Source organism: Echinicola vietnamensis DSM 17526, from assembly GCF_000325705.1.
GTDB lineage: Bacteria > Bacteroidota > Bacteroidia > Cytophagales > Cyclobacteriaceae > Echinicola > Echinicola vietnamensis.
The window spans coordinates 4,011,423-4,069,093 of the sequence record NC_019904.1 but is presented as its reverse complement, the minus strand read 5'-3'; the positions used below and the strand labels follow the sequence as shown (position 1 = coordinate 4,069,093).

The 57,671-nt window shown below is 43.3% G+C and carries 41 protein-coding genes and 1 tRNA gene (2 of these 42 cut by a window edge); 11 read left to right on the top strand and 31 right to left on the bottom strand.

Annotated features, from left to right (window positions below; genetic code table 11):
- The 6 genes from trxB to ECHVI_RS16705 all read right to left on the bottom strand — a co-directional run.
- On the bottom strand, window positions 1-742 hold the 5' portion of the coding sequence (gene trxB, locus ECHVI_RS16730) for a thioredoxin-disulfide reductase (RefSeq protein ID WP_015267201.1). Its footprint begins 203 nt before the window's first position; 742 of the gene's 945 nt are visible here — the first part of the coding sequence; its start codon is at window positions 740-742; its stop codon lies off the left edge, out of view.
- Between the two features lie 194 nt (window positions 743-936).
- A complete protein-coding gene (locus ECHVI_RS16725; RefSeq protein ID WP_015267200.1) occupies window positions 937-1,800 on the bottom strand; it encodes a sigma-70 family RNA polymerase sigma factor in 864 nt (287 codons plus the stop codon).
- A gap of 83 nt (window positions 1,801-1,883) precedes the next feature.
- Window positions 1,884-4,025 (bottom strand): polyribonucleotide nucleotidyltransferase, encoded by a 2,142-nt coding sequence (gene pnp / locus ECHVI_RS16720; RefSeq protein ID WP_015267199.1) that lies wholly within the window; start codon window positions 4,023-4,025, stop codon window positions 1,884-1,886.
- Window positions 4,026-4,133: 108 nt separating this feature from the next.
- Window positions 4,134-4,409 carry a 30S ribosomal protein S15 gene (gene rpsO, locus ECHVI_RS16715; protein ID WP_015267198.1) on the bottom strand — a complete coding sequence of 92 codons (276 nt, stop codon included), beginning with the start codon at window positions 4,407-4,409 and terminating at the stop codon, window positions 4,134-4,136.
- 81 nt (window positions 4,410-4,490) lie between these two features.
- Complete coding sequence (locus ECHVI_RS16710) at window positions 4,491-6,302, bottom strand: LptF/LptG family permease (protein ID WP_015267197.1); 1,812 nt, start codon at window positions 6,300-6,302, stop codon at window positions 4,491-4,493.
- Between the two features lie 84 nt (window positions 6,303-6,386).
- Window positions 6,387-6,782 (bottom strand): START-like domain-containing protein, encoded by a 396-nt coding sequence (locus tag ECHVI_RS16705; protein ID WP_015267196.1) that lies wholly within the window; start codon window positions 6,780-6,782, stop codon window positions 6,387-6,389.
- 144 nt (window positions 6,783-6,926) lie between these two features.
- On the opposite strand from ECHVI_RS16705, the gene ECHVI_RS16700 reads away from it, so the two are divergent.
- Window positions 6,927-7,000: transfer RNA gene (locus tag ECHVI_RS16700), tRNA-Met, on the top strand.
- Between the two features lie 182 nt (window positions 7,001-7,182).
- Entirely contained in the window at window positions 7,183-7,449 is a 267-nt protein-coding gene (locus ECHVI_RS16695) for a GIY-YIG nuclease family protein (RefSeq protein WP_015267195.1), read from the top strand.
- Here ECHVI_RS16695 and ECHVI_RS16690 read toward each other — a convergent pair.
- Window positions 7,435-7,629: a hypothetical protein gene (locus ECHVI_RS16690; RefSeq protein WP_015267194.1), complete on the bottom strand. Its 195-nt coding sequence runs from the start codon at window positions 7,627-7,629 to the stop codon at window positions 7,435-7,437. The two genes, ECHVI_RS16695 and ECHVI_RS16690, sit on opposite strands and share 15 nt — an antisense overlap.
- Before the next feature lie 62 nt (window positions 7,630-7,691).
- Here ECHVI_RS16690 and ECHVI_RS23380 point away from each other — a divergent pair, with 62 nt between their 5' ends.
- Entirely contained in the window at window positions 7,692-7,847 is a 156-nt protein-coding gene (locus tag ECHVI_RS23380) for a GIY-YIG nuclease family protein (protein WP_083891983.1), read from the top strand.
- Between the two features lie 419 nt (window positions 7,848-8,266).
- Here the strand turns inward: ECHVI_RS23380 and rplT are convergent, their stop codons facing one another.
- From rplT to ECHVI_RS16645, 8 genes are all read right to left on the bottom strand, one after another.
- A complete protein-coding gene (gene rplT / locus ECHVI_RS16680) occupies window positions 8,267-8,611 on the bottom strand; it encodes a 50S ribosomal protein L20 (RefSeq protein WP_015267193.1) in 345 nt (114 codons plus the stop codon).
- 109 nt (window positions 8,612-8,720) lie between these two features.
- Window positions 8,721-8,915 carry a 50S ribosomal protein L35 gene (gene rpmI / locus ECHVI_RS16675; RefSeq protein WP_015267192.1) on the bottom strand — a complete coding sequence of 65 codons (195 nt, stop codon included), beginning with the start codon at window positions 8,913-8,915 and terminating at the stop codon, window positions 8,721-8,723.
- A gap of 24 nt (window positions 8,916-8,939) precedes the next feature.
- A complete protein-coding gene (infC, locus tag ECHVI_RS16670; protein WP_015267191.1) occupies window positions 8,940-9,491 on the bottom strand; it encodes a translation initiation factor IF-3 in 552 nt (183 codons plus the stop codon).
- Window positions 9,492-9,580: 89 nt separating this feature from the next.
- Entirely contained in the window at window positions 9,581-11,530 is a 1,950-nt protein-coding gene (gene thrS, locus ECHVI_RS16665; protein WP_015267190.1) for a threonine--tRNA ligase, read from the bottom strand.
- Between the two features lie 240 nt (window positions 11,531-11,770).
- Entirely contained in the window at window positions 11,771-13,411 is a 1,641-nt protein-coding gene (locus ECHVI_RS16660) for a SusD/RagB family nutrient-binding outer membrane lipoprotein (RefSeq protein ID WP_015267189.1), read from the bottom strand.
- A 32-nt stretch (window positions 13,412-13,443) separates the two neighbouring features.
- On the bottom strand, window positions 13,444-17,067 hold the full coding sequence (locus tag ECHVI_RS16655; RefSeq protein ID WP_015267188.1) for a SusC/RagA family TonB-linked outer membrane protein: 3,624 nt from the start codon (window positions 17,065-17,067) through the stop codon (window positions 13,444-13,446).
- Between the two features lie 89 nt (window positions 17,068-17,156).
- A complete protein-coding gene (locus tag ECHVI_RS16650) occupies window positions 17,157-18,101 on the bottom strand; it encodes a FecR domain-containing protein (RefSeq protein WP_015267187.1) in 945 nt (314 codons plus the stop codon).
- A gap of 189 nt (window positions 18,102-18,290) precedes the next feature.
- Window positions 18,291-20,537, bottom strand: a complete 2,247-nt coding sequence (locus ECHVI_RS16645; protein WP_015267186.1) for a hypothetical protein — start codon at window positions 20,535-20,537, stop codon at window positions 18,291-18,293.
- Between the two features lie 149 nt (window positions 20,538-20,686).
- On the opposite strand from ECHVI_RS16645, the gene ECHVI_RS16640 reads away from it, so the two are divergent.
- The 4 genes from ECHVI_RS16640 (at window position 20,687) to ECHVI_RS23035 (ending at window position 26,511) form a co-directional block, all read left to right on the top strand.
- Complete coding sequence (locus ECHVI_RS16640; protein WP_015267185.1) at window positions 20,687-21,529, top strand: ROK family protein; 843 nt, start codon at window positions 20,687-20,689, stop codon at window positions 21,527-21,529.
- A gap of 1 nt (window position 21,530) precedes the next feature.
- The gene (locus tag ECHVI_RS16635) at window positions 21,531-22,793 is read left to right on the top strand and encodes an MFS transporter (protein ID WP_015267184.1); all 1,263 of its coding nucleotides are present in this window, start codon (window positions 21,531-21,533) and stop codon (window positions 22,791-22,793) included.
- Between the two features lie 4 nt (window positions 22,794-22,797).
- A complete protein-coding gene (locus tag ECHVI_RS16630) occupies window positions 22,798-23,961 on the top strand; it encodes an AraC family transcriptional regulator (RefSeq protein ID WP_015267183.1) in 1,164 nt (387 codons plus the stop codon).
- A 492-nt stretch (window positions 23,962-24,453) separates the two neighbouring features.
- Window positions 24,454-26,511 (top strand): acyltransferase family protein, encoded by a 2,058-nt coding sequence (locus ECHVI_RS23035; RefSeq protein WP_015267182.1) that lies wholly within the window; start codon window positions 24,454-24,456, stop codon window positions 26,509-26,511.
- Between the two features lie 25 nt (window positions 26,512-26,536).
- Here the strand turns inward: ECHVI_RS23035 and ECHVI_RS16620 are convergent, their stop codons facing one another.
- Window positions 26,537-27,628 (bottom strand): acyltransferase family protein, encoded by a 1,092-nt coding sequence (locus tag ECHVI_RS16620; RefSeq protein ID WP_015267181.1) that lies wholly within the window; start codon window positions 27,626-27,628, stop codon window positions 26,537-26,539.
- A 237-nt stretch (window positions 27,629-27,865) separates the two neighbouring features.
- Between ECHVI_RS16620 and ECHVI_RS16615 the strand changes: the two genes are divergently transcribed.
- Window positions 27,866-28,393: an RNA polymerase sigma factor gene (locus ECHVI_RS16615; protein WP_015267180.1), complete on the top strand. Its 528-nt coding sequence runs from the start codon at window positions 27,866-27,868 to the stop codon at window positions 28,391-28,393.
- An 84-nt stretch (window positions 28,394-28,477) separates the two neighbouring features.
- Here ECHVI_RS16615 and ECHVI_RS16610 read toward each other — a convergent pair whose 3' ends face one another.
- From ECHVI_RS16610 to ECHVI_RS16590, 5 genes are all read right to left on the bottom strand, one after another.
- Entirely contained in the window at window positions 28,478-28,786 is a 309-nt protein-coding gene (locus ECHVI_RS16610; RefSeq protein WP_052331442.1) for a hypothetical protein, read from the bottom strand.
- Window positions 28,783-29,295 carry a hypothetical protein gene (locus tag ECHVI_RS16605; RefSeq protein WP_015267178.1) on the bottom strand — a complete coding sequence of 171 codons (513 nt, stop codon included), beginning with the start codon at window positions 29,293-29,295 and terminating at the stop codon, window positions 28,783-28,785. Before ECHVI_RS16605 ends, ECHVI_RS16610 begins: the two co-directional genes overlap by 4 nt.
- A 268-nt stretch (window positions 29,296-29,563) precedes the next feature.
- Entirely contained in the window at window positions 29,564-29,926 is a 363-nt protein-coding gene (locus ECHVI_RS16600; protein WP_015267177.1) for a hypothetical protein, read from the bottom strand.
- A gap of 281 nt (window positions 29,927-30,207) precedes the next feature.
- Entirely contained in the window at window positions 30,208-31,518 is a 1,311-nt protein-coding gene (locus ECHVI_RS16595) for an O-acetylhomoserine aminocarboxypropyltransferase/cysteine synthase family protein (RefSeq protein ID WP_015267176.1), read from the bottom strand.
- Window positions 31,519-31,665: 147 nt separating this feature from the next.
- Entirely contained in the window at window positions 31,666-33,729 is a 2,064-nt protein-coding gene (locus ECHVI_RS16590) for a sulfatase-like hydrolase/transferase (RefSeq protein ID WP_015267175.1), read from the bottom strand.
- Window positions 33,730-34,206: 477 nt separating this feature from the next.
- Between ECHVI_RS16590 and ECHVI_RS16585 the strand changes: the two genes are divergently transcribed.
- On the top strand, window positions 34,207-35,337 hold the full coding sequence (locus ECHVI_RS16585) for an ATP-binding protein (RefSeq protein WP_015267174.1): 1,131 nt from the start codon (window positions 34,207-34,209) through the stop codon (window positions 35,335-35,337).
- A gap of 111 nt (window positions 35,338-35,448) precedes the next feature.
- Here ECHVI_RS16585 and ECHVI_RS16580 read toward each other — a convergent pair whose 3' ends face one another.
- From ECHVI_RS16580 to ECHVI_RS16570, 3 genes are all read right to left on the bottom strand, one after another.
- A complete protein-coding gene (locus ECHVI_RS16580; protein ID WP_015267173.1) occupies window positions 35,449-36,162 on the bottom strand; it encodes a DUF4198 domain-containing protein in 714 nt (237 codons plus the stop codon).
- A 24-nt stretch (window positions 36,163-36,186) separates the two neighbouring features.
- Window positions 36,187-36,510 (bottom strand): DUF6686 family protein, encoded by a 324-nt coding sequence (locus ECHVI_RS16575; protein WP_015267172.1) that lies wholly within the window; start codon window positions 36,508-36,510, stop codon window positions 36,187-36,189.
- A 182-nt stretch (window positions 36,511-36,692) separates the two neighbouring features.
- Window positions 36,693-39,053, bottom strand: coding sequence for a TonB-dependent receptor (locus tag ECHVI_RS16570; RefSeq protein ID WP_015267171.1), 2,361 nt, complete (start codon window positions 39,051-39,053; stop codon window positions 36,693-36,695).
- A 369-nt stretch (window positions 39,054-39,422) separates the two neighbouring features.
- Here ECHVI_RS16570 and ECHVI_RS16565 point away from each other — a divergent pair, with 369 nt between their 5' ends.
- Entirely contained in the window at window positions 39,423-41,489 is a 2,067-nt protein-coding gene (locus ECHVI_RS16565) for an acyltransferase family protein (RefSeq protein ID WP_015267169.1), read from the top strand.
- Window positions 41,490-41,584: 95 nt separating this feature from the next.
- Here the strand turns inward: ECHVI_RS16565 and ECHVI_RS23030 are convergent, their stop codons facing one another.
- Window positions 41,585-46,318: a LamG-like jellyroll fold domain-containing protein gene (locus ECHVI_RS23030; RefSeq protein ID WP_015267168.1), complete on the bottom strand. Its 4,734-nt coding sequence runs from the start codon at window positions 46,316-46,318 to the stop codon at window positions 41,585-41,587.
- 414 nt (window positions 46,319-46,732) lie between these two features.
- On the opposite strand from ECHVI_RS23030, the gene ECHVI_RS16555 reads away from it, so the two are divergent.
- On the top strand, window positions 46,733-47,095 hold the full coding sequence (locus ECHVI_RS16555) for a hypothetical protein (protein WP_015267166.1): 363 nt from the start codon (window positions 46,733-46,735) through the stop codon (window positions 47,093-47,095).
- Between the two features lie 152 nt (window positions 47,096-47,247).
- Here ECHVI_RS16555 and ECHVI_RS16550 read toward each other — a convergent pair whose 3' ends face one another.
- The 6 genes from ECHVI_RS16550 to ECHVI_RS16525 form a co-directional block, all read right to left on the bottom strand.
- Complete coding sequence (locus tag ECHVI_RS16550) at window positions 47,248-48,675, bottom strand: glycoside hydrolase family 28 protein (RefSeq protein WP_015267165.1); 1,428 nt, start codon at window positions 48,673-48,675, stop codon at window positions 47,248-47,250.
- A gap of 79 nt (window positions 48,676-48,754) precedes the next feature.
- Window positions 48,755-49,939 (bottom strand): glycoside hydrolase family 88/105 protein, encoded by a 1,185-nt coding sequence (locus ECHVI_RS16545; RefSeq protein WP_015267164.1) that lies wholly within the window; start codon window positions 49,937-49,939, stop codon window positions 48,755-48,757.
- Between the two features lie 312 nt (window positions 49,940-50,251).
- On the bottom strand, window positions 50,252-52,438 hold the full coding sequence (locus tag ECHVI_RS16540) for a glycoside hydrolase family 65 protein (protein WP_015267163.1): 2,187 nt from the start codon (window positions 52,436-52,438) through the stop codon (window positions 50,252-50,254).
- A gap of 126 nt (window positions 52,439-52,564) precedes the next feature.
- Window positions 52,565-53,842 (bottom strand): pectate lyase family protein, encoded by a 1,278-nt coding sequence (locus ECHVI_RS16535; RefSeq protein ID WP_015267162.1) that lies wholly within the window; start codon window positions 53,840-53,842, stop codon window positions 52,565-52,567.
- A gap of 378 nt (window positions 53,843-54,220) precedes the next feature.
- On the bottom strand, window positions 54,221-55,867 hold the full coding sequence (locus ECHVI_RS16530) for a RagB/SusD family nutrient uptake outer membrane protein (RefSeq protein WP_217189899.1): 1,647 nt from the start codon (window positions 55,865-55,867) through the stop codon (window positions 54,221-54,223).
- On the bottom strand, window positions 55,867-57,671 hold the 3' portion of the coding sequence (locus ECHVI_RS16525; RefSeq protein ID WP_041739941.1) for a SusC/RagA family TonB-linked outer membrane protein. Its footprint extends 1,285 nt past the window's final position; the window shows 1,805 of its 3,090 coding nt (coding positions 1,286-3,090); its start codon lies off the right edge, out of view; its stop codon occupies window positions 55,867-55,869. Before ECHVI_RS16525 ends, ECHVI_RS16530 begins: the two co-directional genes overlap by 1 nt.

Below are 57,671 nucleotides of genomic sequence, written 5' to 3'. Positions count from 1 at the left end.
CGGTATTCGGTTTATGGCCGATGGCCACGAAAAAACCTGTAACTTCTAATTCCTGCTCTTCACCCGTTTGGTTATTCTTAACGCGAACTCCGGTCACTTCTTCCTCGCCCAAAATCTCCTCTGTTTCGGTATTCCAAAGGATCTCAATTTTCGGATTGGAGGTTACCCGCTTCTGCATAATTTGCGAAGCTCTCATTTCATCCCTACGAACGAGCATGTATACTTTTTCACAAATATTGGCCAAATAGGAAGCCTCTTCACAGGCGGTATCTCCTGCACCGACAATGGCCACCTTTTGATTACGGAAGAAAAATCCATCACAAACAGCACAAGCGGACACCCCTTTGCCGTTCAGTTTGGTTTCACTTTCAAGTCCTAGCCATTTAGCCGATGCTCCGGTAGATATGATAACGGTATCCGCCAAAATCTCGTCTTTATCGTCCACGATTACTTTATGGGGACCGGTGGAAAAGTCCACTGCAGTCACCAAGCCATATCGCACATCAGTACCGAAGCGCTCGGCTTGTTTTTTGAAATCCTCCATCATCTGGGGCCCCATCACTCCATCCGGATATCCCGGGTAATTCTCTACGTCATTCGTAATGGTCAGCTGACCTCCAGGCTGGCCTCCGGTATAAAGTACTGGGCTCAATCCCGCTCGTGAGGCATAAATGGCTGCTGTATATCCTGCAGGACCTGATCCTACAATGAGCACTTTAATCTTTTCTGCTTCTTTATTCATTGACCAATGGTTTTTTTGGTTGGCAAATTTTAGAATTTTAATTTTTTTAACAAAGCTTCCCTATGTTAAAATTCCCTAAAAGGAAAATTAAATACCGGATTGAAAAAACAGGGTATTTGGGTGACAAAATCCTGACAATATAATGTACATAAAAAAAGGGGCTAAAGCCCCTTTTTTGCTAAGTTCGGTGTATTTTATCCCAAATAAGGTTTCAACGTCTTACTTCTGGAAGTATGGCGCAATCTTCTGATCGCTTTTTCCTTGATCTGACGCACACGCTCTCTGGTAAGGTTAAACTTCTCTCCAATCTCTTCCAAGGTCATCGCATGCTCTCCATTCAACCCAAAGTAAAGCGTAATGACATCCGCTTCCCGCTGGGTAAGGGTAGAAAGTGCGCGCTGAACTTCTTTTCGAAGGGAATCATTCATCAGGCCATCATCAGGCTTTTCCTCCCCATCATTTTCCAGCACATCCAAAAGGCTGTTCTCCTCCCCTTGAACAAATGGTGCATCCATCGAAACATGACGACCGGAGATCTTCATGGTGTCCACCACTTCTCCAGCAGTCACCTCCAACACCTCAGCCAATTCTTCAGGTGAAGGCTCCCGCTCAAAGCGTTGTTCGAGCTCACTGAACGTTTTACTGATTTTGTTAAGGGATCCTACACGGTTTAGCGGTAGTCTCACAATTCGTGATTGCTCCGCCAAAGCCTGCAAAATGGATTGACGAATCCACCATACGGCATAAGAGATGAATTTAAAGCCCCTGGTCTCGTCAAAACGCTGTGCCGCTTTGATAAGCCCCAAGTTTCCTTCATTGATTAGATCACCTAATGACAAACCTTGGTTTTGATATTGCTTGGCCACAGATACCACAAACCTCAAGTTTGCTTTTGTTAATTTCTCAAGAGCAAGCTGATCACCTTCACGGATTCGCTTGGCCAGTACCACCTCCTCATCTGCTGTAAGAAGGTCTACCTTACCAATCTCTTGTAGATATTTATCGAGAGATTGACTCTCTCGGTTTGTGATCTGTTTGCTAATTTTAAGCTGCCTCATTCAGGAATTTCTTTTTTTGTTAGGACTTACTTATAACAGATTTTAATCTTAAATAAGTTCAATTTAACAATTGACTCGATAATTTAATCTTTTTTCCCAGATTTTTCTGGTTTTGGCAATAATGCCTTTCTGGATAACTTGAATTTACCCGTTTTCTTATCGACATCGATGAGTTTCACCATAATTTCTTCGCCCGGCTCTAAAACACCATCCATGTTTTCAAGTCTTTCCCACTTGATTTCAGAGATGTGCAACAACCCGTCTTTACCTGGCATGAACTCTACAAACGCACCAAAAGGCATAATGTTTTTCACTTTACCAGTGTAGGTCTCTCCTATTTCAGGCTGCGCTACGATGGCCTTGATACGACCGATGGCACTGTCCATGGATTCTTGGTTGTTGGAGAAAATGTTGATCTTCCCAGCATTGTCCACTTCTTCGATAACAATAGTCGCACCAGTATCTTTTTGGATCTCTTGGATTACCTTGCCACCTGGACCAATCACCGCACCGATCAACTCCTTAGGAATGGTCATATTGTAAGACCTTGGCGTATGTGGCTTCAGATCAGGCTTAGGAGCCGCAAGGGTCTTGCTGATTTCTTCCAAAATGTGTAGCCTTCCATCTTTTGCTTGATACAATGCCTCTTTAAGGACATTATAATCCAGTCCTTCCACCTTAAGGTCCATTTGACAAGCCGTAATGCCTTTCTCAGTACCAGTTACCTTAAAGTCCATATCACCCAAGTGATCTTCATCACCAAGGATATCGGACAAAATTGCATACTTTCCTGTCTGTGCATCTGAAATCATGCCCATCGCAATCCCGGTTACAGGTGCCTTGATAGGAATCCCGGCATCCATCATCGCAAGTGAACCCGCACATACCGTCGCCATGGATGAGGAACCGTTTGACTCCAATATATCTGATACGACACGAATGGTATATGGGTTTTGATCTTCTCCTGGAAGTACTTTCTTCAAGGCCCTCATGGCCAAGTTTCCATGCCCCACTTCTCTCCTGCCAGGACCTCTGTTAGGCCTTACCTCTCCGGTAGAAAATGCAGGGAAATTATAATGAAGGAAGAATTTATTGTAACCAGAAATCACGGCACCGTCCACCATTTGCTCATCCAGCTTGGTGCCGAGCGTACAAGTGGTTACAGACTGGGTTTCCCCTCTGGTAAATACCGCAGATCCATGGGCTGAAGGCAGGTAATCTACCGCAGACCATATTGGCCTTACCTCATCCAATTTCCTTCCGTCCAAACGTTTCTTCTCCTCAAGGGTAAGGTTTCTGGCAGCTTCTTTATGAATTTTCTTGAAATATGGACCAATAAGGTCTTCCTCATATTCGTGCTCTTCTCCCAAACTTTCTACGAAAGCTTCTTTGATGGCATCGATGGCCTCACTTCTTTCTGTTTTATTGGGAACTTGCTTGCTGACCGCCTCATAGCACTTGTCATAAAGCTCAGCCCTCATTTTTTCAAACAGCGCTTTGTCTTCTTTTTCGTGACAATATTCACGCTTTTGCTCTTTGCCTACAAGCTTGGTAAGCTCATTTTGCACTTGGCAGTGCTTTTTAATTTCTTCATGCGCAAATTGCATGGCCTCTACCATCTCATCTTCCGAGATCTCGTCCGCTTCACCTTCTACCATAAGGATATAGTCCAAGGAACCCGCTACGATAAACTCTAAAGAGGCTTTCTCCAGTGCAGTAGGTGATGGATTGATGACCAATTCTCCATCAATCTTTGCCACCCTCACTTCTGAGATGGGGCCATTAAATGGAATATCCGAAACGGCCAGCGCTGCTGAAGCAGCAAGTCCAGCCAGACAGTCCGGAAGTACTTCTGTGTCGGATGACATCAGGGTGATCATGATCTGAGTGTCAGCATGATAGTCATCAGGGAATATCGGCCGGATGGCCCTGTCCACGATACGGCTGATCAGGATTTCATAGTCGGAAAGCCTTCCTTCTCGTTTTAAAAATCCCCCGGGAATTTTTCCTGATGCTGCGAATTTTTCTTGATAGTCCACTGACATGGGAAGGAAATCCACCCCTTCACCAGCTTCTTTTTTTGAAACGACGGTCGCCAATAGCATCGCATTGCCCATTTTCACAACGACAGCTCCGTCTGCTTGCTTGGCCAATGCACCGGTTTCAATAATGATTTCTCTACCATCCTCAAGGGTGATAGTTTTTGAAATTACATTTGGTAACATACGTTCTCTTTAAGAATAAATCTTTTGATAAGTTATAAAAGTAAGGTTTAAATAAAGGGGGAAATCAAAAAAAGTAAGGTTCCCAATTCAGGGAACCTCACGTCAATCTTATTTACGTAATCCTAAGTCAGCGATGATCGCCCTGTATCTTTCAATGTCATTCTTGTAAAGATAGTTCAATAGGGATCTGCGCTTACCTACCAATTTCAAAAGACCCAATCTTGTAGAGTGATCTTTTTTGTTGCTTTTTAAGTGATCGGTCAGGTGCTTGATTCTGTAAGTGAATAGCGCAATCTGAGACTCAGGAGATCCTGTGTCTTTCTCAGATTTTAACCGACCATGATTCTTAAACAGCTCTTCTTTCTTCTCTGTAGTTAAATACATGCTTAGCTAAAATTAGTTTTTTATGAATATTTAAAGCAGCTACAAAGATAGAAGGATTATTTCTAATAGTAAAACACCTAATCACTTTTTACGTGATTTTATGTTAAAACGACGCTTAATACGTTCCACAAAAGCATAATACACATCGGATTCGAATATCCGCGCATCTTTTCGCGCCTGGCGTAAAAAGAAAAAGCCAATGGGCAATAAAGCTAGATTGGAGAACCACGTTCCAAAGAGTGGATTGGCCATGCCCTCTTTGGCCCATTTTTCTCCAGTGATGGTCAACATATAAAAGATGATAAAGAAAATGATCGACACCAACACAGGCATCCCCAATCCTCCTTTTTTGATGATCGCTCCTAAAGGTGCCCCAATCATGAACATCACCACACAGGCAAATGCCTGGGTGTACTTTTGGTACCAGGAAATTTGGAACCGCCTTTTTTCACGGGCCAGATTTTCTACGTTCCCTTGGTTGCTGCTAAAGTTATTTTTAAGCGTCCTCGCACTCTGTAAACCGATCGTAGCAGCCCTGTTCATATAGTTCCCTGCTGCCAACACTGAATCGATTTTTGCTACCTGTACCTCCGTGAATTTCTTGTAAGCGCTTTTTATCGCTTCTTCCCTTGCTTTCCTTTCAGTGATCAGCGTTTCTGCTTTTCTTCTGGAAGCACTGTCCACCTTTGGTGTTTCAGCGGGTGCCTGCTCTTCGGCAAGTGTATCATTGAGACGTTCTTCGGAAGCATCACTTTGTACTTCGGAGTCCACCGGATGGACATCTCCTTTTGTATCATTGACAGTGATTTCACGTTCATTGGGATTCCTTTCTAGCTGCCCATCTTCCCCCTCCTCTTCGGGAGAATTGGAAAGCCGGGAAAGCCCTCCCTTCTCTTGCTCTTTCTCCCTTTTTTCCTTCCATTGCAAGGTCTTCAACGAATCCACTATCGCCTTTTTTCGCTGCAAGTCCGCTGGGATTTCGATTTCCCTTTGCTTTGTAAAAAAGGAATATGCCGATTTTAATTGCGCATAATTATAGTATTGATAGTTCACCAGCTGATTGGACATGCTGTCCACATCCATCTTGATCTCGCTGATGTTTTTGATGGACCTGTTTGAAGACCATAGTTTTTCAGGGGTCCTGTTCATCTCAAAAGCATCCAGGCTAAAGACGATTTCATTGACATCAAACTTCGTTCGGGTAAACGGTGCAGGTTTTCCCCTGATGCCCCTCCTTGGATTCTCTTCATTATAATTATACCCACTGTAAAGGGTAAGCTTCATGTAGCGGTCATTAAAAAACGGCTCCATCCTACCCGAATCAGCAAGAATAAGGGAATTATTTCCACTATTTGCGGTATGATCATAAATAATGACATCCCGAAGCCGTACGTCATCGATTTTTTCATTTACCTTGATACTATAGCCTGGCATGCCATTGTAAAAGACGCCTTCTTTAATGTCCAAGGCGGGTGACTTCATCCTGATGTCGTAAAGTAAGCTGAAGGTTTTTAAGTTTACTTTGGGCACCAAGTAATTGTTCGAATAGAATGCGGCGAAAGAAAGTACCAGAACAAACACACCAATGGGCATTAAGGCCCTCAAGAGCGATATACCGCTACTTTTTATGGCTGTCAACTCGAAATGCTCTCCCAGGTTGCCAAAAGTCATCAGTGCAGAAAGCAAGACAGCCAAGGGCAGTGCCATTGGAGATATTGAAATCACAAAATAACTGATCAACTCCATGTATACTCCGAATCCCAATCCTTTACCAAAGATCTCATCGAAATATTTGAGCATATTGACCGTCAGCAGAATAAAATCTACTACTATGAATGTTAATAAAAATGGGCCGATAAAGGACCCTAAAATCAATTTATCTAATTTCTTCATGAGGCGTATAAACCACCAGTATTCACGTAATATGAAACCACTAAGTTCATCATATTAAATGAAAAATGATAATGATCACGCTATTTATCCACCTATTATTTCCTTGAGGGTCATGATAAGCCCCTCCCAGATTTTTTCTTGCTCATCTTCATCATAACCATCACTATAATCGATCACTTTCAAAAACAGCGTCTGGGTAAGTTCATTTTCTTCCAACCTGAATTCGACAAAAGAGTAGTCCTCTTCCTCTGGCATGTTGGGATCGAAAAACTCAAACTTAACCGAGTGATTGGTCCTAATGGCCACGATCCTCGCATAATGGTCCACACCATCATATTCTATATGAAAATTCTTGTCCTGATCAATGCTGACATCATCCGCAAACCATTCCGAAAGTCCGCTGGCGGTACTTATATAAGGGAAAATAATTTTTTTGGAAGCATTTATCTGATAGTCAGCCACAAACTTATTCTTAACCATATCTTTAAAATTTAATTCTGTAAAAAATTAACTTTTTTCGTCCTATACACTTGCATTTAACGGTATAAGCCTACATATTTGCATTCCCATTCAGCAAGGGGATGGCCACTAACCAAGGCCTTTTATTCCTCTTTTGAATTAAATGGCGAGGTAGCTCAGTTGGTTAGAGCGCAGGATTCATAACCCTGAGGTCACGGGTTCAACTCCCGTCCTCGCTACAAAATGCGCAGGATTCATATCCGCCGCGGCGGACTCGGGTTCAACTCCCGTCCTCGCTACAAAATGTGCAGGATTCTTATCCGCCGCGAATGTATCAGATGATACTGCCGCACCAAACTCATGCAAGGCTTCCATTTTGGGAGCCTTTTTTCTTTTGTTCTTCTTTTTTATCTTTTCTGACATGACTCCGCTTTTTTCAGTTTACGTTTTATTCTCTCCCTCCTATGGGAAAACCTATACCGGAATGACTTCCGACTTGATCAATCGCTTCCATTCACATAATTCCTTTGCCAAAAAAGGGTTTACCGTCAAGTACAGGCCCTGGATAATGATCCATGTGGAATACTTCCACCATAAATCCAATGCATTGCGTCGTGAAAAGGAACTTAAATCCGGCAAAGGCAGGGAATGGATTAAACAACACATCCTACCATTATACACGAATTAGCGCTGCAGGATTCATATCCGCCGCGGCGGACTCGGGTTCAACTCCCGTCCTCGCTACAATATGCGCAGGATTCTTATCCGCCGCGAATGTATCAGATGATACTGCCGCACCAAACTCATGCAAGGCTTCCATTTTGGGAGCCTTTTTTCTTTTGTTCTTCTTTTTTATCTTTTCTGACATGACTCCGCTTTTTTCAGTTTACGTTTTTATTCTCTCCCTCCTATGGGAAAACCTATACCGGAATGACTTCCGACTTGATCAATCGCTTCCATTCACATAATTCCTTTGCCAAAAAAGGGTTTACCGTCAAGTACAGGCCCTGGATAATGATCCATGTGGAATACTTCCACCATAAATCCAATGCATTGCGTCGTGAAAAGGAACTTAAAGCGGGATAGGAAAGGAATTTGGTTATGATGGGCAATAACAAAACGTATAACCGATAATATCAACACCCCTTCTTTCAATTCCTGCCTTATTATTATATCTCCCCTTCAATCTATTTTAATTGCCTCAAGTAATCTCCATTACCCTCACAAATCTACAGGCTTTAACTACCAGTTATTGTCCTATCCTGAGGACAAATTGATACTCAACGTCTATCAATTCCTTAAAACCGGAACTGAACCTAAAGCATTATCTTTCAGGATGTTTCGCTCATTTCACTCCCTAATCGAGGAAATCGTGCGATTTTTTAGCGTTACGCTTGTTGTAATATAGTGAAATTTAGCATATCACCATGCTTGATCAAAAAAATATTAGGCAACAAAAAAGCCCCTCCTAGGAGGGGCTTTCAGGTATCGTAAGTTAGTGCACCTTACTTTACTTTTTCAACTACAGCTTTAAATGCCTCTGGATGATTCATGGCTAAGTCGGCCAACACTTTTCTGTTCAGCTCAACTTCCGCTTTTTTCAACATCCCCATAAATTGTGAATAAGAAATGCCATGTTCTCTGGCACCGGCATTGATACGCTGGATCCAAAGCTTTCTGAATTCTCTCTTCTTCGCTTTTCTATCCCTGTACGCGTACTGTAAACCTTTTTCGTATTTGTTTTTGGCTACGGTCCATACGTTGCTACCTCTTCCGAAGTAACCTCTGGTAGCTTTTAATACTTTCTTTCTTCTTGCTCTTGACGCTACTGCGTTTACTGATCTTGGCATAATTTGATGATTTTTTGACTCTTGGTGGCATTAGAATTCTATTCTTCCGCACTTTTTAAAGACCAAGCATCTGGTGAATAAATAACCTTAAATGATAATTTGTCGAAAATTAGATTCTCAACATGTCTTTTACTCTGTTCACATCTGACTCATGAACTTCGCCCATTTTGGTAAGATTTCTCTTTCTCTTGGTCGCTTTCTTCGTCAGGATGTGGCTTTTGTAAGCATGCTTCCTTCTGATTTTCCCTGATCCAGATAATTTGAATCGTTTTTTTGCACTTGATTTAGTTTTTACTTTAGGCATAACACTGTATTATATTTGTTGAAATTATTTCTTACTTGCTTTAGGAGCAACAAACATATTCATCCGCTTTCCTTCCATTTTGGGAAGTTGTTCTACCTGACCGTATTCCTCCAGTGACTGGGCAAACTTCAACAGCAGCATCTCTCCCCTTTCCTTGAAGACAATTGATCGGCCGACGAAATGAACGTAAGCCTTTACTTTTGCCCCATCCTTCAGAAAGTTAATGGCATGCTTCAGTTTAAAGTCAAAATCATGGTCATCCGTATTCGGACCGAACCTGATTTCTTTTAGAACAGTCTTGGCAGCATTGGCTTTGATTTCCTTCTGCTTCTTCTTCTGCTCATATTTAAATTTTGCATAATCAATCACCTTACATACAGGCGGATTAGCGTTTGGAGAAATTTCGACGAGATCAAGATCTTGCTGTTGGGCAATCTTGATGGCTTCATCTGTAGACATGACTACATTGCCCCCTTCTACAAAATCCCCTACTACCCGTACCTCTCGGGCTCGGATCTTTTGGTTTACTTTATATGGTTCTTCTCGTCTCGGTTTAAACGGTTTTCTTCCTCTCAAAATAGTTATGGTTGATTGAATGAATTTGACTGCAAATATCGGATATTTTTTTAATTATTAAAATACCGATTCTTTTTTAGCTTTTATTTTTATTTACTCAATGATTCCGAAATAATATTTTTGAAGTACTTTACGAAATCTTCTGGTGTAAAACTTCCCAAATCTCCTTCACCATGTTTCCGTACGGACACCTTGCCTTCTTCTTGCTCTTTTTCACCGACTATAAGCATAAAAGGCACTTTTTTCACTTCTGCATCCCTGATTTTCCTACCGATTTTTTCGTCTCTGTTGTCTATAGAACCTGCGATATCGTTCTCATCCAACAACGACTGAACGGTATTGGCATAATCGATAAATTTCTCGGAAATTGGTAAAATATTTATTTGATCCGGTGATAACCAAAGCGGGAAGTTACCTGCGCAATGCTCGATCAGCACCGCCACAAAACGTTCCAATGAACCAAATGGCGCCCGGTGAATCATCACAGGACGATGCTTTTGGTTATCCGATCCCACATATTCCAATTGGAAACGGTCTGGCAATTGATAATCCACTTGGATCGTTCCCAGCTGCCAGCTTCTACCAAGGGCATCCTTTACCATAAAGTCTAACTTCGGCCCGTAGAAAGCTGCTTCTCCCAGCTCGGTGACGGTCTGAAGTCCCTTTTCCTGAGCAGCTTCAACAATCGCTGCTTCAGCTTTGTTCCATGCTTCGTCTCCTCCGATGTATTTTTCCTTATTTTTTGGATCCCGAAGGGATATCTGGGCGGTGTAATCATCAAATCCCAATGCCTTGAATACATATAGCACCAAGTCAATGACTTTGATAAACTCTTCTTTCACCTGATCGGGACGACAGAAAATATGGGCATCGTCCTGAGTAAAGCCCCTTACTCTGGTCAATCCATGAAGTTCACCACTTTGCTCATATCGATAAACAGTCCCAAACTCCGCATAGCGAATCGGTAGATCTTTATACGACCTGGGCTTATGCTTATAGATTTCACAATGGTGAGGGCAGTTCATGGGCTTAAGCAAAAACTCCTCTCCATCATGGGGAGTGGCTATCGGCTGAAACGAATCCTTTCCGTATTTTTCATAATGGCCAGAGGTTTCGTATAATGCCTTGTGGCCAATATGAGGAGTTACCACTTGTTGGTAACCGGATTTATCCTGTGCTTTCTTCAAAAAGTTTACCAATCTTTCCCGCAGCAAGGTTCCCTTCGGCAACCAAAGCGGCAATCCCATGCCCACTTTTTCGCTGAAAGTAAACAGCTCCAATTCTCTTCCCAGCTTCCTATGGTCGCGCTTTTTGGCTTCTTCTACCATGGCCAAGTATTCCTTAAGCTCTTTGGCTTTCGGGAAAGACACCCCATAGATTCGGGTAAGCATTTTATTGTTTTCATCGCCACGCCAATATGCGCCGGCGATGTTCATCAGTTTTACGGCTTTGACAAAACCGGTGTTCGGGACATGCGGCCCTCTACAAAGGTCTACAAAATTGCCTTGCTCATAAAAGGTGATCTTGCCATCTTCCAATCCTTCGATCAGGTCAAGCTTGTATTCGTCTCCCTTGTCTTCAAAATAAGCAATGGCATCATCCTTTGAAATATCTTTTCTGATGTATTCATTTTTCTGTTTGGCGAGCTCGACCATCTTTTTTTCTATGGTCTCCAGCTCATTTCCGTCAATTTGCTTGTCGCCAAAATCCACATCATAATAAAATCCAGTCTCAATGGACGGGCCGATGCCAAACTTCACGCCTGGATAAAGCGCTTCCAATGCCTCAGCTAATAGGTGGGCAGAAGAATGCCAAAAAGTGGATTTTCCTTCCTTGTCATTCCAGGTTAATAATTGCACCTCAGCATCTTGGGAAATGGGGCGCGTGGCATCCCAAACTTCTCCGTTGACTTTGGCGGCCAGGACATTCCGTGCTAATCCCTCACTGATACTAAGCGCGATTTGTAAGCCGGTAGTGCCTTTTTCATACTGCCTTACTGACCCATCTGGCAGTGTAATGTTAATCAAGTTGTCAGACATTTAAAATTGTTATACTAAATATGGAACAAAACACCTTTACAAACAGGTGCATTAAGAATGCAAATATGCAAATTCAGTTACGTAATTGAAAAAAAATGCCCTTTCAATATTATAACGTGTGCCATTAAATTGACAGGTCTCGGATACCTTCAGTCAAAAAACATATCGGCCGCTTTCTTCCTTTTCCAGAAAAAAGCGGCCGATGTATGAATGTTAAAATGGACTGAACAGCCTATTCCCCTACCACGGTTGTCCTGTGCCTTGCAGCAACCAGAATTTTGACCATGGACTGTTGGCCTCATCCGCTTGGGAATAAGGTGTGGTCTCCAGCCGGTCCAAAGCTGCGGTGGCATTATCAGTGTTGATGCTCAACTCTTCCTGCATGTAGAAAAACCGCAGTGGTAGCACTGACCTTACGGCAAACTGACCAGCGGTCAAAGAAGGAAGCCCCGTCCTTCTGTAATCAAACCAAGATTCGGTAGCCGCTGTCCAGCTTGCAATCCACTTTTGCTCCATAATTTGGGAAAGTGAACCATCAAAGGCTGCTGCTCCGGAGATGTATTCATCATAACTGTCCTCCTGCCCCCAAGCGACCAAGGACGCGTTCACCGCTGCTTCATAAAATCCTGCCGCATCGCCCGAAATCCAGCCTTTTACGGCTGCTTCGGCTAAACCAAACTGAACCTCGGAAGCTGTCAACAGCCGACACTTTAAGAAATCCCCAGATGGCTCGGTATACATTTCACTGAGAAATGATACATGCGGGTTATAGGATTGCTGTCCCGGTGTTGGATTGAGGTTATATTCACTGGGAAGGTTCGAAACAGACGGGGGAATTCCGACATAATCTGGATCAGTGTCTACCGGCTTTCCTTCCGCCACATCAGACGCAATATACCGAACGCCATCAACGACCTCGTCTGACCCAGCAGGTAAATCGGGATCGATCACAATCGGTACCTCAACCTTTTCAGCCCACACTCCCAGCCTGGCGTCGTCCAATTCCTGTAGCCTGTCCACCAACGTAGCGCACATTTTGATCCTTCGATAGTTGCTGCCGTTACTGCCATCAAAAACGGTGTTGGAAGGCCAAGAAGTCCCCGAAGACACCCCGGGAAACGGCAAAGATGCCTCATCCGCTTCGGTCACGATCAAGGGAAATTGCCCGGGATCATTTACTATCGCCTGCATTCCAGCTGCCGCGAAATCCGGTAGTTTATCCGATACCCGGATATAGTAGCGCAGCATCAACGAATTGGCAAATTGCCGCCATTTCATGACATCTCCTTGAAAAAGGACATCTTGGGGAACAGCATTGTCATTAGGGAGCTCTTGCAAAATGCCGTTGGCCTCCTGCAGCATCGTAATGACACCCTGATAAATTTCCTGTTGGGTATTAAAACTGGGCAATAGGTATTGATCTCCACCCAAATCACCTTTCAGTGCATCTGTAAACGGAGCATCTCCCCATAAATCGGCCACTCGTCCGAAGTTATAAGCATTCATCACCTTGGCTACCGCAATGTAAAATGGCAGCGATAACTCTTCCCCTCGCTTTTCCATTAACCGGGCATTTTCCAGGATATTATAATACCCGGACCAGCTTTGGTTAGACCAATCATAATTGTTATGGTCTTCAAACCACGCATCTTTTTGGGTATGCTGCATTACCCCAGCAATATCTCCAAAACCCAAATTGAGCTCACGCGTGGCTGTTTCGGTGATCACAGTAGTGATCAGCAGGTTGGGATGGACAGCATCCGGATCAATCCCGTTCGGGTTTACATTCAATTCGGTAAGGTCTTGGCAAGATGACCATAAGCACATCAAAGCCAGGCCAAGGCACAAGGATGAATAAAATCTATTTCTATAGTTTTTCATGATATCTTCTCTTTTCAATTGCTTCACAATGATCAAAATTTGGCATTCAACCTAAAGCCAATCGGAATCACCCAAGGGTTTACATTGTATCGCTCAATTCCCTGCTTGAAGGTGCCATCGCTTTCTGGTTGAAAGGCATTCTCTGGATCAATGCCGATCTTTGCCTTGGTCCAGAGAATCAAATTACTGGTGTACAGGCCTATATTGATGGACTGCATGTTAAGCTTTTTAGCCGTTTCTGTAGGGATGCTATAGTTCAGGGTTGCATCTCGAAGCTTGATGTAAGAAGCATCGAACATGGCTGGCTTGAAGAAATCCCATGGGTAATTATCGGCATAAGGAATGATCTTGGTACCCTCTTCACCAAGGTTTTCCTGGTACCCTGTGATTTCTCCAGCATCATTATAAACAGGGATTACACCTGGATTGAACACCCCGTCGTTAAGCGTAACGGCATATTCAAATGGAAAACCTCCACTCTCGGCTGTCGGACCACCGACGATATTGATCCCGTCAGTAATGTGGGTATCTTTATTGGCGACCAACCAATCCCTAAGTGCTCTCCCGCTTAGCCCATTGGGGCTGATGATTTCGTCCAAAAAGCGTTGGGTTTTCAAATCCGATTCAGAGTATCGGAAGGTTTGGGAGACAAAGTCCCCTCCTTTTCGCCAGTCAAAAGTAAGGCTAAGACTCCAGTTCTTATAGCTTAAGCTGGCCTGCATCCCGGCAATGAAATCCGGGTTAAAATTGCCGACTTTGTTTTTGGCATTGGCTTGGTTAATGGCCTGCCAACTGCCGTCTTCATCCAGGACGGGATAACCGTAATACGGTGATTCCGGATCTTCTACCGTAACCAGTTTACGGTCATAAATACTGCCGATCTCATCGCCTACATAAGACCACGCCCCTCCCCTGGAATCGCTCCAAAGGTAAAACACCTCTACCTCATCGGTCAATTCCTCTATCGTACTCCTGTATTTGGAAACATTGAAGTTTAGGTCCAGCACAAACTCATTATCGATCGGGGTAAGCCCCAAAACCATTTCCCAACCTTTGCTGTTGACCAAACCGGCATTGACGTATTTACTGGTAAAGCCAGAGGAAGGAGGCAAGGTCACGGGTAAAATCTGGTTTTTATTATCTGTATTGAAGTACGTAATGTCAAACCTCAATCTATTGCGAAAGGCTGCCGCCTCAAGGCCAAACTCGTAGGAAGTAGCTATCTCTGGTTTCAGATCAGGAGTCTTAAGCCCATCAGGCACTGACAGGCGGGTCTGGCCTGCCCATTCTTCTGTATTGGAGAGGGTCGGAAGCAGGTTATATGGTCCCGTATCGTTACCTACCTGTGCCCAACCTGCCCGCAATTTGATCATGTCCACTTGATTGCCCATCGGCAACATGTCACTGATAATGGCACTCAAGGAAGCGGATGGATAAAAATAGGAGCGATTAGCTGCCGGCAACGTACTGGACCAGTCATTTCGGGCGGTCAAATCCAGGTAAAGCAGGTCTTTATAACCCAAGTTTGCCAAACCATACACACTGTAAACAGCTTTTTCGGAAATACTACTGCTATACACCAAATTGTCTGAAAGCGTATTGCTCAAAGTATAAACCCCAGGTACAATCAATCCAGACCCTTCGGATTTGGTGGCATTCTGCATGGTATTGCCGCGGTTGTAGCGAAGGTTCCCTCCTGCTGAGTAGGTCATGCTAAAATCGGTGAGCTCCTTTTGATAGGTGGCCATTACCTCAATATTGCGCTCATATCGATCCAAATTCACAATGCCGTATCCACCGTTTGGATCTTCTGTATAGCTCATCGGAATCTTGGATTCCCGCCTTTCGGAATACATGTCAAGCATGTATTTGCCTTGAAGGGAAAATTCATCCGTAATCTGATAATTCAAGCCGATATTGCCAAAAACCCGGTTTCTGTCAAAACTGTTGTTCACTTCATAGGCCAGGAAATACGGATTATTGTAATCCCCTATGGCCTGGGAGCGCTGCTGGATTCCCTCCTGCCCGGGCATCCAATAGTCTTTCAAATCATTGATGTCAATGTGCGGAGAAAGCTTATAGGCCCATTCCAGTGGATTGGCCCCACGGTTTCCAGCGGGCCTGTTGTCTGAACCGGTTCTGCTAATGTTTACACTGCTGCTAAGTCGAAGCTTATCCGTAATCGCCAAATCAGAATTTATGGACAAGTTGTTTCGATTGAAATCAGAATTAGGAACAATTCCCCAATTGTTCAAGTTGGTATAACCAATCCTGTAATTCATCTTTTCGGTATTATTGGAAACCGATACGCCGTTAGTGGTCGTTACGCCATTTCGTACAAAATTCGCCACATTATCAGGATTGGACACCAACGGCAACGGAATCAAGTTACCATTTTCATCACGAGGACTGTTCCATTGGATGGCCTCGTATCCTCGGTCAAGTTCAGGGCCTGCACCAGCCGAAGATCCTTCTTCAATGGTGAGCACTCCTCCCGGATAAGGATTGTTATCTGGCGTATAAGGTCGCACCCCTGTGGCAAAGCGACTGTGCATCGGCAGGTATTTGTAGGGCACTTCTACCAAAGTATTGGAAGAAACACTTACGGTAACTTTATCCACATTTTTACCGGACTTGGTCGTGATAAGGACGACACCGTTCCCTGCACGTGAACCATAAAGTGCTGCAGCACTGGGGCCTTTCAGCACGGAAACACTCTCAATATCCTCCGGGTTGATATCGGACATGGCATTGCCATAATCCACTTTGTTGTCGTTTCCGATCTGGCTGATATTATTGAGGGAGTTGATCACGGGAACGCCATCCACCACAAATAGCGGTTGGTTATCTCCGCTAAGGGAGGTGATGCCGCGGATGATCATGCTTACCGAAGAACCTGGCCCTCCGGTGGAATTGATGCTTACGCCAGGCACCCTGCCTGCTAGGGATTTCAGCATATTGTCCTGTCCGCCCCGTTCAAAATCCTTTCCTGAAACTTCCGAAACGGCATAACCGAGCGAACGCTCTTCGCGACGGATTCCCAAGGCCGTGACCACTGCTCCTTCTAAATTCTGGTAGGCACCTTGCAAGGTAATCCGTAAATTGGTTTGGTTGCCTACTGCCATTTCTTTTGAGTGGAATCCTACATAGCTGATCACCAGCACCGTTTCACTTCCCGGCACTTCTAAGCTAAATTTTCCATCCAGGTCGGTGATGGTACCAGTGGTAGCACCCTTGATCTTTACAGTGGCTCCAGCCAGTGGATTGCCCTCTTCATCAAAGACCACTCCGTCGATCTTTGCCCTTCTTGCTTCTTTGGATTTAGGACGGATAAGAATTGTTTGACCTGCCTTCCGAAATTCCAGTTGACTCTTTGTATTGAGCATGTTAAGGAGCTCATTCAGCTGTCCCCTTTCACTGAGCTGAACTTCCCCATTAAGTGCTGGCGCAATGGTTTCATCATATAAAAATTTATAATCGGTTTGTTCTTCTACGCTAAAAATAAATTGACGTACCGTAACGTTAGATTGAGGAAGACGGATTTGTTGGTCTTCAGCTGGATAAGCCGCAGCACCAAGCAAAATTGCCATGGCGAAGAGACTTATCCGTTGGAGCCAATAGGTCCAAAGATTTCCATTTGTAATTTTAATTTTCATACTTTGCTAAAATTTTGAGTGGTTAATTTTCTACTTGAATTGACAGCATGGGGCCGTTCGCCAAAACTGGGCCTCATGCTTGTTTTAGTTTACCGGTTTGTTTGGTGCTTCATAGGCAAGGGGTTGATCTTTATGAGTTCTGGGTTTTGGGTGTGTTCTTTATTGGCCAGAAAGGCAATGGCACGAATCATCTCATGCACATCTTTATCCGCAAAACGACCATTAAGCGTCAACTTGTAAAGGGATGAGTCCACCACTTCCAGCTCCACGCCATACCATCGTTCCATTTTTCTTATCACTTGGTCAAAAGGCGTTTTGTCAAAGGCCAAAATCCGCGCTTTCCATAAAATTTCAGCTGCTGCTTCCACACGATAGCTACCGCTATCTTTTTGGATGACAATGGATTGACCTTTGGTCAAGGTTTCCGATAAGTTTGGAATGCTATGGCTACTGACCGCTACTTTTCCCTCCGTCACGGTGACCCTGTAAAAATCTTCTTCTGGATAGGCCTCCACATTGAAAGCCGTTCCCAATACTTGAATGTCCATCTCACCACTGTGAATGGTAAAAGGCCTAGACACATCCCGGAAAATATCAAAAAAGCCCTCTCCTTGGAAGGTTACTACTCTCCCCTTCTCCGGCTTGAATGGTTCATACGCCAAGGTGCTGCCGGCATTCAAATAAACATGGCTACTGTCTTCCAATATATAATCCGATTGCTCTCCATAGGCTGTTTGATGACTGACAAGCTCTGAGGAAGGCTGTGCTCCAAAAAACAACACCCCAGCCCCAATGCCGAGCAAAAGCAACAAGGATGCTGCCACCGCCATCCAAGGTGCCAGCCGGTGTTGGGGAGTCGTTTGTGCAGGATGATAGGCATCCATTACTTGTTCGAAATGATCCTGCAGGACTTCTTCTACTGCTTGACTTTCACTGGAAAACTCTTCCAGCATCAGCTCAAATTCCGCTCTGCTGATTTCTCCTTTTAAGTACCGCTCTGTGAGCGCTTTGATATCCCTGTTTGTATTTGACATAAGCTGATCTTTATCAAATGCCCTATCCACCTATGATTCAGCAGATAAGCTACTTTGTTATAAAGACTCAATATCTGCTCTAACAGACTACTCTGACAAGGTTAACTTTTCATTAACAACTTGTTTTCTCACTGATACTTCTCGGTAAAAGTTATCAAGCATCCTAACCAAAAAACGTATTGCTCCCTGCTACTTCACTCCCTGCGGAGCACTGATCACGTCCAGATACCTTCCCATCCAATAGGGTAAAAGCCAAATATCCCCGGCGCTGTACGCTGATTTTCCTTGGCTGCCCCCGTCCAGCTCAAAACGATTGGCATTGTGTCTCCTAATCCGAAGTTCATCCGGTGGAAGAACCTTGGCTGTGGCTTGGTTGCGGAAATTTGCATCCAGTTTGACGATGTCTTTGCGGTGACTATTGACCATCGTCCAATCGATCAAATCCATGGGATACTGCTTCAGGTACCATATTGCCTCTTCTTGATCAAAATTATCCGGCGAAATCATGGCGGTAAATATGTTCCACAAACCATCTTTCTCCGGACGTTCTGCCTCCCAGTGATCCTTGATGGCCTTCCTATAATGGCTTTTCAAGGTATCATTGAACGCATAGCGATAGAGTCCCCAGTAGCCCAAAAAGTACATTTCATCATCCGAATGATTCCAACTTTGGGACAGCATCTCCGCCCAATCATCTGAACTTTCATCCGCCCTTCCGATATTTTCCATCGGAACCATTAGGTTCTGCAAATAACCGTGCCCATCCATTAGCTCAAATGCCTTTTCCTTGTAAATTTCCTTTTTTGTGAAATGGTAGGCGGTTTGGAGCATCGCAATGATATTGGAAGAATTCAGTTTCCGGTCCCCTACCATTGGCGGGAAACCATTGACGTATTCCGGGTTCCATTTGCCCCAAAGCGTAGGCTTCCCGTCATAATCCACCAAGTAGAAATCATGGGCTACAATATGCTGCATCAATCCATCCAGCAACCTAATGGCCTGATCCCTCACTTCGGGTACCTTGACCACCTCTGCCAATACCCCAAAAGCAAAGACATGCCCTATCGCTTCGTCACTACTGGTGGTAGCTTTCCAATCCCACTCAGGATGTTCCGCGGATTGCCAGCGCTCGGGATCGGAAAGGTGCTTCTTATACCCTGACCGGTTAAAAGACCGGGAAGGAAATCCTTCCACTGGATTGATGGTATATAACCTTTCCATGGCATCCAACGATTCCCGACAATTTTCCAAGGCTTCTGCGTCACCGCTGACCGCATAGCGAAAGGCCTGACCTGCCAGATACATGGCGGTCCAAAGGCCATCATTGTCAGAATCCTTCAGCATCCCCGAGTCTACATTTCCCGCCTCCAGATTCCCCAAAGAAGCATTAAACCCAAACCGGATATGCCGATTTCTAACTTGGTCTTCAAAATACATGGCCTTATCGTGCAAGGTATATTCGCTAAATACCAGCTTGGAAAGCCCTTGGGAGGTAAGCAAGAGGATACTCCCCTCTTTTCCCTCCCCAATATCGATCACCCTCGTGCCCACCAACCACCGCTCTCCAAAGTAATAGTCAAAGCCCCCGTCATGCTTCACCCGAAAGGCTCCCTTTTCAGTTCCCATCCATAGGGTTCCCTTGATATTTTTAACGGTGAGGATGGCCGGACAAGGAAGCTGGGAGTTTTTGGTGGAAGCCTTGTTGGTAGATAGGTCAAATGTAAAATACCCATCGGTCGTTCCTACAACCATCTTTTGACCTTTCGCTGTAAAATCAAAACTCGTCAGGCCCTCGCCACTGTACAGGTGAGTCAGCCCCCCTCCTTCACCATCCAACCTGTAGATGCTGCCTACTGTCAGTAAAACATGACTTTTTAAGGCCGAATTATACTTTATCGTTAGCGGTTTTTCAGGTATCTTGATCGACCATAGTATTTTATTTTCCTTGACCGCATGGATCTTTTCTTTTCCCACCACGATGAACGTAAAATGCTCCGATGGGCTTAGCATCCTCGCTTCAGTTAAACCATGGATATCAAATAATTTTCCTGCCCAGGCATTGGACAAAACCGCTGTGCTGTCCAGATAGACAAATTGATCCTGATAAAGCACCAAATCCTTCAACACCTTATCGTTAAGGCCTTGATAGGTCTGGTCTTTCATCAATTTTCCAGGATAGAGAAAAGCACCTGCATGGGGTCGAAAAACACCGCTATCTGTCAAAACCTGAATGATACCATTCCTATCCGATGCTACCTTTATGGCTTGTTCCTCCATTTCAAAAGGATATTTGATGCTGACTTCCTGCTCAAATGGAGTATCCTGATAAGCCACAGGAGTTAGTTCAGCCTCATCTGCCCCTTTGGACTGGCAGGCACTTATGAAAATAGTATAGGCAACACATAGCAGAAGTGAATATAGACTGGGTTTAGACATTGGAATAGGTATTGATGAATATAAAACTGATTTCTTATAGGGTACGCAACTTCAGTCAAATCAGGCTATTGCCAAGAACAAACCTTTTCACCAGTAGTCCATGTATGCAAGATTGAAGTATATTGGTCAGGACATTATCTTTTTTAACCATGAAGATTGGAATTGATTTAGGAGGTACCAAAGTGCAGATTGGCCTGGAAAAAAATGGTACCATCGTTCGACAACAAAAAGCTTTTCTGACCGAAAAGGACAACTTGGAGGCCTCTTTGGCCCAGTTAAAAGAATTTATCCGCCCTTTTATTTCCGAAGCGGTATCAGGCATTGGTATCGGGGTACCTTCAGTGGTGGATACTGCCCAAGGAATCGTCTATAACGTCACCAATATCCCCGCTTGGGAAAAAGTACATTTGAAGGATATTTTAGAGGAGGAGTTTAACATCCCCGTGATGGTCAATAATGATGTAAATTGTTTTGTCCTTGGTGAACACCGCTTTGGCTTGGGCAAAAATTTTCAACATATCGTCGGCCTCTGTATCGGTACCGGCTTAGGAGCAGGGTTGGTACTGGACAATCAACTTTACATGGGACATAACTGCGGTGCGGGAGAAATCGGGCTTGTCCCTTACTTGGACCAAAACATTGAATACTACGCAAGTGGCAATTTTTTCACGGCCATCCATGACACCACCGCCCTTCAGGCATTCCATGCCGCTACGGCAGGAGACCATGATGCCCTTCAGCAATGGGAGGAATTTGGCCTTCACTTTGGTAAGGCCATGTTAGCGGCCATGTATACTTATGACCCGGAGGCCATTATCATTGGAGGTTCTATTTCGAAAGCTTACCCGTTTTTTAGCCAAGCACTTCAAAAAACATTGGCGGAATTTATCTATCCCGAATCATTTAAACGGCTAAAAATACTAATTTCAGAAAATGAACACATTCCCATGCTGGGAGCCGCTGCTTTAACCCACTTGAATTTGCACCCATGATATGAATAGAAATCTCCCCATCGTCCTTTTGATATTGCTCATTTTCTTCGTCATATCTTTTTTGACCAATATCCTTGGTCCTATTATACCAGATATTATCGAAAGCTTTGATTTGAGCCTTGGGCTTGCCGGCTTTTTGCCATTTTCTTTTTTTGTGGCCTATGGCGTCATGTCCATTCCTTCGGGGCTGTTGGCAGAAAAATACCATGAGAAAAAAGTGCTGATAGTTGCTTTTATGATTGCTTTTGGAGGAGCATTATTGTTTGCGGTTTTTACGAGTTTTATCGTAGCCCTATTATCACTTTTCATCATCGGTATTGGCATGGCAATGCTTCAGGTGGTGATTAATCCATTGCTGAGAACAGCTGGTGGGGAATCCCATTTTGCGTTTAACTCTGTCTTGGGGCAATTGGCATTTGGTGCAGCTTCTTTTCTCAGTCCCATGCTTTACAGCCACTTGGTCACCCACATGCATACAGACGCATCAGCATCGAGCTTGATTAAGTTCCTCAACCCATTGGTTCCTGAGCAATTGGCTTGGGTTTCATTGTACTGGGTATTTGCAGCCATCGCTTTGGTGATGGTGCTGATATTGGTTTTTGTCCGCTTTCCGAAAGTCACCTTGGGAGATGATGAAAAAATAAACATTCGAGGCGCATTCAAGGATTTAATCGCCAATAGGCGTGTCCACCTGTACTTTCTCGGAATATTTTGCTACGTCGGTACCGAACAGGGAATAGCGAATTGGATATCGAAATTTCTCCAAACTTACCATGGCCTGGATCCAGCGATCGAAGGCGCCCAAACCATTTCCTATTTCTGGGGACTGCTGACCATTGGCTGTTTGCTGGGATTGTTGTTGCTGAAACTAATGGACAGCAAAAAAGTCCTTCGAATATTTACTGGAGGTGCTATTTTGGCCCTGCTACTTTCCCTTTTTGGGCCTACTGAAGTAGCCTTGATCACCTTTCCGCTGACAGGGTTCTTTGCATCCGTGATGTGGTCAGTTATCGTATCGCTTGCCTTAAACTCTGTTCCCCGCCACCACGGCACCTTTTCAGGCTTGCTGTGCACCGGAATCGTGGGTGGTGCGGTGGTTCCATTGATCATTGGGGCACTAGCTGATGTCGCAGGCTTACGATGGGCAATGCTCTTTTTATTGGTTACCTTAGGATATGTCCTGAGTATCGGTTTTTGGGCAAAGCCACTGGTAAAAAATGCTACCATTACTTCCCTCAATGATCTTTTCAAACGCCAATCCTAATGCTATGTACAAAGTCATACTCCTATTGGATTTTGCTGAAGAATACAGCAAGAGCCTGTTGAAAGGCATATCAAAATATGCGTCGGAAAATGGACGGTGGACTTTTTGCCGCATGCCCCTCTATTACCGTGAAACCAAAGGGATGGAGCGTATTTTGGATTGGGCAAAAGAATGGGGCGCCCATGGGATTATAGGCCAACTATACAATGAAATGGACCTCCAGAAGATCCTCGATACGGGCATCCCTGTTATCGCCCAAGATTTTAAGGAGCGTTTTGATGTCCTACCAAATATCACAGGGGACTATCATAAAATGGGCCAGCTAGGAGCTGATTATTTCCTGAAAAAAGGTTTCAAGCATTTTGCCTTTTATGGCTTTAACAATATCGTCTGGTCGCGCGAACGTGCGGAAGGGTTTGAGAGTCGAATCAACGACCATGGATATAAGGTTCATTATTTTGAACACCGAAAATCTCGGTCCACGGATATCTGGTATTATAAGAGCAATTCCCTGAGCAACTGGCTCCTTTCCCTCCCAAAGCCAATTGCATTGATGACCTGTGACGACAATCAAGGGCTGCATATCACCGAAGTATGTCGACAAAATAATATCCGGATCCCGGAAGAAGTGGCAGTGCTGGGAGTAGACAATGATGTCATGTTGTGCGAACTATCTGATCCACCACTTTCCAGTATCGCCATGGACATCGAAAAAGGTGGCTATGATACCGCTAAGCTGTTGGAACACATGATCATCAATGGCAATCAGTCCCATTATGACATTATCGTAGAAGCCACTCAAATCATCACCAGGCAATCCACCGACATATACGCCACACATGACACCTACATTGCTTCTACTCTAAAATATATCCATCAACATATCGAGAACAATCTCCATGTGGAAGATGTCGTACAGCAAGTACCGCTTTCCAGACGTTCCCTTGAGAAACGCTTCCTACAAATCACGGGCTATCCCATTTATAAATACATTTTTAATCTCCGCATTGAAAAATTCACCCAAAAGCTGTTAGAAACGGATATGACCGTCTTTGAAATCGCAGTGGATATGGGCCTTTCCGACAGTAAGAACATCGCCCGTCAGTTTAAGCAAGTAAAAGGGTGTAATCCGAGCGAATACCGCAAAAAATACCTCGCTGGGAAGTAGGTATTTGTTTTAATGAAAATAGTTCTTTTTAAAAATTTCAACCAACGTAAACTCTACTTTTCTAACAAGACCTTATAAAATTGCTAACTAAATAGTCTATAAATTTGATTAACAATTCCCTTTCATAATAGCCAATTCCATGTTATTAAAAAGGAGTCTACCAATGCCTTTCCTTAATTAAGTAGTATAAAATTAATCAAAATCGAATACTTACTAGATTACAAATACGCATTAAACATAATTCTAAATTTGAAATAATTAGTTCACACGTACTTTTATGTCAAAGTAAACAAGGCCAAAGGCGTATGGATAATCCCCTTTAATTTTAATATCTCAAAAAAAAGTTTCATGCTTATGCAATATATTTCAAAAATTGTATATTAGCATTTATAATGCATTTATTTAAATACATAAAGCATTTTTGTAATTTTAAAACATCAATAATTTTTCAATAAATCCATTTAAAATTATTAACAACTAACCAGGTACCGTATGAGTGCAATAAAGTATCGTCCAGAAATAGATGGTTTAAGAACTGTAGCCGTACTACCGGTCATCCTGTTTCATTTAGGCATAAGCTGGATTAAAGGAGGATTTTACGGTGTAGATGTATTTTTTGTAATTTCAGGATACCTTATCACCAGTATTATATTGAAAAAACTCGAAGCCGGAACGTTCTCATTCACTGACTTTTGGTTACGTAGAGTTAAAAGAATTTTGCCTGCTTTAATCACTGTAGTACTATTCTGTTTTTTGGTTTTCCCTTTCCTAATCTTTCCAGGTGATTTAAAATATATGGCTCAAGATGGCCTAGCAGCTCTTTTCTCAGTGGCAAACTTTAATGCCTATTTAAATCTGGGCGACTATTGGGGAGGAAGAGCCGAATCCTCAATATTTCTTCATGCTTGGTCTTTGTCTGTTGAAGAACAATTTTACTTAGTATACCCGTTGTTATTATTTTTGCTTTATAAGGGTAAGAAAAGTCTGCTTTTTTGGGTGGCCATCATCGTACTATTAAGTTTCTGTTGGTATTCGTTCGCAATCATTTTCGAATCTGATCAATTCCCGCTAAATATTTTTTCAAGCAATTCTCTAGCCTTTTATATGATTCCATCTAGGGCTTGGGAGTTAGGTGCGGGAGGAATCATTGCGGTATTGACAAAAAAGCGTTTTGGTAATCGTTTATCCATAGGAATTAAATCAGCATTATCGCTAATAGGACTTGTAATGATTTTTCTAGGATACTTTATCCCAACAAATGGAGACATTAGCTTTTTAGCGCTTTTACCCGTAATTGGATCCTGTTTGTTCATACTTTTTGCTAACGAAACGAGGGCCGCTGGTTTGCTATTAAGCAATAGCACCATGGTATATATCGGAAAAATTTCTTATTCGCTTTATTTATGGCACTGGCCATTTTGTGTATTACTTCATCGTTACTTATCACCAAAGTTGGGTATTTCCACCCTGAATGCCAATCTCCTGATTTTAGTACTTACAGCTTTCTTCTCCATTTTATCCTATAATCTTGTCGAAACAAAAACAAGGTTTTATCAGCATACTGTTAAACTAGTAGGGCTGTGTACAGTAATTATATTGACTGCAAGTTCTTACTTTATGTATGTCCATGTTGTCAACTACGAAAAAGTCCCTTTCAATTATGTAGAGGCTTATTTTGATTATTATCAAATGGGAAAGAAAAAAGACATGGATAGAAGCGAAAAGGGAATGGAAAAAAACTTAGAGGATCATACCATTCGATACTACCCAGTGCATGACACGAGAGAAGCATATAAAAGCGGAGGTTTAGTTATTGGTAACAATAAAATGCAAAAGCCTGAAATAATGATGATGGGCGATTCACATGCTACTGGCTGGGCCAAAGTGGTCAATGAAATCACTGATAGTCTCTCAACGAAAATTGCATATTATACGCAAACAGGCTTTTACCCCTTCTTTAAAATTGACGATTTAATTGATGATAATTTCTTTGGAATTGACTGGCAAGGATATCCTACAAACGTCATCAAAACCTTAGAAGATCCTTCCATTAAATTACTAATCATGACTGCTAGAATGGAAAATAGAGACCAAGAAGCGTTCGAAAAATTTGAAAGCTTTTGTGCCCATGCCAATTCCCTAGATAAAAAAGTTCTTATCATAAATCAGGTTCCATTATGGAGTAAATGGTCTTCCAAAAACGCTGCCGTCATCTTAAGTTACTTTAATATACATCCTAACGGATCCAAGCAATATTTTAATCGTATTGAAAAAAATGAAATGGTGGAAATTGCCAATAAAAAGCTAAATAAAATAGCGGATAAATACCCTCAAGTTCAAGTTTTTGACTCCTATTCGATTTTTATGAATGGAAATAAAGTCTGGATAACTGATGATAAAGATGTACTATATTTTGATGATGACCACCTTAGCTATCAAGGAACCTTGAGAGCTAAAAATGATTTATATGCTACCATAAAATCTATGTTGACAGCAAATAATCATTTCAATAAAAACCTATCCAAACAAACATCTCTAAAAACCAACTAAACACCTTATCCCATTAATTTCTTCATCACAACTTGATAAACACCTTTTTCCGATAAAGCAGCCAGGCTGGAATAAAATTGATCAGGACAAAGCAAAGGGCAAACACCATACTGGCAATTTCTGGCATCATGCCCAAGCTCTTTGCCGCTTGCATGAAATGTGCACTGATGCTTTGCCCGTCAAGGGGCAATTGATAGAAAAACAAGGAGAGTATATCGGCCAAAACATAAACAGTAATCGCATTGGAACCGAAAATGACCCAAGGGGTAGTCCCTTGGCTATTCCCCTTAACATCGATCCAGTAATAAAATGCTCCCAAAAAACTAAATGCCGTACCACCGGTAACCAATACAAAGGAGCTTGTCCAAAGGTTTTTATTAATTGGGAAAAACCATGCCCAAAACAACCCCCAAAGGGTTAGAACAAGGCCTATTACCATCAAATTATTAGCTTTTTCTACTTCCTTCAGTTGGCTCTTTAGCAATTGCCCGGCCAACATGCCCAAAATCCCAGTGGCTATGGCAGGAAGGGTGCTGAAAACCCCTTCTGGATCCCAAGTGTCCTGCCACATCTTGCCCGGAAGGAGGTATTGATCAACCCATGCCGCTAGATTTTTACCCGGTTCGAGCATAGGCCGATCAAAACCAGGTGTGGGAATAAGCGTCATCATCAGCCAATATCCGACTAAAAGCAGCAATCCAAGGTATGCCTGCTGCTTCCAGTCGAGATTTAAAAACATTAGCGTGCACGCCACAAATACCAATGCGATCCGCTGAAGTACACCGGCTACCCTGATAGCTGAAAAGTCAAATTCAGGGATCATGCCTAAAAGTACGCCTAAGGCAAAGATCTTTGCTCCTCGGAAAAATAATTTTTTATACACAATGGTCTTGTCCATCTCCATTTTTCCAGCATAGGCCATGACAATAGAAACACCGACGATGAACAAAAAGAACGGAAAGATGAAATCTGTCGGAGTAATGCCATTCCACTGTGCATGATGTAACGGCGGAAAAACATGTTCCCAGCTACCGGGAAAATTCACTAAAATCATTGCCGCGATGGTCATTCCCCGTAAGACATCCAAAGAGATTAATCTTTTGTTTTTGTTGGCCATTATTTAACGTTTTGATGAATAAACACCTTTAATACTTCATTTTTAAGCATTAGGCTATTGTCTACATAAAGCAATCATTATCCATCACATCAATCCTTAACAATAAATTAACCATCTAAAAATCAACCGGTAACACTTCTCACTCCGTCGCAAATTGAGGTTTTTAATACGCGTTTTACGAAAAACATTACCATATAAAGCGTGAAATTTAATCTGTTGAGATAAACAGATTTCGTCATGAACCAACCCGACAAACACATCCTATTAAGCTTTATACAAGGTGATCAAGAAGCCACGGATTATATCTATCGATATTATAGAACCCCTGTACTCCGTTTTGCCATATCTATTTTAAAAGATGAAGTAGAAGCGGAAAATATCTTCCAAGAAGTCTTTACCAAGATCATTTGCAGGCAAGATAAAATCAACCCTGACATGAATTTTAGCTCGTACATTTTTACGGCCGTGAAAAATGAAATCTTTGATTATTTCAAAGCAGTAAAAAAAGACCATAAACTCAAAGAACAATTTTGGGTAAATGTACAGGTGGCCAGCAAAGAAGAAAAAGAACAGCAAGAGCTTCAACTCGAACAACTAGAAGGCCTTATAAGTCAGCTCTCGCCTAAACGAAAGCAGGTCCTTCACATGAATATTTTCGAGAAAAAATCCTATCAGCAGATCGCAGAGGAACTGGCCATTTCTGTCAATACCGTAAAAAATCAACTGATCAAAGCTAAAGCAATGATCCGACAAGAAATGAACTAAAAAAGCACTGGTAATGCATTTTCATACCAGTGCTTTTATTGTGAGCCCTAACTCGTGGCCCTCGCGCCAAATTGCATAAAGGGCTTAATTTTGTATGAGTAACTCATTAATTTCTACCTGTAAAATAGCTTTCTTGGGAATATTTATGTTCCCCTTCAAACATACTCGTGTATCCGTCACCGCCCAAACTGTAGTTTCCACCAATAGATGGTTCATATCAGCATCGCAAAGGTGAAGCTTCACTTTTAAGTGGTCTAAATTGCCCAGTGTAAGGGCATTCATAAGTTGTTTATCTCGGTGCTTGACGTCCTCTTGGGTATTCAACACCTCAAAATGGGCTAATTTTATCCCCGGCAATTGTTCTTTCTCAACATAAATTAACGTCTTCATCATTCTTGGACTTTTAAGGATTTTTGGATAATGGTTTGTCGGATACGTTGTTCCCATGTGTTGGCCAATACGAGTTCGTTTATCAAACAAGAAAATTTTTCTCCGTCATAAATTTCTATTTTTTGCCGCTGCCCGGGAATTTCACTTTCCAAAATCAAATCGATTTGATCAATTATTTTATGCCCTCTGGAATCCCCTTGTGATTTTATCCTTCTTGATTTTTCATCCACATGCACCCCATTCACATGATGTAAATCAATGATGAACGGATCTCCTTTAGCGATATCCTCTATGTAAACTAGTTTACATTTCTCCTCATCCATTCCCAGGAAGTACTGGTTTCTCCAAATTTCCATGAAATGAAAAGATAAATTGTGCATTCGAGCATATGCTGACATTCGCGCTTTGGCCTGCGCTTGCCTTCTTGTATTTTTTTTATGGTGTATTACAAATGGTATGGCAAATGCAATGATCATGACCACTACAAATACCAATGATACGGTATCTAACATGTTTATAGGATAATAGGTAGCCACACTGCCCCAATAGACACCATCAAGCAAATGAAAAATGCTGCACCAGGCAATGGGTTGGATGCACCTGTCCCCATCATGATTGGAGCCTTCACCTAAAAGCTGATGGCTGCACCTGACTTTACTGCAATTTCAAATGATCAAGGATGACCTATTGGATATATTTAGATATGATTACGGATAAGAAATTTATTTCCACGCCTCTCCTTAAAAATAGAGCCGCGCTATAGGTCGTAAAAGGGAAACTTTACCAGAAAAAATGACTAGGAAATATCATTTCTTTTATGCCAAAGGGAATGGCCGTCAAAGAACACAGGTAAGCTCTTTCCAATACCTGTCTTTCTAGCTCCTTCAGGCCATATACCAGACTATCTGCAACATAATCTGTCTCTTGACCATGGTCTACATTGGATACTGTTATGTGATAATTGAGCTTTGGTAAATTAACAGCTTTAGGCGAATAACTATTCCAAGCGGTGATCGTTACGGTTTCTTTTTTAGGAAAACCGTGATCACTACTATTCAAAAAATAATTGTTCCATAAAACCAAACAAGTAATCAGCAGTACAGCGAATACTCCTAAAGCTCCGATTACTTTTTGTTTGCCCATGGTGATTTATCGAATAAAATCAATCAATTACTGATCGCTAAAATGTCCTTGTCCTTTTTAGGACAATAACTATATACTCAAACGGTAAGGCCGAATAAATCGTTTATTATTTGTGTCCTTTTTACAACGAAACACAAAAAAGCTGTCTCATATTCGTCAAGTCGGACCTTGGAATAACCTTCTCCTAATCACTTAAGGCTAGCCATTCCATGCATCCTTCCCACAGCCGTTCGCGACTGTAGCTAAGACTTATCATATGAGACAGCTCCAATCAAAATCATTTAGCCGATCTTTTGAAAGGCCTGTTCCAGATCTGCACAAATATCATCAATATGTTCGATCCCTAAAGAGATCCTCAACATACCGGGTGTGACACCGGCTGCTGCCTGCTCTTTTTCAGACAACTGTTGGTGCGTCGTGGCAGAAGGTTGGATGATCAAGGTCTTGGCATCACCGACATTTGCTAAGTGGCTGATGAGTTGCAAACTGTCCACCAGCTTTTCACCTGCCTCCTTACCTCCTTTTACTTCGAATGTCAATACACCTCCAAACCCTTTTTTCAGGTATTTTTTTGCCAATGTATGGTGCCCATGACTTTCCAGACCAGGATAACTAACGGTGGCTACTTGAGGGTGATTTTCTAGCCACTTGGCTAGGGTCAATGCATTTTCTACAGTCCGCTCGGCACGTAATGACAGCGTTTCGAGGCCTTGGAGCAGTAAGAAACTATTGAAGGGACTGATGGCTGGACCAAAATCACGTAGCCCTTCCACCCTCGCTCGGATGGAGAATGCTATATTCGGCAATCCTAAAGGATTTCCTTCGCCAAATACTTCCCAGAAATTCAATCCGTGATATCCTTCAGAGGGCTCCGAAAACTGTGGGAATTTACCATTGCCCCAGTTATAATTACCTCCATCTACAATTATACCACCGATAGAAGTCCCATGACCACCGATCCACTTGGTGGCAGAGGCCACCACAATGTGGGCACCATGTGCTAAGGGTCTAAAAAGATACCCTCCGGCGCCAAAAGTATTATCCACCACCAATGGGATGTCATGTTTTTTTGAAAGCGCGGACAAGGCTTCAAAATCCGGAACATTAAACCCCGGATTCCCTATGGTCTCCACATACAAGGCCTTGGTCCGATCATCGATCAGTTTCTCCATGTCCTCAGCCTTTTCACTTGAAGCAAACCGTGCCGAAATCCCCAACCGCTTGAATGAAACCTTAAATTGGTTATAAGTACCACCGTACAAGAAAGGAGAAGTGACAAAATTATCTCCATTTTCAAGGATATTGCTCAACGCAATAAATTGTGCTGCCTGTCCAGAGCTAACCGCCAATGCAGCCACTCCTCCCTCCAGAGCTGCCATTCTTTTTTCGAAAACATCATTCGTAGGATTCATGATCCTCGTGTATATGTTGCCAAATTCCTTTAAGCCAAAGAGGTTGGCTCCATGTTCGGCGGAATTAAACACATACGAACTGGTTTGATAAATCGGAACAGCGCGGGAATTGGTATTGCTATCGGGTTCGTGCCCTGCATGGAGCTGCAAGGTCTCAAATTTAAAGTTATGATCTGACATTTTATGAAATAGGTTACTTTAGAATTTTATTGCTGGACAAAGCCCTTCTTTATCCAGTTATAACTAATCAAAAATAACAATAACACTCGTATTTCTATCACTATTACCGCCTAATTATCCTAAGATTTCATGTCCTATTTTCCATCCTCACCGGTACCATGCCTTCGCCGGAATTTCATTTTTTTCATCTTCGCCATAGGCCCAAAAAAGCTTAAGTGAGGCATCTTCACTTTGCCTCATACAATAAATCTTGACCGGATGCATGCCCTTTGCTAGGTAAACAGTGCCTTTCGGAATGCTATTTAGATCAAAATTCCCATCCAACACCCCTATATCATGAATCCTCATGAAAAAGTGACTCGTTCCTCTATCGGCTGAAAAGGTGTATTTACCCGCTGTAGGAACATCTACATACCCTTGCCAAACCACCAAATTGCCCCTATTGGGTACTTCCCTGAATGATGGACTTTTCACCGCTTTCTGAGTAAGAGGCTGCTCATGTAGTTTTGGAATCCAAGAGCTGTTGATTGCATAGGTTTTTACGGTCAGGCCTTCTTGAGGATTCCCCACTTCTATGGAGGGAACCAAACTCTCATCGTAAGGTCTAGGGGCTGCAGGATCGCTAATGCGATGGCGCAATGCAGCTGTCTTGAAACCTGCCTGTAAGGCTGGACGCTGGTCTGAAAGGTCAACTCCCTGCTGTGGATCTTTCGTCACATCATAAATTTCAAAATCATCATCCTGTCCTTGGATATCGTAACGCACTCCGACCATATCCCCTTGTCGGATCATTTGCATCTGCCCTCTCTTTCTGCCTTGATGGGCTTCCAGAAATTCAGCATAATTCGGAATACTTCCTCCTTGGGCATATTCCACATAAATGCTGCTGGGCTCCTGGTTTCCCGTACCGGTCAGAGAAGGTAATAATGACACCCCGTCCGTTCTGACAGGGACAAAAGCACCTGCTGCATCTGCAAAGGTTGCCATCCAATCATAAGAAATACTTGGTGAAGAAATCACCGTGCCTCCTTTGATACGTGCCGGCCAGTGAACAATGGTCGCGGTCCTAAGCCCCCCTTCGTAAACGTCCCTTTTTATGCCGTCAAAATGGGCAAAATTGTTAAAAAATTCTGGTGTATACGGCGCGAATTCCTTCGGAAGATAGGATTCTCTAGAGGGGCCGTTATCGGAAGTAAATACCACTAGGGTATTATCATCGATATCCAAATCTTCCAGCAATTTCATTAAATCCCCCACCTGATCATCGATTCTCCGGTTTACGGATGCATATCGTTTATAAGTATCTGGCCATGGGACCTCCGGCGTAGCACTGTTACGATCATGATCATATGAAGCGTGCCTAAATTCGGGATAAACGTATGAATCAACTTCTCCGGAAGCAGTATTGATCATTTCGCCTGCTTTTCCCAACCATTGGATGCCACCGTTTAGTCCTCCTCCGGCTGGATATTCTTGTGTGGGAAGCTCTAAAACCGCATGCGGAGTATCATATGCCAAATACATAAAAAATGGTTGGTTAGGGGATTTATCTCGATGCTTGATGATATAATCCTTTGCCTTGGCCGTAAACAGATCCCCCGTGTAACACTTATCTAATCCCTCAACGGTTTCATAATCATGATATACCTCGGTGCTTCCTCTGTAAATACCTTCCACAGGATAATGCTCATGGCCATCTCGATGACGGATATAACCAAAATACTCGTCAAATCCGACCTTCAGCGGATGAGTCGGCCAGTCAGGACCTTCCTCCTCCCCTTGTAGTCCCCATTTACCTACTGCTATGGTTTTATAGCCGGCTGCTTTCAATACAGCCCCCATGGTGTAATTGTCACCAATTTCTTTGTCGAATTGATTATCGCGAACGTGTGCATGCCCTTGGTTTACCCCCATCAAAATGGAAGCCCTAGAAGGTGCACAAACAGGCGCTGCAGTATAATGATCCGTCAGCATAGCCCCTCCGTGCGCCATCTTATCCAGCTGTGGCGTCATGATCCAAGGCTCACTTCTGTCATTTCTGGACTTGCGCTCATTTTGGAAAAACACCCCAATATCGCCGTACCCCAGATCATCCACCAAAACAAAAATAATGTTTGGGGATTTTGCTGATTGGGCTTTGGCTGGACTGCTCCATAGGGAGATGAACAGGGAAAATAGCAAAAGGGCTTTTGGTTTGGCTTTAGCGTACATGGAATAGTAATTTTATTAAAACACGTCTTAATAATCAGGACATGATTATTTCGTTAGGATTCGAAGATAAAAATTTTTCAACCTCTTATCATTTAAATCGAAAATAATTAACGTCATGATAACATGTTTTTTTTAATTCATCCAAAGTACATCATTTTATGCCTATCCTTTTTAGGTTTTTTTTTAAATATACCAAATTGCAAAATCACTCACCACATATTTAAGTAATCGAATGCTCGCAGGTACCTTAGAAAGTATGCCTTATTGTCTGGCTATAGCTTGACTTTAAACACTATAAAAATGAATTAATCGCGTGGTAAATCAACTTTTTTATTACAACTTGGATATGGATAATCAACAGAATCACAAATCGTTAAACATAAATTATTCATTTCACCAAATGGATAATCATCATTAACCCGATTAAAAGCATTCAAAGGGTTTTTTCCGGATTAACCTATAAACCGTAAGATTTGAATGAATAAAGAAGACTTTAATTCGAAAAAAAATACCGACAAACTGAAACTTCTTTCTCTGGTCAGTCATGAGATAAGGACACCTCTTCACGGCATCATTGGTCTAACGGAGCAACTTCAAGACACAGCCCTTTCAGCGGATCAAAAATCACTGGTGGACCACCTGATCCATACTGAAAGGATTTTGATGAATTTAATTAATGATGTGCTGGATTACTCCAAACTTAAAAGTGCTGCCTTTGACATAAAACTCAAAGCAGCCAGTTTACCGACCATACTTCATGAACTAAAAGTACTTTTCGCACCATTAGCCAACCAAAAGTCACTGGACTTGGACGTTTCCATAAACGTGGAATCCGGACATGTTTTGGTGGATATATTAAGATTAAAACAAGTACTCTCAAACTTGATCAATAACGCCTTAAAATTCACCCATACAGGGTATATTCGGCTGGAGTGTCAACAACTCCCCTCTCAGAATGATCAGGAAAACCCCACCTATAGATTTACTGTGGAAGATACAGGTGCTGGGATTCCAGAAGGTGAAGAGGACAGTATTTTCGAAGCTTACGGGCAATCTTCTGAAAACAACAATCATAACGGTACGGGCCTTGGATTGACCATCTCCAATATGATTCTACACAATATGGGAAGTGAGCTAAAATTGTCAAAGCCACGCCCTGCCGGTAAAGGTGCCATTTTTTATTTTGACTTAGTGCTGGCGCCTACCGACGAAACGCCCGTTCATCAAAAGAAACAACTTACCCACCAATTTGGAGGGAAAAGTGCCCTGCTAGTGGATGACGATCCCCTCATCCAAAAAATCACCGCTGGTATGCTCGAAAAAGAAGCGATAGCTGTCAAAATATCCTCTTCTTTCAACAGTGCCCTCAACCACCTTCAAGAGGTTCATCCGGATTTGATTTTCATCGATCTGGTGCTGGGAGAAACAGACGGAGCAGATTTGCTAAAATACCTAAAAGAAAAAGAAAAGCATCCGGGAGCATTTGTGTGCATGACCGCCTCTGAGAACAGTAAAGATGAGATTCTGCGAATGGGGTTTGATGCCGTTTTAAGAAAACCCTTTAACAGAAGGGCTTTGGCCAGGGTACTCTCCCAACTCTCACAATAACGCCCCAACAAACAGCACCGGGTGATAAGTACAAGAAAAGTCCCCGCCAGCTTACCCTTATGGTAAGCTAACGGGGTGGCTATTAGTCAGTCAGATCAAAAAATTACAAACCTATTTTTTAATGCTTTGGGTGGCACATCGCCAGATAAATTCGTAGGGTGAACCATAATGCTCTCCGGAAGTTTCTTCGGTATCTACTGCTTCCACGATGTACTGTCCCTTCCAAGGAGTATCCACGACGATTTCGCCATTGACATCAGTTACATACTCCTTTGACCAACCTGTAGGACCATCTACGGCTACGGTCACCCCTTCTTTCGCTTCTCCCTTGAAAAGAACTTTAAAGTGCAGCGGGTTTTTCAGGCCTCCCTTATCAGGGGAAGTCAACACCAAAGCCAGATCGGTTTTAGGTCCTTCCACAGTAGTTTCTTTGGCATTTCCTACCCATACCTGTGAGGCGGTATTAAACTGATAAATATATTCTCCTCCCAAGTCTTTTGCTGAATGGCCAATCTGCAAACGGTAAACACCATCCATTTCGGGGGTAAAATAGGCTGTGAAATACTCTTCATCTCCTTCAGTCTCCAACAAGGTCTTGTTTCCTGCCGGGTCAATTACCCATAGCTCGAAGTCCTTCACATCGGAATACCAGTCATCCACCTTTTCGATCACGCCCTCACCATATTCTCCATAATAAATTTTCACTTCTTGTTCTTGGCCTTTCTTCCCTTTTGTCGCTGTTTCAATCCACAAGGCATGCGCCATTGCCCAACCAAGGTTAGCAAATAGGGCCAAAGCAAATAATACACTGAATTTTGTTTTCATCTTTTGATTGTCTGTTAAATACGATTATTTCAATAAATCATCAATCTGAAGTTGCATTTGAGCGTCATAAAGGTGGCTTTTCAGTCGATAAAATTCTTCCTCCAGTAGTGTAAACTGAATATCCATATGATAAGTTTCGATCACTATCCTGTCCACGCCATCATAAAATGGACTGTGGTCACCATCAAAGGACAATTGATCTATATACCGGCAAAATCCACCAAAATCCACCCTGTTAAAACTCAACATGCACTGATCATACATCAATCCTATTCTGCCACAGTGCTCACACCTGGTCAGAATAAAATTGTCCTTCATCAATATGACTTCCGGATTACAGTAATTCATGTCATCTTCAGTTTGATAAAACCCAATTGGTGCCTGTCATAGGAAAGCTCACAAGTTACTTGCATGTTACCCGATTGCGCTGAGCATCCCCATACAGGACTTAATGTTTTTCTATATTTCTAAATCCATGGCATTGCCTTGTCCTTTCCAAACTTTACCAAGAGAAAGGATAGGACCAATGGCTAGAATCTAAAGCCTACACTAAGACGAGCATTTCTAGGTGCTTCTGCCTGATAATAGTAATAAGTGGCATATGCAGAACCAGAATAGAGATACTCATTTAAAAGGTTAAATACATTGGCCCGAATAGTCAGGTTATCGTTTTCCCACGAAAGTCCACCGTCCAATTTGAAGTAATTTGGTAAGGCCAATTGGTTATCTCCTGGCCAGTTCCATGTGGTTCTATCGGCTTGGTAAGTAAACCCGGCAGATACACCCAATCCTTCCAACACGCCACTTTGAATGGAGTAAGTCAACCAACCATTCGCTACGTGTTTTGCAAATCCTGGCACAGGACTTCCCACCTGAGAAAACTCTCCGGTACGCTCATCATCGGTAATTTCGGAATCAGTATAAGCATAGTTTGCGGTAACGATCAAACCTGGAATAATCTCGCCCCTAGCATCAAACTCTACCCCTTGGGTGGTGGTTTGCGTCAGCAATGAATACTGGGCAGTTGGATTTTCAGGATCGCTCACCATCTGGTTGTTCTTGAAAATCCTGTAAAGTGAAAGCCCCGTACTCCATTTTCCGTTAAAAAACTCCCGCTTAGCACCGAATTCCATGTTATTTCCCGTAATCGGTTTTACAGGTTCTCCACTCTTCAGCACCCCTGTCTGCGGCACAAAAGCCTGGTCATAAAGAGCGTAAACGGATGTTTGGTCATTAATGGAATAACTCAGCCCCACTCTTGGGGTAATCCTGCTGTCTTCATCTACAGCGCCATAGGAATTTTGATTGACATAGGTATACCTTCCGGCCAAGGTTAATCTTAAGGCATTTTCAAAGAAGCCAAGCTCATCTTGCAGGTAAAACCCACTATAGGACTGTGTGATGGAACTGGTATTGGCTCTTTGTCTAAGACTTTGGCTACGGTCAAACTGCGGCAAACCGTTCACGGGCCTTCCATAAACTGGATTGTTCATGTTAAAAAAACCACCGTTTATAGAATCCAATTGATGAGATTGACTCCAGTCAGCAATATATTCTTTGGTACCAATGTCCAATCCTGCCAAAACCCTATGATTGACACCACCAGTTTTCACTTCCCCATTAACAAATACCTGTCCGAAAGCATTTTGGTTCAAAGCATCCCAGATGGACACGTATCGCAATAAATTACCATCAGCATCTACGTTGTTTAACCACATAGAGCTTCCCTCCTGTTGGTAGTTAAAATAGGCCAGCTGGGCAGTGACTTTCCAGTTGTCACTGATGTCATGCTGTAGATTGGCCATCACGCTATGATCGTCAATTTTTGTGGGATCCAATCCCGGCTCAGCTATGGTAAAGCTTTGGTCATAAATACCATATCCTTCCGTAGAGAAGACATATGCCGAGCCGACATTAGACATATTCACATGCTGATACACATATTCCAACGTCAGTTTGGTCTTATCGTCTAGCTGATAGCTCACCACTGGTGCCACGCTGTATCGATCTGTAAACGTATAATCCTGGAAAGAATTTTGGGTTTGCCCCATGACATTTAATCGATATAGGAGTTTTCCATCCTTGCTTAATTTACCATCCAGGTCCAATGTTCCCCTGTAAAGATCATAGTTCCCCATGGTTAAATTTACTTCCCCACGCGTGACGCCTGTTGGCTTTTTGGTCACCACATTATAAATACCACTTGGCTCCCCATTGGACATCATAAAGCCAGCGGGGCCTTTGACAAACTCGATGGTTTCCACAAAACTCATATCTTCGTTAAGCGGGCCCCAGTTTGAGGTCACATTCATTCCGTTTCTGAAGGCTCCTGCCCGAGATCCACGCATATTCACACGTGCATATAGATTCCCCCAATGCTCCAATCGGGTCGCCCCACTCACATTTCGCAATACCCCATCACTCATATCAATGATCTGCTGATCCTCCAATGCTTGAGCAGTGACCACCTGGATGTTTTGGGGCACCTCTATTAACTTTTCATTCAAGCGAAGGCTACCGGAAGGCTCGTCCACTGTATATTCGTTTCTTTCACCCACTACGGTAACTTCTCCTAGTTCGGATTCTTTTTCTTTTAGCACCACCGTACCCATATCAATGGTTTGGCCACTTCGCACTGTTATACGCTTATTGATGCTCTGAAATCCGATTTCTGAAATAATCAAGGTATAATTACCCGCTGGTGCCATAAATTCAAATGCTCCATTCGCATCAGAAGCAACACCATAATTTGTTCCTTTTAGAATAATCGAGGCAAAAGATAACATATCCCCTGATTCATTTTTGACTTCACCGGTTATTGTCCCTGAAGCTTGGGCCATTGCCAACTGACAAAACCCGACCATCACAAGTAATAGTACAAATCCTTTCATTTACCTTATTTAGATTAATTTTAATTAAGAACAAAAGTAAGCCTCAAATCCATAACATCTAAATTATTTAGAATGATTTTAAATTTATTTTATCTATTAGTTTCAATTTTTAATAGATGTAAACGATTTATGTTGTACCTAAAACAAAAGCACACTGTAAATCAGAAATTGAATAAAACAGTTCCTATAAAAAGCCAATTCCTAAAACATAAAAACAGATGGAGAAACATCAATTTGGTTTCCTAAATATTTTTATTAATTTTATTTAAATTACTTTTTTATGTATTTATTATTCATTTTTATAAATTTATAAACACATAATAAATACATAAAATTTTCAAGAAACTGCATCAACTAAACTAGTATTATATGAGTACAATAAAATACCGTCCTGAAATTGATGGATTAAGATCTGTCGCAGTAGTCCCGGTAATTTTGTTTCATCTTGGACTGGGCTGGATAACAGGTGGATTCTATGGTGTGGATGTCTTTTTTGTCATCTCCGGATATTTGATTACATCGATAATCGTTAAGAACCTTGAATCTGGAAAATTCACCTTTGGAGACTTTTGGTTAAGAAGAGTGAAACGTATCATGCCTGCACTCATTGGAGTCATTCTTTTCTGTTTTATGATATTTCCCTTTTTGATTTATGAAGGAGATATTCATTATATGGTACTTGATGGTTTTGCAGCTTTATTTTCCGTTGCAAATTTTAATGCCTACCTTAACTTGGGAGACTATTGGAGCGGCAGGGCCGAAACATCATTTTTTCTCCATGCATGGTCGCTATCTGTTGAAGAACAATTTTATTTAGTATATCCCCTAATTCTCTTCTTCCTTCACAAATGGGGACAGTCTCTTCTAAAATGGGTAATAGCAATAGTGGTATTGAGTTTTCTATTATACTGTTTTGGAGTTTTTTTTGAATTAAAAGCATTCCCCTTTAATGCTCTTTCCAGTAATTCTGTGACATTTTATATGATTCCTTCTAGGGCTTGGGAGCTTGGAATTGGTTGTATAACAGCACTAATTGTAAGAGCAGGCTACAGAGACAAATCCTCAGCCAAAACCAAAGCCTCCTTTTCACTTTTGGGTCTACTTCTTATCATATGTTCTTATCTAATACCAACTGACGGTGATGTGAGCTTGATTGCCATTATGCCTACTGTAGGAACAGGCCTTTTTATTTTCTTTGCCAATGATTCTGTATTTGCCGGCAAAATTCTTAGTTCAAAACCTTTGGTTTTCATAGGGAAAATTTCCTACTCTCTCTACTTATGGCACTGGCCCTTTTGTGTTTTATTTCACAAATATTTATCAATCAAATACTCCATTTCAGATTCGATTGCTACTATATTTATATTAATATTAACGACAGTGTTTTCTATTCTCTCATATTACCTCATTGAAGAAAAAACACGATATTATAAAAATACTGTAAAGCTAGTGGGTAGTTTGGCAGTAGCAGTACTATGTTTTGGAGGGTTATACATGCAAGTTTTGTTTAAGGAAATAGAGGCTCCATTTAACTACGTAGATCACTATTTTCATTACTATAGTATAAACCCTGAATTATTCCACAAAAAATCAAATAGTACAGAGGTCGATCCCAAAGACATGAAGATAAATCACTTCCTGACATCTCGCAAGTCCCCTGAATTCGATAAAGGTGGATTAGTACTCGGGAATCCTGAAATCGAACACCCTGAAATCGTTGTAATTGGAGATTCTCACGGTTGTGGTTGGGCAAAAGTTTTAAATGAAATTTCTGATAGCCTAAATACCAAAACAACTTTTTACGTAGGTGACGGCATGTTTATGCACTTTCCCATAAAGGATGGTAAATTACCGGATGAAATGCCACCTATCAATAGTTTTACAGAAGATCAGGCTAGATCATATGGTGAAAACGTTCTTAAGTCCATTGCTAATGCAAAATTGGTTATTATCTCAAATAGGCTTACCGGATCATATCCCCGCACAATGGAACAAATGTCCTATATCGATGATTTCATCAATTATTCTACAAGTATGGGAGCAAAAGTGATGTTAATCAATCAACCACCATTATTGGCCATCCCTCCAAAACGACAACTTACCCCCTTATTGATTTATTTCGGCTATAAACCGAACGACCAAAATCAATATATAGGTGAATTTATGTCTTCCTCGATAGATTCTTATAATGAAAGATTAGAAGAAATGGCTAAAAAATACGATAAAGCATCTGTATATAATGCTTATGATATTTTTAAACATCCTCAAAAAGGGGTTTGGGTCATTGATAAAAAAGATGTTCTTTACAGGGATATAAATCATCTTAGCTACCAAGGCACATTAAAAGCAAAAGATGGGCTTTACCAGCATATCAGCCACTTAATGAACCTCTCCCCTTTAGTAGCCGATAAGGCAGTAACGAAATTAAATAACTGACCCATGCAAACCCTAAGGGAAATCCATAAAAAAGCGAAGATTCATGTCAAATGATTCTTCGCTTTCAAGTACCTAAATTCAATAGGTGTTTTTTGTTACTCCTTGATAACCTTATGTACGGTACGCATTCCTGAACGATTTACATACATGAAATATATACCGGAAGCATAATGGCTAACATCCCATGTAGTAGTGGAATCTTCGATGGTCCTACGCTCCATTAAAATGCCGTTCGTATTAAATATACTTACTTCGACGGGCTTGGTTGATGAAGCGGCTACTTTTATTTGAAGTTTGTCCTGAGTTGGGTTCGGATATATCTTCACGGTAGATACTTCCCTTTCTTCTTCTACTCTTTTAGAAGATCCCTCGTCAGAAAGGTTTTTCCGGGCCATCGCGGTACTATCACCATCCATGGTCGGCATCTCCCCAAACAACAATTTTCCATAATAATAAATGGCTATACGATCTTGCTCCATCCATCCACTGTTCTGGTTGTTGGAATAATCATTCGTTAGATCGAAATCTGTCCAGTCCGTCTTTGTAATGCGTACTTTTAATGTACCAGTCTCACTCAAGGGAGCTATTTGACCAAGGGTTCCATCAAAAGTAATGTCCAAATAGTGGTCAGCCATGGCTGTGGAAGCTTCTACCGCCATAAAGGTTCCTTCTAAATTTTCGCTTCCCAACTCGGCATAGTCTTTCCAGAAGGTCAAAGCTCCTCCGCCGTCTTTGGTAAACCAATAGCGAATACTAATCCCTTCATAATCCAAAGGTACATTACCAGTGTTTTTTAAATTAAAAACCTTCTTAATGGTATTATCCTTGGAAGACTCATTTTTGGCCATTACGGATACCGATTGTTGGGTAGCTACTGGTTGAGGTTCTTCTCCCCATATCAACTTACCATCTGCATAAAGGGTGATTTTATCCTGAACAGTATAGGTAGTCACAGGAAGCATCGAATAGTCATTGGATTCATCTAGTGCTGACCAATCTTCATCATAAATGGCGGATTTAATCTCTCCTGAGTTTTGTCCACTCGGTATGACATTTCCTGAACCAAAATCATACTGGACGTAACCATAAGCACCTTCCCTAGGTCCATCTAGCCTGACATACTCCATAGCCACTTGGTCCTCTCCAAATGGGGCGTAATCAACCCTGGTCTTGATCACATCCACCTGCTCGGGTGTTAGCCAATATTTGGCCGTTATATTGCCTAAATCCACGGACATGGTGTCCATATTGATCAATTTGAAGTAAGGCTTGATTTGACTATTTAGCGGTGAAGATGCGTCACCGTTTTTATAGCTTACCGACATTCGAGGAAAAGCATGATATAATGCTGCTATTTCAGATGCATCCAAAGCATAGTTATACAACCTCACATCATCCATGAGGTCCCGATAGGGTTTGTCTTCATCTGAATTTCCAAGACGTACAGGAGTGGTCTTGCCTATTTTACCAGTGGAATAGCCTGTTTCAGCTGTTTTTTCTCCATTAATAAAAAACCGGATTTGCCCATCCTCTTTGTCCCTTATGGCCACCAAATGCACCCACTCATCAGTAAAGATCGGATGGGATGTGCTGTTCCCTACAGAAGTGGTGATCGTCGTCTTGGTCCGGTCATCATCAATCCCAAACGTCAACCGTCCATCCCGTAACTGGATTCCATACCAATTATCCGCAAAACTCCCTTTATGGATCAAATAGCAATCTTTTCCATCAGCGTATCGATAGGTATCTTCAGCTATTTTTATCCACATGGAAATGGTAAATGACGTCTCATCAAATAAGAGCTGCTCCTCGTGGGCAATATCGATAGAAGCTGTAGCCGACGGTTCGTCAAACGCATAGGCTTGCCCAAATTTCCCGGCCACACGATCGGTCGATCCAAAACCCTGTGCCTGACTATCTTGATCGAATGGGCCATGATCTTTTACCATCGTACCAGTGGATTCATCCATTTTCCAGTAACCCACCAAACCCGCGGGAGCGGCTGCTCGGAAAGTCCATACATTGCCCATGGTAGTGCCTTTTGGACCGATGGCATCCACGCGCCAAGAATATGTCGTCTGCTTCTGCAAATTCTCAAGTTCATATTGAGGAGTATCTACTGGAACAGTTCCTTGTAACACAAGACTATCGGGATGGGTGCCCAGATAAACTTCGTATTGAGTAGTATTCACGCCTCCATTCCAACTTACAGGTACCCGATCATCAAATCCTTCCAATACATCCCCTTCCCCTAAGGAAGGAGAAAAAGCCTTTAATGGTGTGGGCAGCGTGTGGTAAAGCTCCAAGACTTCTTGGGCGGACAGGCTTTTGTTAAATAGCCGGACTTCGTCAATATTCCCTCTGAATGGGGTACCAAAACCATTGGAATTACCCAATATGATGGGCTCTTCTTGTCCAATGGACTGATGGGTACCATCTGCTACTTCTTTTATTTCCTCACCGTCTATATAAAGTCGCAGCACACCTTCTTCCACATCCCTGATCGCTACCAAGTGAACCCACTCTCCGGTAAAGATGGGCGAAGCACTGGTGGACAGTTGTGTCTTGTCTTTGTTATCGTCAATGGCAAACCGTAGGTCACCATCCTTGATTTCAATGCCATACCATTGGCCCGTGCCTCCGGTCGACTCATCAGCAGAAAATGTTCCCTTATGGATCAAGTAGGATTGGGAACTGCCGGCTGTCGACTTTAGCCACATAGAGATGGCAAAGGAGTGGTTATCAAAATACAACTGTTCGGCATGGGGGATAAAAACATGGGATGGGTTATCTGCAGTCGTCATGTCCAATGCATTATTTACTTTGCCACTTACCCAAGAATAATCGTTGAGGTCGTTGACTTCCCCGTCATTCCTGAAGTCTGTGCTATCCGCTACGAGTGTTCCAGTGGAAGCATCCATCAACCAAGCACCTACCAAACCACGTGGAATATAAGGTCGAGTTGTAAATGACCAGACATTTCCTGTAGTGATCCCTAATTGGTTTCCTGCATCCACTCTCCAATAATATACTGTTCCTGCTGCCAGACTGTCCAATGTCATGGTTTGATCGGTAATGGAATCAAGCTGCACTAATTCCTCAGGATGCTCGCCAAAATAAACTTCATAATAGTCAGTGTTTTCACTACCGCTCCATTCCAGAGATAGTGATACCGTGTCAGTAAAGCGGGCACCATCATCCGGTAAAACAGCCATTGGGGCAGACGGAGCCGTGGGAATCGGGATCGTCTTAAAGGATGAAGACACCGTGGCAATAGCTTCTAATTCCGCATGGTATGGCAAAAGCCTAAACTGATAATTGGTATTGGGAAGCAAAGAGTCCACTTGGTAGGTTACCGTGTTTCCAGCCAGACTGTCCAAAAACAACGCGTCACCATCCCCTTCCTTTATTTCAAGCACGATCCCCTCATATCGGGAATCATTATTGGTCCAATTTAATTTCATGGAATTACTGGTCACCTCTTCTGCCCCCACCTGCGAAATGGGCTTTAAAAAATCACCTGGTGCTTGGTCCAACAGCCCATTGATGTAATGCTCAATATTGGCATAACCATCCGCTGCAATTTCCATGGCATCTGCGGGATCAGCAGGATCCAATCCATTGGCCATTTCCCACTCATCCGGAATCCCGTCGCGATCACCATCATCCTTAGCCGGAGCGCCAAAAACTTGCCCAGGACCGCCCATTGGTAGTTCCCTTTCATTGGAAATCAACTTCCCTTCCAATCCCAAACTGGTCAATTCAGTCATTAAAAATTCATCTACCTGATCCCGCGTGGGATAATTGGCCCCCACATGTTCCAACACATAATCATAACTTTCCTGAGCGGTCATGACAGTTGCAGGGAAAGGATAGTCATAAGGCTCATCCGCAAAAGTAGTGATCCCCTCATAAGCGGAAAGCGGTACCAGCTCTCCGTCCAAAGCACCATTTAGATTGCCGTCATGATAATTTCCGGATACATATGGAATAAAACTCTCCGTACCGCGTGAAAAAGGCCTAATGGAGGTGCTCGGCCCATCAATATAATAATTGTTAACGATGTTTACCCTAGATTCGGCCGAGGAGCCTCCCATGATATATCCACCTCCTCTGCCCCAGTTATAGACCACGTTGTTTACAAACTGATTGCGATTTTTTACTTTGGGATTTCGGGTATTGTTATCAATATATAAGTTCCGGAACAGGCTTATCAACCCAGACGGTTCCAATAAACCGCCACATGAATGGGTCTCCAGTCCTTGGGAAATAATACTGTTCTGAATGGTAATACTGTCGGCGTAACCGGTGATGGAAAATGTCTCGTCTCTTCCCCAACTTGCCGAAACATGATCAAAAATCAGGTGTTTGGCGTCATCCGTCATGGTCATGGCATCGGCACCACTGGTACCATATCTCCCCATTCTTACCCGAAGGTAACGGACGATCGAATTACTGGCTTGGGTAAAGGTAATCCCATCACCATAAATGACCACCCCATCTCCCGGCGCGGTTTGCCCGGCAATGGTCACATTATGGGCCACTACAATTCTTGAATTGGTCTGAATAATGCCCCCAACTTCAAATACGACGATTCGGTTAGGTTCGCTGACGGCATCCCGGAAAGAACCAGGACCTGAATCATTCAGGTTGGTCACAATATACACTTCCCCATATCGGCCACCAACGGCCATCTGACCGGCGCCCTCGGCTCCCGGAAAAGCAATGGTCTGTGCATAGAGGGATAAATCAGGTACCATTAGACATAATAGCACCCATAGACAGCATTTAGCTGCCTTTAAACTTAACTTGGTAAAACGTTGCTGCATGTTAGTATGGTTATTTTGGTTATCAATGCATTACTAACACCAGGGGTCTGAAAAATATAATTCAAACTAAAGTTGAGAAGAAATAGCCTGTAAACTGTTATGGTCTATCCTGATTGAAGTGTATTAATTATGACCAATAAGCACATTTAAATATTATTAATGATTAATAATTATATCACATCATTTTTTAATTATATTAAAATTCATTCCACAACGAATCACAACAATTATTATATTATACAAATATCCATTCAGTGCCTACAAACACCCATTTTAATGTATTTCATTTACAGTAAAACTTATTAAAAATTAATTATTTGATAAAAATACCCAGTTTGGGGTATTTTTCTTTAAACAAATAAGCGTAAATTTGTAATAATTCATAACCATACTTTACAATTAACTAAACACCAAATGCATTTTTACAACTATCATGACCAGCTAAAAAAAATCGACCGAGCGGGACGTGGAGCCATCATATCCAAGGGAATCGCAACGGGAGCTATAGGATTTTTCCTGCTGGCCACAGCCTTCACCATGGACATTCGTTTGCTGTTTGGTTCTGTTCTTTGCTTATCGATTTGCTGGATGTTGGATGCTTATTTTAAAGTCATTGAAGAAAAGTATCAGCAGCTCTTGGACATCAGCGCATTTAAACAACCCCATCCAAAAGACGTAGCAAAAAGTTGGGCAGGTGAGCTTTTTTTCTCCCTGAACGGACTTTTTTATTTTTTGGCCATCCTATTCCATGGCTGCCTCTTTTTACTGCTGAAGTAAAAAACAACTGAACTGGTAAAACCAAAAGCTCCATTACCGTTTGAGGACAATGGAGCTTTTTTATGTAAAGGAACCAACCATGGGGCTTGGCACCATTTCAGCTTCTAGTTAGCTGGGTATCATTATATTTTTGGAACTACACGCCCCTGATTCTATTTCTGCAATCCCTTTACTTCCTTCCCATTTATCATGACATTTTCAAATGTCACGTCTTTCATGTGATTCACATTGAAAACCTCATCCACACTGTCAATGCGGCAATTGATCATTTGGAAATTGGTGACGGGCGAACTTTCATATGCATTGGCCATGACCGCATATTTTCCTCCGTTTTTCACCTGAAGGTTTTCTACGATGACATTTCGGATGGTCGGAATATGGTCACCTTCTTCCTCATAAAACATGTTAAAACGTACAGCTGCCTCCCGGTAGGTGCCTACGACCACATCACGCATGTATATGTTTTCTACCGTACCGCCTCTCTTAGAGCTGGTCTTAATTCGGAGGACACGGTCCAAATTCGGACTGTCCATGACCAGGTTCTGCGCAAATACATTTCGCGCACCACCGGATATCTCACTCCCGATGACTACTCCTCCATGGCCCTCTTTCATTTCACATCCTTCTATGATGATGTTTTCGGAAGGAATACCCGGAATCCTGCCGTCCTCGTTCCTGCCTGACTTGATCGCGATACAATCATCCCCCGTATCAAAATAGCAATCTTTGATCAATACATTCTTGCACGCTTCTGGATCACATCCATCATTGTTTGGGCCGAGGGTTTCTATTTTCACCCTTTCCACTGTCACATTCTCACACAATACTGGATGAAGGTTCCACATAGGAGCATTGATCAGTTTCACATCTTGGATCAACACATTTTTACACTCAAATGGCTGCACAAATTGGGGGCGCATAAAGTGTCCTTCACCGAAAATCCGCTCTTCCAATGGCACCCTGTCGTGCACCATTTCATGCAGCAGCTTTCGCGAGGGATTCTGCCTTCCCATTCCCTCTTTCCAACCAAAGTGCTTGGCACCACACCATGGCCACCAATGCTCCATGTCTGCATGACCATCCAAGGTACCGTTGCCCGTAATCGCAATATTCTCTTGCTGATAGGCATAGATAAATGGAGAATAATTCATCAGCTCCATTCCCTCCCATCTGCTTCTGACCAATGGCAGGTAGTCTTTGGGGTTTCGACTAAACCGTAAGGTCGCCCCTTCTTCCAAATGCAAGTTGACATTGCTGAGCAAATGCACTGCACCGGTCAGATATACTCCCTTGGGAACCACCACACGGCCGCCGCCAGCTTCATTACACGCCTTGATAGCCGCTGCAATAGCATCGGTGCTCAATACTTCCCCGCCTGCTTCGGCACCGTATTCCTCGATGCTGAACTCCTGATCTGGAAACTCTGGAACGGTAATCAATCCCCGGATAGAATCTAATTGTGCCCATGGCCCTGATTCCTCCATAGGTTGTTCCTTTTTCTCTTCAGACTTTTGGTTACAAGCGTATGCCATCATGGCCACCAATAAACCAAAAAGATAAAATCTACGACTAATGATCATGTTATTTGTTTATGATTAAGTTTTCATCAATGACTACTGCGCACACGCAATAGCCCTAAACATTTCTGGGTTTCGTTACTCACTTCCCTAATTCCAAGGCGGCCATGATAAAAGGTCCCACGCCTTTGGGGTCATTGACGCGAATTTTTTCGTTGACGTAATATTCATAGGTGCCGTCACGGTAAGGACTTCCGCCCAGTCCCGCTACCGCACAAACTTGGGTCAAGCTGACTTCTCCATTGGGCTTGACCTGGATCAATCGATCGATGATTCCCTGAAACCCCTTCTCTGCTGTCTCGCGGAATGAGTTTTCCAAATAGCCCTTGTTGACGCCTTTGGCCAGGGCATATACAAACATGCTCGAAGCAGAGGCTTCCAGGTAGTTATCCGCTTCGCCTCCACGATCGATAACCTGGTACCACAGCCCGCTTTCCTCTTCTTGATAATCCCTTACCGCTACGGCCAATCGCTGCAAAATACCTTTCAGAACCACTCGTCCGTAATGTTCCGCTGGAAGGAAGTCCAAAGCATCTACCACTGCCATAGCGTACCAGCCCATTGCCCTGCCCCAAACATTGGGCGATCGGCCAGATGCTGAATCGGCCCAAGCCTGGAATTTACTTTCATCCCAGCCATGGTACAAAAGTCCCGTTTGAGGATCACGCAAATGCTTTTCCATCAACACCAATTGCAATACCCCTTCCTCAAAAGCAGCAGGATCATTAAACTCCTGAGCATATTGCATCAAAAAAGGCGTTCCCATATAAGCCCCATCAAGCCACATTTGATTGGTGTATCGGGCCTTGTGCCAAAACCCCCCTTCAATGGCTCTCGGCTGGTAGCGCAACTGCTTCCGAAGGGTCTCGATCGCCACTTTATAGCGATCATCATGTGTTTGATCATAAAGGTTAAACAATAGTTTACCTGAATTGATCATATCAATATTATAGGTTTCGTACTTATACGTCTTGATCTCTCCCGATGGCTCGATCAATTGGTCTGCATAGGCTTTGATATAGTTATAATAGGTATCATCTTCTGTTGCTCTCCATAGTTCCTCAAAAGCATGAAGCATCAATCCCTGTGGATAACTCCACACCGGTCTGTCCATAAAGTCTATTTGCCAAGCCTCTGGGTTTCGCGCCATTACGGACAATGCCATTCGCTCGGACCATTTCAAATTCTCCGAAATCGGCTTACTTTGACCATAAGTCAAACTTGTGCAAAATAGGAATATGAACAGCAGTACGCTAAATTTTTTCATGGTAATGGTTCAATTGTTTTGTTAAATGTTTTGAAGGTTGTCAAATGGAAAGGTGATAAGGATTACAAATCTGGAACAGTTTAATTGAGTCAGAGACTCAAAGCTTCCCAGTGCTGGGGCAGAGACCCAGCACAACCCGGTTGGGTTTGCTTACCTGTGATGGGCAGAGCCCCAGCACAACTCGGGGAGTCAGAGAATCAATTCTTCAACGTGCTGGGGCAGAGACTCGATACAAGCCAACGACCCGCACAACCGACAGCCCCGGCACAAGCCAGCATTCTCACACCTTATTTCTCTTGTCTAACATCTCACCTATGGCATTTTCCGCAACCCTTCCCATTTGACGTTCCACTTGCCATTGTCGGGAAATCCTGGCGTGGGCCTATCCGGAGCACCTTCCCATCCAGCTGCCATCATGGCCACCGTGGTCAACAAGCCGCCATTTCCAGGCAGGTAAATCCTTAACCTTTTATCTTGGTAATTATGCCCATTGGGCAAATAGGTGTTTTTCTCTTCGCCCATAAACAATGCGTCCAAAGCAGTCTCAGGCATATTGAGCCTGGCAGCATTCATGGCCATCATGGGATAATCCCATCCCCAGGTAGACTCCCAATTCCAGATCTTCAAGATCTTCTCCAAGGTATTTTTCATAATGACCGTATCGATCATGGCTGTTTTAGGCAAAATGCCATAAGCACCTAACACCACTGGATGATCATGCAGGTAAAAATCATCTTCATAGGCCCTTGGATGGGTGCTGCTGGGCAAATAAAGACTGTCTTTGATCGCCAGGGGAGCCAGATTATCCAGTACTTCACGCCACTTTTTGTTTTCTTCCATTCCAAGGCGCTTTTGCCAATCCAAGGCTACCGTTAGCCCGTAATGCCAATAGGCAAGTTCAAAAGGTGGATCGTCGGTTGAATTGGCAGGGAAAAGCTCTTGCGCAGGGATCAATGGAGCGATCAAATGGTATTTACCATCCACTTTACTATCCTTCGCAAAGGAGGCCATAAACGTGGCCGTCTCAAAAACCAGTTCTTTATATTTTTCTAGAGTCTCTTTTTCTGGCCGTGCCTGGTAAATCTGCTCCACAAAGTACAAAATGTGTGGCTGCTGCCAAATCAAATATGGAGCCACACTGGAAGGGCTCTCATCGCCGTATGGATCGGTCATTTTTTGCCACCTGGCTCCTTCATATCCCTGACGGGCCGCCGTGGCTTTGGCCTTTTCTAAGGAGCTAAAATACCATGGAAGGCTCTTCTCCATCAAGCCCACACGATCCCATAATCCAAAATGGGCCCCATGCCACCAATGCATTTCCATATGGAATTTACCGTACCAACTGTTCATGGTCAATCCGGTCTCCTGCGGAGGCAAAGAACCTGCGCAATTCAATTTCGTCAAATATTGCGATAGCACTACCCTTCTCTCCAATTCATGAGCCCGCTCATCAGTACATTCAGAAAAATCAATTGCTCCACCAGATTGCCAAAATGCTTGCCATCCTGCCTCACTGCTGTTGGCCGTTGCCCCAAAGTCAGGCACTTTCCCTTCTCCTTCTTCAGAAAACAAAGCGGTAAATTCAAGTGTATTTTGCCCTTCTTGGGCATTGAGCAAAAAGGTATGTTTATCAGAAGTTTCAAAAGCACCATTTCCCTTCCAACTCACATCGGTCACATATTCGGTGCTGTCCAAGGTCCTACCAATCCGGACATGACTGGGCTTAATCACTTCCAAAAGTGATTCATGTTTTTCGGGCTGCGTCCAATCATAGCCAGGACAGACATGACAGCCTGAGCCATATGGAAACCTGAACTTAACCTTCAATTTCCCATTCCCCACCAAAGGAGAACTGATTTTTGCAGAAATGCCATCCTTCTCCTGATGACCGTATAATTCCACTTTGACCGGCTGCCCTTCCACTGTATAGGTACTGGTAATCTTTCCTTTCCACAGGTCGAGCTCTTGGTGGACGTTTTGGAGGTCATCCACGTTGATCGTGGAGCCGTCCTCTTTGGTGATCTCCAGTCCTATGATCCCTAAATGCAATCGGTGTGGGCTGGTACGAAAATAATCGGTCACTTCTTTCTTTCGCCCTTCTTTCCACTGTACTGGAAACGAAATCACCTGACCAATGGCCGACGTATCATAGCGCAGAATTTCTTCCCATTCGTAGTCGTCCGGATTGGGAAAAGCATGCCAGCCCCACTGACTCTGGGTGCCTAACGAAACGCCCTTTTCATAATACGCTGGAAACGTCTGCAGACCACTGACATCCACGGTGTAAGCAAATTCTCCATTGCCCACGCTAAGGGAGGCCAAGGTATCTGGCTTTTCCAGCACGACATTATGCCGGTTGACCAATGCAAACCGGTCGATTTTTTCAGTGGTCTTTTCATCCTGGCTTTCATCACCTCCGGCACAAGCCAAGGTGACCAAACTCACAAGCAATAATCCACACCAAGTGTGAAAGGAAGGGAAAAAAGAAAATTTGATCATAAGGGTACTATTGTCTTAATTTATACTTTGAACTTTAGTCAATCGCTTTAGAAGCTGCTATAAACATGAATGAAACAACCATCATTATTCAGTTAATATTCAGAAAGTTATAGTATTTAAACAATGTTATTCATTAAGGCTTACAGACCGATCATTTACCAAAGCATTAAGATAGTTTTCCAATGCCGTATATCCATACTTGTCTGTCCGGTTTCTATCGGTAGCGTCTTCTGGGTCGAGCCCATTATTTTGCTCGTATTGGTCAGGCATGCCATCTCCATCCCTATCGATGGGGGCTTTGCCTCCTTTCACCCTTCCTGGACCTTTCATTGGCAGTGCCATCTCATCACTGATGGTCTTTCCCGTCTTGCCCAGTGACTTTAAATCATCTATTAGGAATTGATCGACCTCATCTCGATGGTGAGAGGCTCCCACCTTGGAAAGTACGGACTGGTAGGCGGCCAATGCTGGGGTGATGGTTACTGAAGGATAATCATAAGGTTTCTCCATCCAGCTTACCGGCTCGTAGGTATCCCTTTCCACCAGTTTGCCGTCAAGTTTCCCATTCCGGTTTCCGTCATACCAATTGTCCCGGGCGTATAGGTGGAAATTCTCATTGGATCTGTTAAATGGCGGAGTATCGCCGGTTTCTGGTCCCGCAATAAAATAGTTACCAATAACATTGGCATAGGACATGCGAGCGGAGCCTCCACCTTGGATATAGCCAGCCACGGCCCAGTTGTACACCACGTTATTGACATATTGGTTTATGCCCTTGACTTTGGGGTTACGTGTATGGTTATTGATCCATAGGCAGTTTAAAATAGAAACCCCTCCTGATGGCTGGATCAGACCACCGGTCGAATGTGTCTGTAGCCCTTGGCCAATAATGCTATGCTGCAAGGTTACATCTTTGACATCTCCATTCAGATCAAAAGTGCCGTCACGACCCCATGAAATGGACACATGATCAAAGATCATATCATGGCCGGTCGCGATGGACACGGCGTCTTTGCCCTTGTCGCCCACTTTGCCCATCCTGATGCGAATATAGCGGGTGATGCTATTGTTGGCCTCCGTGAAAGACAAGCCATTTCCGTAAACCGTAATCCCTTCCCCCGGAGCTGTTTGACCTGCAATGGTGATGTTTTCTTTAACAATGATCCTCGAATGGATCCTGATGACTCCTCCCACTTCAAAGATCACCGTGCGGTTGGGCTGACTGACAGCGTCACGGAAAGAGCCAGGCCCTGAATCATCAAGATTAGTTACTTTGTACACTTCTCCACCTCTCCCTCCTGTGGCAAATCTCCCAAACCCTTCTGCCCCTGGAAAGGCCAATTGCTGCGCATAGCTCATGGTGGTGACCAATAAGGCCAATACAAATGGTACTATTTTGTTCATTATCGTTTGAATTTTTAGTTATCGGTTCCTTAGTGATTGGGTTATTGGTTTCTGCTGCTGTACTGGTTTGTAATCCACCTAGCAGTAACAGCTTAATTGAGTCAGAGACTCAAAACTTGCCAGTGCTGGGGCGGAGACCCAGCACAACCCAGTTTCTTCCACGCCCAGTACCGGGTAGGCTCAAGACTCATTACTCACATCTCACTACTAAAAAAGACAAGACCGGGCAAATAATCACCCGATCCTGTACTGGATTAACAAACCCCTAGTGTCGAGTCATTTTTCAATGACCGTTCAACTCCGCCCGGAGAACTCAATCTACATCCCTCCGGGCGGAACTGAGATGCCAAAGCCCCATAAGGAGCTTTAGGCTTAATATCATGGATTTAAATCATAGTCAATAAACCAGTTATCAGGCTGCATAAGCAGGTTCCTGATGCTCTCCCGTTTTCCGGCGGGATATTTTGCACTTACTCGGTCCGCCAGCATACTGGGGTCATTCCACCGCTTGGCCATCCTGATCATGGCAAAATAAGACCTTGCCTCACCCGCACTTTCCATACAGGTTTCTTCCAGCAGCAAACTGTCCAGGCCTTTTTTATACTGCGCAATCTTCTCTGGCGTGTCCAGCTCATCCTTATTCAATCCTTCAGGATAGACTGGTCCCAGGTCAATACGCCTCCTGACACCCCAATTCACATTAATGGCCGAATTATACGTTTCATTGTCCAGCGGATATTCAAGGTTGTCTTCATTTTTGGAAAGGTAATTTTGGACGCCATCGTTTAGGAAAGCCTCGGCCTCTTTGAATTGCTCCATTTGGTTGAGTGCTTCAGCTATGAACAAATGGACGTCTCCCGCACGGTACAATACGATGTGTACATCGTTCTTATAAATATTATCCGCCGACTCGTGCGCTCTGGAAAACTTGCGTACCACCCAGTCTCCATTTTGCCTCCAATAGGTGTAGTTTTCTCCTCGGTAATTATCACCAACCGTAATCCCGTCTTGCCTAACTTGCCGCTGGAACCGTTCCATTGCAGCGTCTGTTGGACGCAGGTAATATTTATTGGGCTCTGTATTGGAGAAATATTCGATCAAGCGATTGGTCTGATGACGTTGGTAGTCAAAAGGTACAATATTGATCAGTTCACGGGTTTTGGTAATCGGATCGCGGTAAAAGAATTGGATCCATTCCCCATTGTAATCGTCATTGCCAAGCTTATAACGTCCGCTTCCCCCATCATAGATGAATGACATGCCCAAGCTGACCACCTGTTCATAATTTCCATTCCACAGGTACAGCTCGATCAATAACGGCTCTGGAGAAGGACAGATCATATTCCAAGTAAGGTCCTGGGCGGAAGTGCTCACACCCGGAAACAATAGATCCGACCAAACCAGCACCTGCTTCCCATTGATGCCTTTGACACCACCTTCCATGAGGCTGATGAGTTGCCCAATAAGCTCCTCAAAACTCATGGTGGGATATTGGGATAAATCCGTCTCTTTGGTCAGTGGCTCATCCAGGTAAACCGCTTCACCATACAATTTTCCGAGCATCAAGTAGGCCCATACCTTAAAGCGAATGGCACCACTCACCAATGGTTCGAACACCGCATCTTCCACGGCATTGGGATTGGCCTCCTTGAATTCAAAGGCCTTTTTGATGTAGTTGTTAGCATTGGAAATGACGTCATAATATCCGCTGGGATCTGCCAACTCATTACCCGGACTGATCTGATGATTATAAACCTCCCAAAGCTCCTGTGGAGCATTATCAGTAGGTTCCAAAAAGTCCCCTCTCAATTCAGCAAGGAAAATGGCCTTATCCGCCACCGTTTGCACTTTGGCTGCAATGCCCATATATCCCGAATACAGTTCATTGGTGTTGCCAATGTAATTTTCTTCCAAGAGCATGTCATTTGTATCGGTCTCAAAGTAGCTTTCGCAACTACCAAAAACCAATAAGCTCAGGAGTAACGTGTATTTATAAAAAGCGTTATACTTCATAGCTAATTTCATTAAAATTGTAGGTTAAAACCAAATTTAACGGTAGATGGCAGTGGCATCGCTCCATAGTCTACTCCCTGCCAAGCGGGTTGATAGGCATAGGAAACTACTGGATCAAGGCCCAAATAGTCCGTAAATGTCAGGAGGTTTTCTCCCGCCAAGTACACTTCTCCTCCCTCGATAAAGCTCCATTTCCCTAGCTGATAACTCAGGGTAACGTTGTTTAACCGGAGGAAAGACCCGTCCTCTATCCAGCGATCGGAAAACCGGCTATTGCCCATGGGGTCTCCGTAATTGGCCTTGGGAATATCGGTCTGCTGACCATCCGTCTGCCAACGCTTGTCTACGGCCATGGACTGGTTCCTGAAATCACTTAACGATTCCATTTCCCTTCGTACACCGTTATAAATCTGGTTTCCAGCACTGAAGGTAAATTGAGCGGACAAGGACAATTTCTTATACCTTACTTGGGTAAAGAAACTACCAAAGAAGTCTGGAGAGGCATCCCCAATGATCGTTCTGTCCTGATCATCGATGATCCCATCTTGGTTCAAATCCTCAAAATGAATATCTCCGGCATTAAACTGATCTCCTTTATAATCTACCAATCCCAGTGCATCAGCCTCTTCTTGGGTGCTGATCACACCGTTTGAAACAAAACCGTAGAAATTGTAAGGGTTTTGATCCACTGCAGAGGATACTGCCCATTTGCCACCATCCATCTCCCGGATGATGGACGCAGCGCCCCCTTCCATTGACGTGATCTTGTTCTGGTTTTTGTTGATCGTACCGCCAATGCTCCAACTCACATCCCTTTGGTCTACCAATCTCAACTGCAAGGCGGCTTCGATGCCCTTGTTTTCCAGTTTGGCACCGTTGACATATTGTTGGTCAATGCCATACACGGAGGAAATACCTTGTGGAAAAATCACATCGGAAGAAATGGTCTGATAAACACTCAAACTGGCCACTAACCTGCGGTCAAAGAATCCCGCATCGATCCCGGCATCGAAATTCTGATTGCGCTCCCTGCCGAGGTTGGTATTGGCGACATTTCCGTTTACAATCCCCGCCAGCTGACGGTATGCCTGGCTGGTATAAAACTGCCGGCTTAGGCCAGTAGGAAACTGACTGTTACCAGTAAGGCCATACCCCACATGCAGATCCAATTGGTTCACCACGTGACTATGCTTCAGCCAAGGGCTATGCTTTGCCTGCCAGGTCATTTCCAAGCCTGGATAGACCCCAAACCTGCTGGCATCGGCACCTGTAGAAGAAGCGCCGTCTGCCGACATATTCAAAGAAGCTACCCACTGGTTACCCATGGTGTATTTGGCATAACCGTAAAGGCTCATCCAATTCCACGAATTGTAGTATCCGGAAAAGTACCTTCCCTCTGCATCGACATAGGAAAGTGTTTTGTAAAAGTCAGAACTGGTATTCCTCCCAAAACCACCATCAAACTCATGCCTGGTCATTATCCCCTGATAGCCAATGCCGGCTTCCAAAGGGTTTCCTGCCAGCTCCTCTACGATGTCCGCACTGACCTTGTAGAATAAATTGGAGACCTTGCCGGTTCCCGCTCTGGCAGTGTTTAGCGCTACACCTTCTTCCTGCGGCGTAATGGTCTGATCCGAACGGCCCGGGATAAATGCCGACTGCCGCTTATAGCCAGAATAGTAGCCAAATACCGCCTGCATTTTGGTATGGTCGTTTACTTCGAAATTTAATCCAGTATTTAAAAACGCGTCAAAATTGTCCGATTCCATTTTAGTGTCGTTCACCACTGCCAGTGGATTGGACACCCCAAACTGCC

What these genes read in the sequence shown, in the direction of transcription:
- ECHVI_RS16725 (WP_015267200.1), bottom strand. Translation starts at nt 1,800, where the DNA reads ATGAGGCAGCTTAAAATTAGCAAACAGATCACAAACCGAGAGAGTCAA.
- pnp (WP_015267199.1), bottom strand. Translation starts at nt 4,025, where the DNA reads ATGTTACCAAATGTAATTTCAAAAACTATCACCCTTGAGGATGGTAGA.
- rpsO (WP_015267198.1), bottom strand. Translation starts at nt 4,409, where the DNA reads ATGTATTTAACTACAGAGAAGAAAGAAGAGCTGTTTAAGAATCATGGT.
- ECHVI_RS16710 (WP_015267197.1), bottom strand. Translation starts at nt 6,302, where the DNA reads ATGAAGAAATTAGATAAATTGATTTTAGGGTCCTTTATCGGCCCATTT.
- ECHVI_RS16705 (WP_015267196.1), bottom strand. Translation starts at nt 6,782, where the DNA reads ATGGTTAAGAATAAGTTTGTGGCTGACTATCAGATAAATGCTTCCAAA.
- ECHVI_RS16695 (WP_015267195.1), top strand. Translation starts at nt 7,183, where the DNA reads ATGACTCCGCTTTTTTCAGTTTACGTTTTATTCTCTCCCTCCTATGGG.
- ECHVI_RS16690 (WP_015267194.1), bottom strand. Translation starts at nt 7,629, where the DNA reads ATGTCAGAAAAGATAAAAAAGAAGAACAAAAGAAAAAAGGCTCCCAAA.
- ECHVI_RS23380 (WP_083891983.1), top strand. Translation starts at nt 7,692, where the DNA reads ATGACTTCCGACTTGATCAATCGCTTCCATTCACATAATTCCTTTGCC.
- rplT (WP_015267193.1), bottom strand. Translation starts at nt 8,611, where the DNA reads ATGCCAAGATCAGTAAACGCAGTAGCGTCAAGAGCAAGAAGAAAGAAA.
- rpmI (WP_015267192.1), bottom strand. Translation starts at nt 8,915, where the DNA reads ATGCCTAAAGTAAAAACTAAATCAAGTGCAAAAAAACGATTCAAATTA.
- thrS (WP_015267190.1), bottom strand. Translation starts at nt 11,530, where the DNA reads ATGTCTGACAACTTGATTAACATTACACTGCCAGATGGGTCAGTAAGG.
- ECHVI_RS16660 (WP_015267189.1), bottom strand. Translation starts at nt 13,411, where the DNA reads ATGAAAAACTATAGAAATAGATTTTATTCATCCTTGTGCCTTGGCCTG.
- ECHVI_RS16655 (WP_015267188.1), bottom strand. Translation starts at nt 17,067, where the DNA reads ATGAAAATTAAAATTACAAATGGAAATCTTTGGACCTATTGGCTCCAA.
- ECHVI_RS16650 (WP_015267187.1), bottom strand. Translation starts at nt 18,101, where the DNA reads ATGTCAAATACAAACAGGGATATCAAAGCGCTCACAGAGCGGTACTTA.
- ECHVI_RS16645 (WP_015267186.1), bottom strand. Translation starts at nt 20,537, where the DNA reads ATGTCTAAACCCAGTCTATATTCACTTCTGCTATGTGTTGCCTATACT.
- ECHVI_RS16640 (WP_015267185.1), top strand. Translation starts at nt 20,687, where the DNA reads ATGAAGATTGGAATTGATTTAGGAGGTACCAAAGTGCAGATTGGCCTG.
- ECHVI_RS16635 (WP_015267184.1), top strand. Translation starts at nt 21,531, where the DNA reads ATGAATAGAAATCTCCCCATCGTCCTTTTGATATTGCTCATTTTCTTC.
- ECHVI_RS16630 (WP_015267183.1), top strand. Translation starts at nt 22,798, where the DNA reads ATGTACAAAGTCATACTCCTATTGGATTTTGCTGAAGAATACAGCAAG.
- ECHVI_RS23035 (WP_015267182.1), top strand. Translation starts at nt 24,454, where the DNA reads ATGAGTGCAATAAAGTATCGTCCAGAAATAGATGGTTTAAGAACTGTA.
- ECHVI_RS16620 (WP_015267181.1), bottom strand. Translation starts at nt 27,628, where the DNA reads ATGGCCAACAAAAACAAAAGATTAATCTCTTTGGATGTCTTACGGGGA.
- ECHVI_RS16615 (WP_015267180.1), top strand. Translation starts at nt 27,866, where the DNA reads ATGAACCAACCCGACAAACACATCCTATTAAGCTTTATACAAGGTGAT.
- ECHVI_RS16610 (WP_052331442.1), bottom strand. Translation starts at nt 28,786, where the DNA reads ATGATGAAGACGTTAATTTATGTTGAGAAAGAACAATTGCCGGGGATA.
- ECHVI_RS16605 (WP_015267178.1), bottom strand. Translation starts at nt 29,295, where the DNA reads ATGTTAGATACCGTATCATTGGTATTTGTAGTGGTCATGATCATTGCA.
- ECHVI_RS16600 (WP_015267177.1), bottom strand. Translation starts at nt 29,926, where the DNA reads ATGGGCAAACAAAAAGTAATCGGAGCTTTAGGAGTATTCGCTGTACTG.
- ECHVI_RS16595 (WP_015267176.1), bottom strand. Translation starts at nt 31,518, where the DNA reads ATGTCAGATCATAACTTTAAATTTGAGACCTTGCAGCTCCATGCAGGG.
- ECHVI_RS16590 (WP_015267175.1), bottom strand. Translation starts at nt 33,729, where the DNA reads ATGTACGCTAAAGCCAAACCAAAAGCCCTTTTGCTATTTTCCCTGTTC.
- ECHVI_RS16585 (WP_015267174.1), top strand. Translation starts at nt 34,207, where the DNA reads ATGAATAAAGAAGACTTTAATTCGAAAAAAAATACCGACAAACTGAAA.
- ECHVI_RS16580 (WP_015267173.1), bottom strand. Translation starts at nt 36,162, where the DNA reads ATGAAAACAAAATTCAGTGTATTATTTGCTTTGGCCCTATTTGCTAAC.
- ECHVI_RS16575 (WP_015267172.1), bottom strand. Translation starts at nt 36,510, where the DNA reads ATGAATTACTGTAATCCGGAAGTCATATTGATGAAGGACAATTTTATT.
- ECHVI_RS16570 (WP_015267171.1), bottom strand. Translation starts at nt 39,053, where the DNA reads ATGAAAGGATTTGTACTATTACTTGTGATGGTCGGGTTTTGTCAGTTG.
- ECHVI_RS16565 (WP_015267169.1), top strand. Translation starts at nt 39,423, where the DNA reads ATGAGTACAATAAAATACCGTCCTGAAATTGATGGATTAAGATCTGTC.
- ECHVI_RS23030 (WP_015267168.1), bottom strand. Translation starts at nt 46,318, where the DNA reads ATGCAGCAACGTTTTACCAAGTTAAGTTTAAAGGCAGCTAAATGCTGT.
- ECHVI_RS16555 (WP_015267166.1), top strand. Translation starts at nt 46,733, where the DNA reads ATGCATTTTTACAACTATCATGACCAGCTAAAAAAAATCGACCGAGCG.
- ECHVI_RS16550 (WP_015267165.1), bottom strand. Translation starts at nt 48,675, where the DNA reads ATGATCATTAGTCGTAGATTTTATCTTTTTGGTTTATTGGTGGCCATG.
- ECHVI_RS16545 (WP_015267164.1), bottom strand. Translation starts at nt 49,939, where the DNA reads ATGAAAAAATTTAGCGTACTGCTGTTCATATTCCTATTTTGCACAAGT.
- ECHVI_RS16540 (WP_015267163.1), bottom strand. Translation starts at nt 52,438, where the DNA reads ATGATCAAATTTTCTTTTTTCCCTTCCTTTCACACTTGGTGTGGATTA.
- ECHVI_RS16535 (WP_015267162.1), bottom strand. Translation starts at nt 53,842, where the DNA reads ATGAACAAAATAGTACCATTTGTATTGGCCTTATTGGTCACCACCATG.
- ECHVI_RS16530 (WP_217189899.1), bottom strand. Translation starts at nt 55,867, where the DNA reads ATGAAATTAGCTATGAAGTATAACGCTTTTTATAAATACACGTTACTC.